Below are 53,584 nucleotides of genomic sequence, written 5' to 3' on the forward strand. Positions count from 1 at the left end.
AAAGCCGCACTCGTCGCAACCGCCAGAAAGCTGCTCTGCACCCTCAACGCCATGCTCGCAGCAGGAACAGACTACACGCAGCAGACACCTGGCTAAGTACAGTTGCCGGTAAAACCGGCGATTCAACGCGAGCCTTTCGGCGATGCGCCAGACACCGATCAGGCTATGAATGACGCCGCCTCCGAGCCCCTCGAAGACAGACGTCCCGACCTGTCACCGAGAACTATCTGACTGTATCGAAAACAGAAATGGTGGAGCCTAGGGGAGTCGAACCCCTGACCTCTTGCATGCCATGCAAGCGCTCTACCAACTGAGCTAAGGCCCCTGACCGGACTGCGGTCTAGGGCAGGGTCGGAGGCGGCGCAAGCGGAAAATCCGCGCGATGCCCCGACAAAACCCGATCAATCCTCGTCGTCGTCTCCGCCAACATCCGCGATCTCGTCGAGGGATACGGTGTCGTCGTCCTCGTCATCGTCGAGCACGGTGTCGGACGTCTCGTCCCCTTCCGCGTTGTCGTCGTCGAGGTCGACGTCGTCATCGTCGAGCAGCAGGTCGTCGTCCGCCTTTTCGTCCTTCTTGGCGTCAACGTCGTCCTTGTCCGCCGCTAGGATGCGGGTCTTGTTGCCGGTATCGACGGTGACCGTCTCGCCGGTATAGGGGCTGACGATGGGCGAGCGGTTCATATCGTAGAAGCGCTTGCCGGTCGTCGGGCAGACCCGCTTGACGCCCCATTCTTCCTTCGGCATGTCGGTTCCTTCATTGCGTCCGGGCGCCCGGAACGGCGCCACTGGTCAAGGGAATTGGGCTCGGATGCCACAGGGAACAAGGGGTGGCAAGCCCCGGCAACCGGAGACAGCGCGGACCTTGCCGGTGCCCGGTTCGGAGGGGATCGCGGTCCATCTTAGACACTCCGCGCGGGCGCGGCGGATGTCGCTGCGGGTCGGCCGCGCGGATGGACGCGTCACGCTGACCCTGCCCGCCGGCATGTCCGAACGGCAGGCGAGCGCGTTCGTGCGGGATCAGGCGGGCTGGGTCCGGCGAGCCGTCGCGGCGGTGCCCGCGCGGCGGATCGTGCGCGTGGGCGGGACGGTGCCGCTCCTCGGGCGCGACGTGCCGATCGTCGCGGGGGGCGGGCGGGCGGCGCGGTATCTCGGCGAGACGATCGCGGTCGTCGACGACGCGCAGGCCGGCCCGCGCGTACGGGCGCTCCTGCAAACGCTCGCGCGCACCCATCTCGCCGCTGCGGTGGACCGCTACGCGGAGACGGCCGGCCGATCCCCTGCAAAGCTGACGCTGCGGGATACGCGCTCCCGCTGGGGATCCTGCTCCTCCCGCGGGGATCTGATGTTCAGTTGGCGGCTGGTGATGGCGCCGCCCGAAGTGCTCGACTACGTGGCCGCACACGAGGTCGCGCATCTGCTGCACATGGACCATTCGCCCCGGTTCTGGGCGGCCGTCGAGCGGCTGGTGCCGGACTATGCCACGCATCGTGCCTGGCTCAGGACCGACGGCGCGACGCTGCACGCGGTCGATTTCAGCAAGGAATGAAAGGGCGGCGCCCGAAGCGCGCCTCGAAGGGTCCGGGACGGCGCCGGATCCGTCCCGGCGTCCGGCCGGGCCCCGCGCCGTGCGGGGCCCGGCCGGGTCAGGCGTGAATGGGGCCGTCACCGCAGGCCAGCGCGGCCTCCCGCATCGCTTCCGAATAGGTCGGGTGCGCATGGCACGTGCGGGCAAGATCCTCTGAGGCGGCGCCGAACTCCATCGCGACGCAGACCTCGTGGATCAGGTCGCCCGCCATCGGCCCGATCACGTGGCAGCCGAGGATGCGGTCCGTCTCCTTGTCGGCGAGCAGCTTCACGAAGCCGTCGGCGTTGAAGTTCGCCTTGGCGCGGCCGTTGCCCATGAAGGAGAACTTGCCGACCTTGTAGGCGCGACCCTGCTCCTTCAGCTGCTCCTCCGTCAGGCCGACATTCGCGACCTCGGGATGGGTGTAGATCACGCCGGGAATGACGCCGTAATTCACATGTCCGGCCTGTCCCGCGAGGATCTCGGCAAGGGCCATGCCCTCGTCCTCGGCCTTGTGGGCGAGCATCGGCCCCTCGATCACATCGCCGATGGCGTAGATGCCCTCGACGCTCGTCTTGTAGCCGTCGTCCACCGCGATCTGCCCGCGGTTCGTCATCGACATGCCGAGCGCGTCGAGCCCCAGCCCCGCCGTGTGCGGCTTGCGGCCCGTGGCGACCAGGACCACGTCGACCTTGATGTCGTGCGCGCTGTCGTCCTTGCGGAGCTTGTAGGCGATCTCGGCTTTCCCGTTCTTCGTCTCGACCTCCGAGACCGCGGCGCCGGTGATGAACTTAAGTCCCTGTCGCGACAGGATTCTCTGGAAGGTCTTGGCGACTTCCGCGTCCTGACCGGGGGTGATGCCGTCGAGGAACTCGATCACCGTCACCTCGGTGCCGAGACGGGAATACACGCTGCCGAGCTCGAGCCCGATGACGCCGCCGCCGACGACCACCATGCTCCTGGGGATCTTCGGCAGGCTCAGGGCGCCTTCGCTGTCGACGACGATCTTGCCGTCCACCTCGATCGCGGCGCCGGGGACGGGGGCCACGTCGGAGCCCGAGGCGATGACGATGTGCTTCACGTCATGCGTCTCCTCTCCGACCTTCACGCGGCCGGCCTCGGGGATGGAGCCCCAACCCTTGAGCCAGTCGATCTTGTTCTTCTTGAACAGGAATTCGATGCCCTTGGTGTTCTGGTCGATGGTGTCCTGCTTGTAGGCCTGCATCTGCGGCCAGTCGACGGAAGGCGTCTTGCCCTTCAGGCCCATCTTCGGGAACGTCGTCTCCGCCTCGCGCAGGGCCTCGGTCGCGTGGAGCAGCGCCTTGGACGGGATGCAGCCGATGTTGAGGCAGGTCCCGCCGAGCGTCTCGCGCCCCTCCACCACCGCCGTCTTCAGCCCGAGCTGGGCGCAGCGGATGGCGCAGACATAGCCGCCGGGGCCGGATCCGATGATGATGACGTCGTATTGGGCCATGGGGTCTCCGGGGTCGATTGGGTCGGTCTCGCGGCGTGTTATGGGCGTGTTACCGCTGTGTTACGCGTGTGGCACAGATGTAGTGCATCGCCGCGCCGTGCAACACCCTCAGATCAGCGCGGCTGCGACCATCAGAAGCGTCGCGGCGAAGCCCAGGGCCCAGATGATCGATCGTCCCGGCCGCCAGCCGAACGCGTAGGCCGGCACGTAGAGGATGCGGGCGGCGAGGTAGGCCCAGGCGCAGAGGGCGGTGAACCCGCTCGCCTGCCCGGACAGCGTCACCACCACGACGGCGGCGGTGAAGAGGATCAGCCCCTCGAAATGGTTGGCGAGCGCGCGGCCGAGGCGGGCGGTCCGGTCGGACATCCGCCGCGACGGTTCCCGGTCGCGGGCCGACATGGTGTAGCCGGGGCCGAGCTCGCGGTTGGCGGGGATGGCGTAGGCGACGAACTGCGCCGCCTGCAGAAGGACGGCGAGGGCGAGCGCGGTGAGCTCGGGCGTCACGGGTCGGGCCGCGTGTCCCGCCGCCCGATCTGCCGGCGGCGGGCGCGCTCGATCATGATCGCCGACAGCAGCGAGACCGCGGCGTATAGCGCCAGAGCCACCCAGAGCCACGGCGTCGGGCCCTGCCATTGCACGAGGACGACGGCGAGGACGCAGACGATGGCGAGCCGCAGGGTCCAGGCGGCCAGCACGCGGCGGACGGAATCTCGGGTCTCGGGGGTCATGCGGTCCGCAGGAACCGCGCGTCGAGCGACCCGCCGGTGCGGCGCTCGTTCTCGAGCCAGTCACTGGCCTTCTTGCGGTTATTGGCCTCGAACAGCGCGGTCACGCCGGTCCCGTCCATGTCGCGCCAGAGCTGCATGAGCGTGAGGCCGGCATTCATGCGCGCTTCCATGTCGCGGTCGAAGTCGGCCTTCCACGTGTCGTAGTCGGCGGGGGTGAGGTGGACGAGGAGGTGCATGGGGGGGCTCCGGTTCGGGGACGGCCCGTTCGACCATCTCGGGATCGGGTGTTCCATAGCGGAAGAGCGGGGGCGGGGAAACTCGAAGCGGCATCGGAATGTGGCGAGACGCTGGCAGGATGCGTCGCAAGCCGCTTGCGCTTCAATGGACGACAATACTGCAAAGGACGCGGTCCCTGATGTCGGTTGCGCGCCGTTGACGCGGTAGGTCTCACCGAACTGCACCTCGCTTCGATTGCGATAGGGAATGGCTAGCGATAGCGGCAAGCAGCTTCGCGCAGGCCGAGGTTGCTGGAACCCTGCTTGCGAAGCCATGCCTCTTTCAGATCACTCTACCCTTCTTTTCGGGTGGGGTCGCAGGAAAAAGCTTTGCCTTGAATGCCTCCGTAGCAGGGAACTTGTCCTTCCCGATGATGGAGCGAACCTTTTCGAGCTTGTGTTGCCCGTCACGTTCATCAACCAAATCCCGAAACTGATTTTCCATCGCCCGCTCATCGGCAATGCCGTAAAGCCACGGTGACAGGCATATCTCGTAATGATTGAGAACTTGCAGCATTACATATCTCAACTGCATCGTTTCAGCGTGGCTGAATCTCTTCTCCCGATCGTCGGCGCAATAACGATCATAGATATCTGGAAAATTAGATCGAAGAGCGCTACACGCGAACTCTTTTTCTTTGCCGCCTAGAGTTATTGGCTCGCCGTCGCGAAGTTTTTTTATCGTGTTATTATCTATTGCGTCCAAGAGCTGGACAATCTTGTTATGCTCAGGTTGCGTATTCGTCACATAGAACTGGAGAATATCGCTGACCGTCTGACGCCGGGATCGATCGTGGTCTGCATCCAGCGATCTACGCGATAGATAGAACTGGAACGCGGTGAAAATTAAACCAAGCGCGGCAAACACCAAGCCGATCGCAGTCAGAGTTTCCGTCCAACTCGGTTCTGCCGCGCTGTCGATGGCTTGTACCAAGGCGTCTAGGATTTCTTCATCCGACATCGACAATACCAGTAAACAAAGAACACAAGATGCCTGCCGTCACCTTGGTATATGCTGCCCATTATGACAACGTAGTCAAGCCTACAGATCCATCAGCAGCCGCCGCGGATCCTCCAGCGCTTCCTTGACGCGGACGAGGAACGTCACCGCGCCCTTGCCGTCGACGATGCGGTGGTCGTAGCTCAGGGCGAGGTACATCATCGGGCGGATCACGATCTGGCCGCCGACGACCATCGGACGCTCCTGGATCTTGTGCATGCCGAGGATGCCCGATTGCGGCGGGTTAAGGATCGGCGAGGACATGAGCGAGCCGTAGACGCCGCCGTTCGAGATGGTGAATGTCCCGCCCTGCATGTCAGCCATGGAGAGCTTGCCGTCGCGGGCGGCGGCGCCCTTCTCGGCGATGGCCTTCTCGATCTCGGCGAAGGACATCGCGTCGGCGTCGCGGATCACGGGCACCACGAGGCCCTGCGGCGTGCCGGCGGCGATGCCCATGTGGACGAAGTTCTTGTAGACGACGTCGGTGCCGTCGATCTCCGCGTTGACCTCCGGAACCTCGCGCAGCGCGTGGCAGCAGGCCTTGGTGAAGAACGACATGAAGCCGAGCTTCACGCCGTGCTTCTTGGCGAACAGGTCCTTGTACTCGTTCCGGAGCGCCATGACCTCGGTCATGTCCACCTCGTTGTAGGTGGTCAGCATCGCGGCCGTGTTCTGCGCGTCCTTCAGGCGGCGGGCGATGGTCTGGCGCAGGCGGGTCATCTTGACCCGCTCCTCCCGGTTCTCGTCCCCCGCGGCGACGGGGGCGCGGGGGGCCGGCTTCGGCTCGGGCGCGGGTGCTTTGGCGGGCTCGGAGGAGGCGGGCCTGGCGGAGGCGGCCTTGAGCACGTCCTCCTTCATCACGCGGCCGTCGCGGCCGGTGCCCTGCACCTGATCGGCGGAGAGGTTCCGCTCGGCCATCAGCTTCTTGGCCGAGGGCGCGTCCTCCACGTCGCCGCGCCGGCCCGCGGCCTCGACATTGGCGACGGCCTCCTCGGTCTCGGCCTCGCCCGCGCCCTCCGACGGCTTCGGATCGACCGCGTGGGGCGCGGACACCTCGGCTCCGGCGCCGGCGGACATCTGCGCGAGCTTGCCGCCCGCGGCGACGGTCTCGCCCTCGCCCGCGAGGATCTTCGTGAGCGTGCCAGCGGCGGGGGCGGGCACCTCGACCGAAACCTTGTCGGTCTCGAGCTCGCACAGCATCTCGTCCTGCGCGATGGTGTCGCCCTCGGCCTTGTACCACGTGGCCACGGTCGCCTCGGACACGGATTCGCCCAGGGCGGGGACCATCACGTCGACGGAGCCGCCGCCCGCCGCGCCGTCATCGCCGGAGGGCGCCTTCGCCGCGGGCTTGTCTTCCTTCGAGCCGGGCTCGGGCACCGCGGCGGGCGCCTCGTCGGAGGCCGGCGCGCCGGCCCCCTCGCTGATCGTCGCCAGGAGCGCGTCGACGCCGACCGTCTCCCCCTCCGGCGCGACGATCTCGCCCAGCGTGCCGGTGGCGGGCGAGGGGACCTCGACCGTGACCTTGTCGGTCTCGAGCTCGCAGAGCATCTCGTCGGTCGCCACCTCGTCCCCCGGTTTCTTGAACCAGGTGGCCACGGTGGCCTCGGTGACGGATTCGCCGAGGGTGGGAACTTTGACGTCGACGGTCATGGCTTACTCCGTGCTCAGCGCTTCTTGAACGAGCGCGGCTTGTTGTGACTTGTGCTGGCTCGCCAGCCCGGTCGCGGGCGAGGCGGAGGATGTCCGCCCGGCATAGCGCGGGCGGATGTTGGCGGCTCCGATGCGGGTGAGGACCCATTCCAGGTTGGGCTCCACGAAGGTCCAGCCGCCCTGGTTCTTCGGCTCCTCCTGGCACCAGACGATCCGGGCCTGCTTGAAGCGCTGCAGCTCGTTCACCATGGACAGAGCGGGGAACGGGTAGAATTGCTCCAGCCGCAGGAGGTAGACGTCGCGCAACCCCTCCGCGTCCCGCGCCTCCAGCAGGTCGTAGTAGACCTTGCCGGAGCAGACGACGACGCGCTTGATCCGGTCGTCGGGCAGGAGGTCGAGTTCGGAATTGCCCTGCTGCGCATCGTCCCAGAGGACGCGATGGAAGCTGGAGCCGCTGGTGAACTCGGCCTTGCGGCTCACGGCGAGCTTGTGGCGCAGCAGCGATTTCGGCGTCATCAGGATGAGCGGCTTGCGGAAGTCGCGGTGCAGCTGCCGCCGCAGGATGTGGAAGTAGTTCGCCGGCGTGGTGCAGTTGGCGACGATCCAGTTGTCGGAGCCGCACATCTGCAGGAACCGCTCCAGCCGCGCGGAGGAATGTTCCGGCCCCTGTCCCTCGTAGCCATGCGGCAGGAGGCAGACGAGCCCGCTCATGCGGAGCCATTTCGACTCGCCGGAGGAGATGAACTGATCGAACATGATCTGCCCGCCATTGGCGAAGTCGCCGAACTGCGCCTCCCACATGGTGAGCGCGTTCGGCTCCGCGAGGCTGTAGCCGTATTCGAAGCCGAGCACGGCGTATTCCGACAGCGCCGAGTCGATGACCTCGTAATGCGACTGCCCTTCGCGGATGTGGTTCAGCGGGTAGTACCGCTCCTCGGATTCCTGATCGACGAAGGCGGAGTGTCGCTGGGAAAAGGTGCCGCGGGTCGAATCCTGCCCCGACAGGCGGACGCGATAGCCCTCCGTCAGGAGCGACCCGAAGGCCAGGCTTTCGGCGGTCGCCCAGTCGAACCCTTCGCCGGACTCGAACATCCGCGCCTTGGCGTCGAGCAGGCGCCCGATGGTCTTGTGCAGCGCGAAGCCCTCCGGCGCCCTGGTCAATGCGCGGCCGGCCTCCTCGAACGTCTCGGGCGAGATCGCCGTCTCGCCGCGGACGTAGTCGTCCTCCTTGCGGCGGTCGAGATGCGACCACCGGCCGTCGAGCCAGTCGGCCTTGTTCGGGCGGTAGTCCTTGCCGGCCTCGAACTCGGCGGCCATCTTCTCCTGGAACGCGGCCTTCAGCCCCTCGATCTCGCCCTCGGGGACCAGCCCCTCCTTCGTGAGCCGCTCGGTGTAGAGCGACAGGGTCGTCTTCTGTTTCTTGATCGTCTTGTACATGAGGGGGTTCGTGAACATCGGCTCGTCCCCCTCGTTGTGGCCGAACCGGCGGTAGCAGAAGATGTCGATGACGACATCCTTGCCGAACTTCTGACGGAACTCGATCGCGACCTTGGCGGCATGGACGACCGCCTCCGGATCGTCGCCGTTGACGTGGAAGATCGGTGCCTCGACAACCAAGGCGTTGTCGGTCGGGTAGGGCGAGGAGCGCGAGAAGTGCGGGGCCGTCGTGAAGCCGATCTGGTTGTTCACGACGATGTGGATCGTGCCGCCGGTCCGGTGCCCGCGCAGGCCGGACAGCGCGAAGCATTCCGCCACCACGCCCTGGCCCGCGAAAGCGGCGTCGCCATGCAGGAGCAGTCCCGCCGCCTTCTTGCGCTCCGTGTCGCCGAGTTGATCCTGCTTGGCGCGGACCTTGCCGAGAATGACCGGGTTCACCGCCTCGAGATGGGAGGGGTTGGCGGTCAGCGACAGGTGGACGACGTTGCCGTCGAAGGTACGGTCGGAGCTGGCGCCGAGATGGTATTTCACGTCGCCCGAGCCGTCGACGTCCTCGGGCTTGAAGCTGCCGCCCTGGAACTCGTTGAAGATCGCCCGGTAAGGCTTCTCCATGACGTTGGCGAGCACCGAAAGGCGACCGCGATGCGGCATGCCGATCACGATGTCCTGCAATCCGAGCTGCCCGCCGCGCTTGATGATCTGTTCCATCGCCGGGATCAGGCTTTCGCCGCCGTCGAGGCCGAACCGCTTGGTGCCCATGTACTTGACGTGGAGGAACTTCTCGAAGCCCTCGGCCTCGACCAGCTTGTTGAGGATCGCGCGCCGGCCCTCGCGAGTGAAGGCGATCTCCTTGCCCAAGCCCTCGATCCGCTCCTTGAGCCAGGCTGATTGCTCCGGGTCGGAGATGTGCATGTACTGCAGCGCGAACGTTCCGCAATAGGTCCGTCGCAGGATCGAGACGATCTGTGTCAGCGTCGCGACCTCGAGCCCGAGGACGTTGTCGATGAAGATCGGCCGCTCGAGATCGGCTTCCGTGAAGCCGTAGGATTTCGGGTCGAGCTCGGGATGCGGGTCGCGCGTCCGCACGCCCAGCGGATCGAGATCGGCGGCGAGGTGGCCGCGGATGCGGTAGGCCCGGATCAGCATCAGCGCGCGGATCGAATCCAGCACCGCGCGCCGCACCTGCGCGTCGGTGATCGTCGCCCCGGAGGACTCGGCCTTGGCCTTGATCTTGTCGCCCGCCGCGCGCGCCTCCTTCGGGTCGACGGGCGGCGCCGGCCATTCGCCGGTCAGCGCGGCGGTCAGCTCGTCGGAGGGCTGCGGCGGCCAGTCGGTCCGCGCCCAGGACGGTGCCGCCGCCTCGGCCTCCGCCGCGCCCGCGTCATCCTGCATCGTGTCGAAGAACTGACGCCACGCCGCGTCCACCGCGTCCGGGTCGGAGGCGTAGCGCGCGTACATCTGCTCCAGATACGCGGCGTTGTGCCCCTGCATGAAGGAGGTGGAGCGGAAGACGTCGTTGGGGGACTGGTCGGTCATGGCGGGACCTTCATGTTGGGCTGGGGGAGGCGGGCCTGCGGCGGGTCGGTCCTTCTGCGGGTACGACGCCTAGTCCGTCCGCAAGGTCTCCGGCAATGCGCGTCGCCACCGCCGCACGGGAATAATAGCGTCTCTGCAGCTTTTGCAGCATGGTACCCTTCGAAGTCGCGGCCGCGGCATCTTCCAGGTACATAACGCATCTGTCGGCGAATGCATCAGCATCGTCGATCGGTTCGATCTGGTTCGCGATCTCCTGGCCGAAACCGGATCCCGAGAGAAGGGTCGCGACGACCGGACGTGCGAACGCGCATGCCTCGATCAACTTGATCTGCGATCCTGCTCCCTCACGAATAGGGCAGACGACCACGCGCGCGTTCGCATAGACATCGGACGGATTTTCGACCGTGCCGACAATCTCGACCCCGGGCGTGTTGCCGTGGCGCAACGCCAGACCGGACCAGTCGCCGAACCCTACGATCTGGAACACCGCCTCCGGAACAGCGGCACGTACCTTCGACCAGCAATTGTTCAGAAACCAGAGCACCCCTTGGCGATTGGGCATGTGACCCGGCCCGCCAAAAAACAGGACGGTCCGCCCCTCGCCGGCCGGCCCGATATCCTCCAGGCCCTCCGAGGCAAAGGGCACATTCGGGACGACGGATTGTCTCAGGTTCGAAGCAGCGAACAGATCCTCCGCTTTCGCGACCCAGACGTGTCCCGCCCCGCGGAGGCGCTCCGTCATCAGGGACAGAACGCGCGGCGTCAGGAAACGAACGGCGACAGGGCCCGCGATACGACCGAGCCGCGAGCGAAGCTGGACGGCCATCTTCCGGTCATCGCGATCGTCGACATCGACGACGATCCGCCGACCGGCATCGCCTTCGTCGATCAGGCCGGAACGCGCGAATGTCAGAAAGTACCTGAACACAACGAGCGATTGGCCGCGGTCGCATGTCAACTCGTTCAAACGTGTCGTGAGCGCCGGGTCGGCTGCCATGTCGGCACGCGGCAGGACGACCCGCCTGATGATCTTCCACACCTTTCCGATCCGTCCACTCGCATGGATGTCAAAAGTCCTGACGGGGATGCCCACGACGCGTTCCGCACCAGGAAAGAACACCCCCGCCTTGGTGTCTTCCGGAACCCCGAGCAGGATGACCGTGACGGGATGGATGGACCGCAATGCATCGAAGAAGATCCGTGTGCGCTGCCCGCCCCCGGTCATCGGATGCACGGCACCGTTCGGGACGACTAGAAATATGCCGGTCGTTCCCGCCGCCGTGCCGGTGGCTTCCGATGCTTCTGCTCGTCCCGTCCCCTCCAACGATCTAGCCCTTGTCGATCGCTTCCTTCACCGCTTCACCAAGCGTCGCCGGGCTGTCCGCGACGACGATGCCGGCGGAGCGCATGGCCTCGATCTTGGATTCGGCATCGCCCTTGCCGCCGGCCACGATCGCGCCGGCATGACCCATGCGGCGGCCCGGAGGGGCGGTGCGGCCGGCGATGAAGCCGGCAGTCGGCTTCCAGCGGCCGGCCTTCCTTTCGGAGGCGAGGAACGCGGCGGCGTCCTCCTCGGCGGTGCCGCCGATCTCGCCGATCATGATGATCGAGGTCGTCTCCGGGTCGGCGAGGAACATCTCGAGCACGTCGATATGCTCCGTGCCCTTGATCGGATCCCCGCCGATGCCCACGGCGGTCGACTGGCCCAGCCCCATATCCGTGGTCTGCTTCACCGCCTCGTAGGTCAGCGTCCCGGAGCGGGACACGACGCCGACGGAGCCGCGCCGGTGGATGTGGCCGGGCATGATGCCGATCTTGCAGGCCCCGGGCGTGATGACGCCGGGGCAGTTCGGCCCGATCAGACGGGTCCTGGAGCCGTCGAGCGCGCGCTTCACCTTCATCATGTCGAGGACCGGGATGCCTTCGGTGATGCACACGACGAGGGGGATCTCCGCGTCGATCGCCTCGAGGATCGAGTCCGCGGCGAAGGGGGGCGGAACGTAGATGACGGACGCGTTCGCCCCTGTTTCGGCCACGGCCTCGTGGCAGCTGTCGAAGACCGGCAGGTCGAGATGCGTTTGCCCGCCCTTGCCGGGCGTGACGCCGCCGACCATCCGCGTGCCGTAGGCGATCGCCTGTTCCGTGTGGAAGGTTCCCTGCGAGCCGGTCAGACCCTGGCAGATGACCTTGGTGTTCTCGTCGATAAGTATGGCCATCCGGGCCTCCTGGGATGTGTCTTTCGGTTACTGCACCGGGCGCGCGCGCTCACGCCCCGGGGTGATGTCTTTCGGACAGGACGCGCCCGCGATCCCCCGCCGGGCGAGGGACTGCAACGGCGAAGCCGTGGGAGCCGTCCGTCGCATGAGGGACCGGACATCGCCTCGACCCCGGGAGGTGCCCCGATCCGTTTGCCGGCAGGTCGGGGCGCGTGGCCCCGGAACGTCCGCCTGTCTGATCGGCCATTGCGGCCTCCTGCCATCCATCGTTCCGGTTTCGTGGCCGTTCGGTCCCGTGTCTCGACCCTCCGCGCGGCAGACTCAAGCGTTTTGGGCTTCCGGGAGGGATTCCTCGCTTTGAAGCGACAGCATCACGTCGAGCGCGACGGTGGCGACGTCTTCCGCCCGCAGGGACGGGCCGTTCGCGTCCGGGGCAGGTTTCGGGGGAAACAGCTCGGCGCGCTCCGGAAAGAACCGCTCCCGCAGCTTCTCGTTGCTCGCCGCGTTCACCTCGCGGACATGCGCGACCTGTTCCGCATCGAGCCTGATCTTGGGCAGCTTCAGCGTTTGCTGCAGCAGCACGCGCCGGATCGCGACCTTCTGCGGATTGACCTTCCGGCCGTCGTCCACCGTGTGTTCGATCCGGGTGTTCACCACGCGCAGGAATTCCGCTCCGGCCGCCGTGAGGGATTCGTTCTGGCGTGGCGGAACCGCGAGGCCCTCGGCGGTGGTTCCGATGCGGTCCGAGAAATCCTCCAGAAGATCGCCGCCGATCAGGAAGTCCGGCTCCATCAGGCGGGCGTCCACGCGATCGTCCCCGACGACGTTGCCCCAGATGGCGGCCTTCCGGAACCAGTTCTGCTTGGCGTTGGCCTCGATCATCTCCGGCAGGGTCTGCTTGATGCCGCGCTTGATGCGCTCCGAATAGGAGCTCGCCAGCCAGTCCTCCTGCCTGCGGAAATAGACGACGTACCGGATGTCGTCGAAATAACGGCCGAGCCAGCTTTCCAGCGCGCGGACGCCGTCCGGCGTCCGCGTGTTGGCCCCGAGATATTCGGACGAGACGACGAAGGTCTCCTCCTGACGCCGGCCGACCAGATTGCCGAAATAGTCCGAGAACTTTCGTGCGAAGCGGCGCTGATCCTCCAGGGAGAAGATTTTGTGCGTCCGGCGGATCGTCGGGTTCTCGACCAGCTTTCCGAGCAGGTCGCTCTGGCTTATCCGGATCCCCTGATGCGCGATCGTGGTCGGATAGCCCGGCATGCTCGCGTTGTCGTACGCGATCCCCCGCTCCGCCAGCGCGCCGGCATTCTCGTTCAGCCAATTCTGAATGGTCGTGGAGCCGCATTTCGGCATTCCGATATGGACGATGGCTTTCATTGTGGGATTTCCGCTTTCTGGCTTTGGCCATGCACGATCAGGATCACCGGATGATCGAACGCGGCGCCTTCGCCTGTTTCCGGGTTCAGGAACGTCGTGCGCGCCTGTGGAAGGGTCACCGACAGCCTGTCGAAGAAGAATCCGACCCCGCCGGACCGGTTGCGCCCCGCGCCCCGCGGCGCCGCGAGGATGTCGCTGCCGTCGACCAGACGCGGGGCGAGGATCTCCCCGGCCAGCCGGTTGGCGCGCTCGATCCCCACCGCGGGCGAGCCGACGGAGCAGCCGCTGCCGCGGACGACCTGCGGCGTGCCGGTCTCGTCGGTATAGGTCTGGTCCGGCGCGGGTCCGATCCGCACGTAGGTCAGGGTGCCCGGATTGGCGTAGATCGTGGAGGCGCCGTCGCGCTCCCGGATGGGGAAGTTCAGGCGCTGCGCCGCGCGGTCCTGCGCGGATTGCGAGCTGTTGTTGAGGCAGACCGCCTCCGTCGCGAACCGCATCCGCTGCGCCGCGATGTCGCTGACGCCCCGTTCGAACCCGTTGGTGGTCGAGACGCAGCCCGCGAGAGCGAGGAGGAGGAGGAGCGCGAAGGGGAGGGAGACGCGCCTCATGAGCCGACTCCCCGGATCATCGTCGCCAGGGTGAGCGGCGACGGAGGACAGCGGCGCAGCCTCACTGGCCCTGCGCTCCGATCGCACGGCCGCGCAGGCCCGGCAGACGGATGTCGTCGCCGACGAGCAGGGTCACGGGGCCCCCGCGGAAGCGCCCGCGCCAGACCTCGCGTCCGTTCCCCGACAGGTCGGACGCCGGTTCGGCTTCGGCGACCTCGAGCCAGGGGCCGATCAGGCCGCGCGCCTCCGCCTCGGTCATGTTCCGCACGGCGACGAAGCAGGTCAGTGACCGCGTCCCCGTGTTGACGGCGACCAACAGGTCGAAGCGGTCCGGGGTGTGGAAATGAAATCGCCCGTCATTGCCGATCGACGGAAGCCCGGCCGCCTCGAGGGCGTCGCGCGTCGCCTGCGTGTCGGGCATGTGCCGCGCGCAGGCATCACGCGCCTCCGCCGCGAGGGACAGCGCGACGCTCCGATCGAAGCCGGGCGCGCCTGGGGGCGCGCCGCCGGCCGGCCCGGAAACGGATTGGCGCCCCGCGAGCAGGCCGGCCCCGGCCGCACCGAGCAGCAATGTCCGAAAACGACGAAACGGGCGGCGGGGCGCGCGGCCCGTCGGCTCCCGGGACACGAGGGCCGACCGGGATCGGCCTTCGGTCGCCCGCGCCGTCCGCGTTCGCGCCTCCGACCGGTCCACCGGACCGACGGGCCCGCGACGATGTCGCGGACCGGCGCTCACCCCTTAACCGCCTTCACGATCTTCTGGGCGCCGTCCTTCAGATCGTCCGCGGCGATCACGTCGAGCCCGGACTGGTTGATGATCTCCTTGCCCTTCTCGACATTCGTGCCCTCGAGCCGGACCACGAGCGGAACCTTCAGGCCGACCTCCTTCACCGCGGCGATCACGCCCTCGGCGATGACGTCGCAGCGCATGATGCCGCCGAAGATGTTGACGAGGATCCCCTTCACGTTCGGGTCCGAGGTGATGATCTTGAACGCCTCGGTCACCTTTTCCTTCGTGGCGCCGCCGCCCACGTCGAGGAAGTTCGCGGGCTCCGCGCCGTAGAGCTTGATGATGTCCATCGTCGCCATGGCGAGGCCGGCGCCGTTGACCATGCAGCCGATCTCGCCGTCGAGCGCGATGTAGTTCAGGTCGTACTTGGAGGCGGCGAGTTCCTTGGAATCCTCTTCCGTCTCGTCGCGCAGCTCGGCGATGTCCTTGTGGCGGTAGATCGCGTTGCCGTCGAAGCCGACCTTCGCGTCGAGCACCTTCAGGTCGCCGGTATCGGTCACGATGAGCGGGTTGATCTCCAGCATCTCCATGTCCTTCTCGACGAAGGCCTTGTAGAGGATGCCCATCAGGCTGACGCATTGCTTGACCTGCGCGCCCTCGAGTCCGAGCGCGAAGGCCACGCGGCGGCCGTGCCAGGGCTGGTAGCCCGTGGCCGGATCGACGCCGAAGCTCACGATGCGCTCGGGGGTGGAGGCGGCGACCTCCTCGATGTCCATCCCGCCCTCGGTCGAGCAGACGAAGCCGATGCGGCTGGTCTGGCGATCGACCAGCAGCGCGAGGTAGAGCTCGCGCGCGATGTCGGAGCCGTCCTCGATATAGATGCGGTTGACCTGCTTGCCGGCCGGTCCGGTCTGATGCGTCACGAGCGTCCGGCCGAGCATGCGCCGTGCTTCCTCGGCCGCGTCCTCGACCGATTTCGTGAGCCGGACGCCGCCCTTCTCACCGGCATCGGCCTCCTTGAAGGAGCCCTTGCCGCGTCCGCCCGCGTGGATCTGCGCCTTCACGACCCAGAGCGGGCCGTCGAGCCGGTTCGCCGCGTCCTTCGCATCTGCGGCACGCGTCACCGCCACGCCATCGCTGACCGGAGCGCCGTAATCCCGCAGGAGGGCCTTGGCCTGATATTCGTGGATGTTCATAAAAGTCTCCGTCGAGGATCGCACGCTGCAGCCCAGCCGGCCGGGCTCGATGACGTGCCTATCGGGAACGCGCCGGAAACGGAAGCAGCGACGCTCGTGTTGCGATCGTCGGGGCCCAATCGACGGCATGCCACGCGCATTTGATGCGTCCTACGAACGCGCCGGCCCGAGTTCCTTCTTGAGCCTCGTGATTTCCGACATGATCTGTGCCTGACGTTTCCGGAGGACCGACGTATCGCTCAGGTGAAACGCGTTTGCGGCAGAGGCTGCCCGAACCTTCGCGATCGCCTGCCCGGTCGTCGGTGAAGGCCCGATCCGCATCCGGATGGGATATGGAAGAAGGTTCAGCGGACGACTCGGCGGCACGACAGATGCCGGGAGCTCCAGGCTGAAGGCCCAGTCCCGCCATTTGAAACCGGCAGTCCTTCCCTCATGACGGTCCGAGTTGAGGCGAATGCCCACCCAGGGAATACGAAACGCATCGGCCAGGATCGCGCCGTGCATGGCTTCGCTCACGACCCTGCGGCATCGACTTAGACGAGACAGGAACTCATCCGGCGAAAATGTGGGATCGAGCTCGACCATGCCCAGCTCCTCGCAGATGGCCTTCGCCTGGCTCCGGGGCGATTTGAAGTACCGAACGAACCCCGTCTCGGTTCCTCCGGTAAATCCGTTCCTGTGGCGCCCTTCCTCGAACCGCAGGGGCGCAAGAATAGCCGGGTCGCTTATGTAGGGAACGCCTCCGCAGGCTTTCGCGGAGAGCGGGCCGCGAACAAACCGGAAATCCCACGAACCCTTGGCAAGGTCGGGAACGCGTCCGGGCCGGCGCACTCCGGCGCCGAACACGATCCGTTTGGCATACCGGGCGACATAGACATCCGAAAGAATGGAACCGATCCCGACAAACCCCGTGTCGCTGGACGACTCGAACTCGTAATCGAGCATCGAAGGCCAGATCCAGGGATTCAGATCGTCCCCTATATTCCCCTCCTTGTCCCGGTACCAAACAAGCTGCACCTGATAGCCTCCGTCAGAAAACCGCGAACCGCGACCAGCATACGCGTCGAGCGGTACCGGCCCAGCGCGCCGTCGACCTCGCGCCGAGCTTCGCCAAGGTCGTTCAGAACAGATTTACCATCTCGGGGACAGGCGGTCGATCAGGGCTCCGGGGCTCTGCAGCCCAGGAACGCAATGGCGATGTGTATTCGGCAGACGAACGCCACGTCTACGAGACCGGTGATCTTCGCGGCGTTCCAAACTTGAATGTCGTCTGAAGCGTGGTGGACGCAATTCGGTATACGCTCACGCGGGACCTTGGTCGCCGCGTCGCAATTCCTGACGCCCCCCCGCTTTACCCGTCATGTGCCATGTGCCGGATCGAGGGCGGTGACGTTCCCGTTTCTCGCGATCCCCGGTCAGAGACATGCAGGCAGAATGTTTCCAGCAAACCCCGCTGCGCCCTGGCAAATACGAGATTGCTTGCATTCAGCCCCAGAGCCTTGCGACTTCTAGCGTCCGAGCCACTCCACAGCCTCGCGCGACCTCCGTGCTCGCCTTGGGTTTTGGCAGGACGGCCGTATCGGCGACGGGCTCGATCTCGTGACGGAGGATGGGTTTTGACCAGCGATCGCCCCGGACGTGACCCATCGTCCGAGTCTCCACGGGGCGATCTCCGCGTTTCGTTCAGCCGAGCGCGTTGTCGATGCCGCGGCAGGCTTCGACGAGGCCAGTGACCGCCTCGACGGACTTGTCGAACATGCCCTGCTCCTCGCGGTTCAGTTTGATGTTCACGATCCGCTCGACGCCACCGGCGCCGATGATGGTCGGAACGCCGACATACATGCCATTCAGGCCGAACGCGTTGTCGACCCAAGCCGCACAGGGAAGCAGGCGCTTCTGGTCCTTGAGGTAGGCTTCGGCCATCTCGATCGCCGAGGAGGCGGGGGCATAGAAGGCGGAGCCGGTCTTCAGAAGGCCGACGATCTCGGCCCCGCCGTCGCGGGTGCGCTGTACGATCGCGTCGAGATTGTCCTGCGTGGTCCAGCCCATGTCCACGAGGTCGGGCAGGGGAATGCCGCCAACGGTGGAGTAGCGCGCGAGCGGCACCATCGTGTCGCCATGGCCGCCGAGGACGAAGGCGCTGACGTCGCGCATCGACACGTCGAACGCCTCCGCGAGGAAATGGCGGAAGCGGGCGGAGTCGAGCACGCCGGCCATGCCGACGACCTTCTCGTGCGGCAGACCGGAATATTCGCGCAAGGCCCAGACCATCGCGTCGAGCGGGTTGGTGATGCAGATCACGAAGGCGTCGGGCGCGTTTTCCCGGATGCCGTCCCCGACCGCCTTCATCACCTTCAGGTTGATGCCCAGCAGATCGTCCCGGCTCATGCCGGGCTTGCGCGGCACGCCGGCGGTGACGATGCAGACGTCGGCGTCGGCGATGTCGGCGTAGTCGTTGGTCCCCTTGAGCTTCGCGTCGAACTTTTCGACCGGGCCGCTCTCGGCGATGTCCAGCGACTTGCCCTGCGGAATACCCTCGCTGATGTCGAAGAGGACGACATCGCCGAGCTCCTTGATGGCGGCGAGGTGGGCAAGCGTGCCGCCGATCTGTCCGGCGCCGATGAGGGCGATCTTGGGTCGGGCCATGTCCGTCTCCGATAAGTCCGTTACGTCCGTGCTCTCGTGCGGGTTCAGCTATCGCGGCCGCATGGCCCGGCGCAAGGCCCCCCGCCGCACGTGCGAACGCCAAAAGGCGCCCGTCGGGGCGCCCTTCGGCGATCTCGCGATGTCCGTCGGTCAGGCGTCGGCGTCGGCCATGTGGGCGAGGTCGTCGACGCGGTCCTCCCAGGATTGCCCGCTCGCCACGAGGCAGGTGCGACCGTCGGGAAGGGTGACGGTGATCGTCCAGGATCCGGTTTCGTCGGAGGCGAAGATCTCCACGACGCGGTCCTTCGCGCCGAGCCCGAGGCCGCGGCGGGTCTCGCCGTATTTCACGCCGAGGCGCTCGATCACCTCGTCGCGGGCGCCGCAGGACTGACCCGCCTGGGCCGGAAGCGTCAGGAGCGTCAGCGCGATCCCGGTCAGCGTCGCGAAGAAGGCATTCAGATACTGGGTCTTCGTCATGGCACATTCCTTTCACGAGTAGCGACGGGACGCCGACACGGACACGAACGGCGAAAGTCCCGTCTCGTCCGTTGCGCGGGTCCGGTCGGTGCCGGAACCGAAGTGGTGCGGCCGACATTCGCCGAGGAACAAGAAAATCAGGTTAACGGACCGGGCGGCCGCGCCATGACGCGGGGAACGGTCGCAACGAGCGGTCGCTCGGTTGCGGACGTCTTGCGAAAGGTTGCCCCCCGTGGTTCCAAGAAGGACCGCTCAGGATCCCGTCGATGCCCGAACTCCGCCCCCTGCGATCCGTCCTCTACGTTCCGGCCTCGAACAGGCGGGCGCTCGAGAAGGCGGCCGGGCTGCCCGTGGACGCGATCGTCTTCGACCTGGAGGATGCGGTGGCGCCCGGGGCCAAGGACGATGCCCGCAGGACTTTGACGGACATGCTGCGCGAGGCGGATTTCGGCCGTCGGATGCGGATCGTCCGGATCAACGGGGCGGCGACGGAATTGGGCGCCGCGGATCTCGCGGCCGTCGCCGACCTGCCCATCGACGCCCTTCTGCTGCCGAAGGTGGACGTTCCCGACGATGTGGCCCGCGTCGCGGACGCGCTCGCGGGGCGGGCGCGGGTCTGGGCGATGATGGAGACGGCTCTGGGCATCTCGAACGCGGCCGCGATCGCCCGCGTGGAAGGCATCGGGGGCTTCGTGCTCGGGACGAACGACCTTGCGCAGGAGCTGGGGTGCCGACCGGGGCCGGACCGGATGCCGCTGATGACGGCGTTGCAGACATGCCTCCTCGCGGCCCGGCTCGGCGGCGTTCCCTGCATCGACGGCGTCTTCAACGCGTTCCGGGACGCGGACGGGCTGCGAGCCGAATGCGAGCAAGGGCGGGACCTCGGCATGGACGGAAAGTCGCTCATCCACCCCGCGCAGATCGCCGTCGCCAACGAGATCTTCGCGCCGGACGGAACGGACGTCGATCTCGCCCGCCGGCAGATCGCCGCGTTCGAGGACGCGACGGCGCGCGGGCAGGGGGTCGCCGTGCTCGATGGCCGCATCGTCGAGAACCTTCATATCGACATGGCTCGCCGGACATTGGCCCGGGCAGCCGCGATCGCACGACAGGAGAGTGGGACATGATCCTTCTAGTCGCCGGATTGGTGCTCTGGATCGGGGCGCATCTCTTCAAGCGCGTCGCTCCCGGGCCGCGGGCGCGTCTCGGCGATCCCGGCAAGGGACTCGTCGCGCTGGCGCTGGTTCTGTCCGTCGTCCTGATGGTCCTCGGCTATCGGGCCGCGCCTTATGTCGACGTCTGGTACCCGCCGCTCTGGCTCAAGCACGTCAACAACCTTCTCATGCTCGCGGCCTTCGCGCTGTTCGGAAACGGTGCCGCGAAGGGCACGCTCAGCGCCCGCATCCGCCATCCGCAGCTTACGGCATTCAAGATCTGGGCGGTCGCGCATCTTCTGGTGAACGGCGATCTCGCCTCGATCCTTCTTTTCGGAGGCTTGCTGGCCTGGGCGGTGGCGGAGGTGATCGTGATCAATCGCAGCCAGCCTTGGGACAGGCCCACGGACGTTTCGGTCAAGGGGGACCTGAAGGCGCTGGCCATCGGTCTCGTCCTTTATGTCGTGGCTGTCGCCATCCACCTCTGGGCCGGCGTGAACCCGTTCGGAGGAGGAGGATGACGACGCTCTATCGGCTGCTGACCGGGGAAGACAGTTCGGCCTTCTGCCACAAGGTCAGCGAGGCCCTTTCGAAGGGTTGGGTTCTCCACGGCGCGCCCAGCTATGCTTGGGACCACGGGGCCGGCGTGATGCGCTGCGCGCAGGCAGTGACCAAAGACGTCGATGGACCCTACGAGCCGGGCATGAAGCTCGGCGCGCAGTGACGGGTTAGGGGGCCGCTGCGCACGGCGGCATTACGGACAGGCCCAACCGGCCGAGTGTGTCCTTCCTGACCCGGACAACCAGGCCCCGGAGCCGGTCTGACGTGTCGATCGGTCATTGTCACGATGGGCGAACGCAAGACCATCCGCGGCGACGGACCGCTCATTCCTTCATCGGGTCGTGGCCCCAGTTCATCAGCGAGTAGCGCCAGTTCGAGTGTTCCATGTCGTCGTCCGGGCCGCCCTGCGCCTTGTGGCGTTTGATGTAGCCTACGACCTTCGCCATGTGGTCCCAGTCATCGTCCGACAGGTCGGTCTTCGTGGTATGCTTGATCTCGACGATCCGCTTGCCCGACTTGTGGCCCGTGGCCTCGCCGTCCCCGGAATCCCGTCCGACGGACTTGCTTTCCCCCGTGTCGAGGAACTCCTCGAGCTCCTTGGGCGCCATGTTCACCAGGTCGCTCCATTCGTCCCAGATCTCGTCGTGCGACTTCGCCATCGTAATCCTCCGCGCGGTTCCGGGGGAACGGACGGCTTTCGCGACGGTTCCCGCCTGCGCCTCTACGCCGCAAAGCGGCGGTTTGCCTCGGTCGGCCCGTGACACCGCCGCGAAAACCGTTAGAACCACCGCAGATCGACGACAGGGGAATGACGCATGGCAGACGTGAACCGAGGCAATCGCCCGCTCAGCCCACATCTGCAGGTCTACCGGCCGCAGCTCACCTCGATCACGTCGATCCTGACCCGGATCACCGGCAATGCCCTGATCGTCGCCGCGCTTCTGATCACCTGGTGGTTCGTCGCGGCCGCGGCCGGGCCGGACGCGTTCGAGACGGCCAACGCGGTGCTCACGTCGTGGTTCGGCAAGCTCGTCTTCCTCGGCTCGATCTGGGCGCTCTGGTATCACACGCTCGCGGGCATCCGGCATCTTATCTGGGACACCGGGCGCGGGCTCGACATCGTCAGCGCCGAGCGGCTCGGCTGGGCCTGCATCATCGGCTCGGTCGTGCTGACGCTTCTCACGATCATCGTGCTCTGAGGAAGGACGCCATGGAAACCCCCGCCCAGACCTTTCTGACGGACCGCAAGCGCGCGAATCTCTATGGCTCCGCCCATACCGGGACGGAGCAGCACTGGCGCGTCACGATCTCCTCGCTCGCGCTCGTGATCGTCGTGCCGCTGTTCCTGTTCACGTTCGGCGCCATTCTCGGCGCCCCTTACACGGAGGTCGTGGCCTACTACTCCCGGCCGTTCCCCGCTTTGGTCGCGGCGCTGACCTTCGCGATCGGCTGGTGGCACTACGCCAAGGGCACGCAGGTTCTCCTGACCGACTACGCCCGCGGGATGACGCTGAAGCTTCTGCTCGCCCTGTCCCATATCGTCAGCTTCGCCGCCGGGCTCGCGTGTCTCTACGCGCTGGCCCGGCTGGCCCTGTAATCCGGAGAAAGAGATGGCCGCCTACGAATACGAGACACACGAATACGACGTCGTCGTCGTGGGCGCCGGCGGTGCGGGGCTGCGGGCGACGCTCGGCATGGCGGAGCAGGGGCTCCGCACCGCCTGCATCTCCAAGGTCTTCCCGACCCGTTCCCACACGGTCGCCGCGCAGGGGGGGATCGCCGCCTCGCTCGGGAACATGGGGCCGGACAACTGGCAATGGCACATGTACGACACCGTGAAGGGGTCGGACTGGCTCGGCGACACGGACGCGATGGAGTACCTCGCCCGCGAGGCGCCGAAGGCCGTCTACGAGCTCGAGCATTACGGCGTGCCGTTCTCGCGTACCGAGGACGGCAGGATCTACCAGCGGCCCTTCGGCGGCCACACGACCGAGTACGGCGAGGGCCCGCCGGTGCAGCGGACCTGCGCCGCCGCCGACCGCACCGGGCACGCGATCCTGCATACGCTTTACGGCCAGTCGCTGAAGGAGAAGGCGCAGTTCTTCATCGAGTACTTCGCCATCGACCTCATCATGTCCGAGGACGGCGTCTGCCAGGGGGTGCTCTGCTGGAGCCTCGACGACGGCAAGCTGCACCTGTTCTCCGCGAAGATGACGGTGCTGGCCACCGGCGGCTACGGCCGCGCCTACTTCTCGGCCACCTCCGCCCATACCTGCACCGGCGACGGCGGCGGCATGATCGCGCGGGCGGGGCTGCCGCTGCAGGACATGGAGTTCGTGCAGTTTCACCCGACCGGCATCTACGGCGCCGGCTGCCTCATCACCGAAGGGGCGCGGGGCGAGGGGGGATATCTCACCAACTCCGAGGGCGAGCGCTTCATGGAGCGTTACGCGCCGACCTACAAGGATCTCGCCTCGCGCGACGTCGTCTCGCGCTGCATGACGATGGAGATCCGCGAAGGGCGGGGCGTTGGCAAGGACGGCGACCACATCCACCTGAACCTCAGCCACCTGCCGCCCGAGACGCTGCATCTGCGCCTGCCCGGCATCTCCGAGAGTGCGCGGATCTTCGCGGGCGCCGACGTCACCAAGGAGCCGATCCCGGTCCTGCCGACGGTGCATTACAACATGGGCGGCATCCCCACGAATTATTGGGGCGAGGTGCTCGCGCCGTCCGGCGGTGACGACGACCGCGTTGCGCCGGGCCTGATGGCCGTGGGCGAGGCCGGCTGCGCCTCGGTCCACGGGGCGAACCGTCTGGGCTCGAATTCGCTCATCGACCTCGTGGTCTTCGGCCGCGCCGCCGCGATCCGGGCGGGGCAGGTGATCGACCGCGACGCCGCCGTGCCCACGCCGAACATCCGCTCCGTCGAGATGGCGCTCGCCCGCTTCGACGGTCTGCGACATGCGCGCGGACAGGTCGCCACCGCCGAGCTGCGCCTCGAAATGCAAAAGACGATGCAGGACGACGCGGCCGTGTTCCGCACGTCCGAGACGTTGGCGCAGGGCAAGGAGAAGATGACCGACATCGCCGGCAAGTTGGACGACGTGCAGGTGACCGACACGTCGCTTATCTGGAATTCCGACCTCATGGAGACGCTGGAGCTCGCGAACCTCATGCCGAACGCGGTGGCCACCGTGGTCGCGGCCGAGGCGCGCAAGGAAAGCCGCGGCGCCCATGCCCACGAGGACTTCCCCGACCGGGACGACGAGAACTGGCGCAAGCACTCGCTGACCTGGTTCAAGGGCGACAAGATGAAGTACGACCTCGGCTATCGCGGCGTGCACATGAACCCGCTGACGAGCCACAACGACGGCGGCATCGACCTGAAGAAGATCGCCCCGAAGGCGAGGGTCTACTGATGCGCTACCCGGTCCTGTCCCTGTCGGCGCCCGGCCTTGCCGCCTGCCTCGAGCGGCGGCACTGACCGATGGGGCGCGTCGTCCTGCTTGCCCTGGCGCCCGTTCTTGCGCTCACGGCCTGCATGCCGACCGGGCCCGAGGCGCGGCGGGCGGCCTATCTGCGCTGCGCACGGGACGAGGGCGTGCCGGTTCGGGACGGCACCATCCTGTCCCGCGGGCCCGAGGATCTGGCCCGCCTCGACGCCTGTCGGGCGATCCCGCGATGAGTCGGGCGCGGGCCGGCCTCGTCGTCCTTTCCGGGACGGTTCTTTGCGGCTGCGTCGACGCGCGGCCCTTGCCGACCGACCCGGCGATCATCGATGCGGGGGCGAGCCGGGCACTGTCGAACTGCCTGTCCGACATCGGCCGGCCGGACGTTGCTGCCGACCCCGACGCCCCGATGAACGGCGCCGAGATCACGGCGCTGCTGAACTGCGCCTCGGTGCGGGCGCAACGCTGACATGGACCTCGTCGCGCCCCGTATTCTCGGCATCGGCACCCATCACAAGACGGGAACGATGTGGATGCGCGCCGTCTTCCGGCAGCTCGCCGAAGCGATCGGCGTCGTTCTGCGGCAGGTGCATCCCGCGACGCCGCCTGGACTGGTGCCCGAACGGGACCGTGCGATGCTCGTCCAATGGTCGTCGGCCTTTCCGGACTGGCTCCGCACGCGGCCGGACGCGCGGATACTCCACCTCGTCCGCGATCCGCGCGACGTGCTCCTTTCGGGAATGCGCTACCACCGCGACACGGAGGCGGCGGAGGAAGGGTTCCTCCATGCGGCGCGGGCGGATCTCGGGGGCTTCAGCTATCAGGCGCACCTGCGTGCGCTTCCCGACGACGCCGCGCGGCTGCGCTTCGAGATGGGCGAGCGGCACGCGGAAACGGTCGCGGAGATGCTGGCCTGGACCCCACGTGTGAACACGATCGAGGCGCGCTACGAGGATCTGGTTGCCCCGGACGGTGCCGGGATCTTTCGCGAGCACCTGCGGAATCTCGGCCTGCCGGAGATTGAAGTGGCGCAAGGCGTGCGCGCGTTCCGGGACCATTCGCTGCGGGACGGTCTCGCCCGGCCGGAGGATCGTCGCGCGCGTGTTCGGTCGCATGTGGCCGACGGCGCGGCCCGACAATGGGAAACGCGGTTCCCGCCCGACATCGCCCGGGACTACGCGGCACGCCACGGCGCGGCCCTCGTCGCGCTCGGCTACGAGACGCATCCGACGCGGTGGGTGGAGAGGCTCGACCATGCGGCCTAGCGTTTCCGCGATCCTGCTCCTTCCGCTTCTCGCCGCCTGCGCCACGCCCGTCGCCGACGAGGTCGCGCGCAGCGCCGCGCGGCGCGCCGTCAATCCGGTGATCGCGGAGCGTTTTCCAGGCATTCCGCTCGAGCCTGCGACGAACTGCATTATCGACAGCGCCACCGCATCCGAGATCATCACGCTCGCGACTTCGGCGCGGTCCGCGCCCGACCGCGCCGCGCGGATCGTCCTTGACGTCGCGCAGCGGCCCGCCACCATCCAGTGCCTCGCGACAGACGGTCTGCCGGTGCTACTGAACACCCTTTAGGAGGCTTTCCATGGTTCAATTCACCCTGCCTAAGAACTCGAAGATCGTTGTGGGCAAGACCTGGCCGAAGCCCGAGGGCGCGAACAACCTCCGCAAGTTCCAGATCTATCGCTGGAGCCCGGAAGACGGGAAGAACCCGCGGCTCGACACCTACTGGGTCGATCTCGACACCTGCGGGCCGATGATCCTGGACGCCCTGATCAAGATCAAGAACGAGATCGACCCGACCCTGACCTTCCGGCGGTCCTGTCGCGAGGGGATCTGCGGCTCCTGCGCGATGAACATCGACGGGGTGAACACGCTGGCCTGCACGTGGGGCATCGACGAGGTGAAGGGCGACGTGAAGATCTATCCGCTGCCGCACATGCCGGTGATCAAGGATCTGATCCCCGATCTCACGCATTTCTACGCGCAGCATGCGAGCGTCATGCCGTGGCTGGAAACGAAGTCGAACACACCGGCGAAGGAATGGCGCCAGTCCATCGCCGATCGCGAGAAGCTCGATGGGCTCTATGAATGCATCATGTGCGCGTCTTGCTCCACGGCCTGCCCGTCCTACTGGTGGAACGGCGACCGCTATCTCGGGCCGGCGGCCCTCCTGCACGCCTATCGATGGATCGTGGATTCGCGGGACGAAGCGACGGGGGAGCGGCTCGACGACCTCGAGGATCCGTTCAAGCTCTATCGGTGCCACACGATCATGAACTGCGCCAAGACCTGTCCCAAGGGCCTGAACCCGGCGCGGGCGATCCAGAACATCAAGAAGATGATGGTGGAACGTCAGCTCTGACGGCCGAAAGCTCCTCGGGGCTATCGTCGGAGCACAAAAAAGCCCCCGTCCACGAGACGGGGGCGATCGTGCAAGCGTGATGCCGGATCAGTCTCCCTCGGCCGCCACCTCGACCCCGCTCTGCGGAACGGTGCCGTCGCCGTCGATATCGCTGTCGGTCGTCGCCTCGATCTCGGAGACCGTGTTCACCGGGTCGTTCGCGCCGACGCAACCGGCCATGAGCGCAACGAACGGCAGGGCGATCAGCAGTTTGAGGGGTGTGGTCATCAGATTCTCCATGGGTTTGGTTCAATCGTTAACGATCCTGTGACCGCCGATGTTCCGACGTCAACTCCGGACAGAAGCGATCGTGCGAATTTGCCGAAAGATGTGTCTTGACCCGAATCGTATTTCGCCCCAAATCCCCGCGCATAGACGCCAACGCACGCGCCTCTGGCACGGCATCACGCACGGTTACGTAGCGACGGTAACGTCTCCCTTGGAACTGAGCGGTCTTCGCCGGAACCCCCCTCGCGGGTATTCCGGAATGGCCGGGTCTAAACGGAGATGACCCATGAACGCAGTAACCGGCTTCGGCCGTCCCGTCGTCGTCGCGCCGTCGCGCGTGGAATCCTACATCCGGTCCCATGACTTTGCGCATCCGACGCTGGTCATCGACGTGGACGCGGTCGAGCGTCAGTTCCACGCCCTTCGGGCCGGGCTGGGCCGCGCGCAGATCCACTACGCCGTGAAGGCGAACCCGCATGTCGCGATCATCGAGCGGCTCGTCCAACTCGGCTCGGGCTTCGACGCGGCGTCCCGCGGGGAGATCGAGCTCGTGCTCGGGCAAGGCGCCGATCCGGCGCATGTCTCGTTCGGGAACACGATCAAGAAGGTCGCGGATATCCGCTTTGCCCACCATGCCGGCATCACGCTCTTTGCGGCTGACGCGGAGGCGGAGCTGGAGAAGATCGCGGAGAACGCCCCCGGCGCCGGCGTCTATATCCGCGTGATCGTGGACAATCCCGAGGCCGACTGGCCGCTGAGCCGGAAGTTCGGCTGTTGCGCGGACAAGACGCTCTCGTTGCTTGCCTACGCGCGGGCGCTCGGTCTCGTTCCGCACGGCCTATCGTTTCATGTCGGCTCGCAGACGCGCGAGGCGCGGATGTGGACGAGCACGCTCGATCAGGTTGCCGCGATCTGGCACCGCGCCGTGGCTTCGGGCTTCGATCTCCAGCTCCTCAACATCGGCGGCGGCTTCCCGGCCTTCTATGGCGAGGACATCCAGCATCCGACGGATTACGCGGCTGCCGTCATGAACCTGATCGCCGTGCGCTTTGGTGACGTTCCGCAGATCATGGCCGAACCTGGCCGCGGACTCGTCGGAGAATGCGGCGCGATTGCCGCCGAAGTCCTGCTTGTGTCGCGCAAGTCCGACGACGACCTGCATCGTTGGGTCTATCTCGACATCGGCCGGTTCTCCGGTCTGGCCGAGACCGAAGGCGAGGCGATCCGTTATCAGATCGCGACGCCGCGCGACGGGCAGGCGACCGGCCCCTGCGTTCTGGCCGGGCCTTCGTGCGACAGCGCCGACGTACTCTACGAGAAGCGCCCGCTGCAGTTGCCGTTGTCTTTGGCCGCCGGCGACAAGGTGGTGATCCGGAATTGCGGAGCCTACACCTCGACCTACTCCTCCGTCGGCTTCAACGGCTTCCCACCGCTCGATTGCGTGGTCATCTGATCGAACGATGATGTGGCGCCCGCCGGTTCGCCCGGCGGGCGAACTCAGGCGAAGGCCGCTTCCAGCGCGATCTCGACCATGTCGCCGAAAGAGGACTGACGGTCCGATGCCGGCAGCGCTTCGTGCGTCAGGAGATGGTCGCTGACGGTCAGCACGGCCAGCGCGCGGCACCGATGGCGCGCGGCGAGGATGTAGAGCTCCGCCGCCTCCATCTCGACGGCCAGGATACCGTGACGTGTCATCTGCTCGTTCAGATCGGGTCGCTCATCGTAGAAGACGTCGGAGGAATAGATGCCCCCGACATGCGTGGTTGAGCCCTTCGATCGCGCCGCCGCATGCGCCGCGGACAGCAGGCCGAAATCGGCGCAGGGCGCGAAATTCATTTCCCGCAGGATGCCACGCGATGGCGTCGAGAGAGAGGTGGCCGACATGGCGAGGATGACGTCCCGCACCGCGATATGCTTCTGCATCGCTCCGCAGGACCCGATCCGTATGAGCGTCCTGGCGCTGTAGGTCGTAATGAGTTCGTTGGCATAGATTGACAGGCTCGGCATGCCCATGCCCGTGCCGTGGATCGTGACTCGATGCCCCCGCCATGTACCTGTGAAGCCCAGCATGCCACGGACGTCGTTCACGAGCTGCGGAGCGTCGAGAAACGTCTCCGCGGCCCATCTGGCGCGAAGGGGATCGCCCGGCAACAGGACGGTTTCGGCGATTTCGCCGGGTTCGGCGCGGATATGGGGAGTCATCTGGACCTCCAAAAAGAAAGGGACGCGAATGCCGCGTCCCTTTTCAACCCGATTTCAGCCGGGATCTAGATAGCCAGATCGGATTCCATCTTGCCGCTCGCCAGAGCGTCCTTGAACCACTGGGGCTGTCGTCCCCGGCCGGACCATGTCTTCCCCGGATTTTCCGGATGCACGTATTTTGGCGCGGCGCCAGAAGCTTTGGTCTTCTTCGACCCGGTGAAATCGGAAAGGTTGTAGCCCATCTCCTTTGCAAGGCTTTCGAGCTTCGCATGCGCTTCTTTCCGCTGCCGCTCGTCGTAGCCCTTGACGGCGGCGTTCACCTTCTTCTGCAGGTCCAGCAGCTCGTTTTTGTTCATCTTGTCGAGATCCATCGAGATCCTCTTTGTTTTGCCTTGGCACGCCTTAATTCTCACCGTGATCTAATTCAAGCGAGATACATTCCAAGACTATTAACGGCAGATTCAAGTTCGGCCTCGGACAGGATTCGACAAAAACCTTTCCTTCGGACGGCGCTTCCGGCCGAGCACGGGGTTGAGAGTATGTTCGAATCGAGTTGAGTGAGAGCACTGCTGTCCGGGCTGCGCCGCGCTTCTCGCTTGTTCATGCCGAAGGCCAGTTCGATTCTATGGCCATTCGTGAAACGCTGCATCTCCCGGTTGTCTGAAGGGTCGATTCCGACGGTCGGCAAATTAGGCAGCGGTATCGCCGTTAACGTTTTCGGTATTTCGAAGGCGTGGTCATCAATGCGATCGCAAGGTGAAGCGATGCAGCGTTATCGCCGATGCCGAAGCTTCTCGTCTCACGGGCGATACGCTGGCAGGAGTGCCGTTATACAATTCACAGGATTTCGGTGCCGCAGAAGGCGTGCGAGGGCCGAAAGCGGATGGACGCCCCCTTCGGTAAGCTGCACAATCCCGGCATGTTCCGGACCATCGAGGTTCCTCTCTGGGCGCTTCTGCTGCTTGTCGGGTTCGCCGCGGTGACGTTCGCGTCCCACTTCCTGTTTCCTTCCGTCCGCTGGTTCTTCCGTCGCTGGGCCGAGCGCCTTGTCGCTCGGCTCAACGCGCGACTGGTTCGGCCGATCGAGCCGTTCAAGCTGGCGCGTCGGATGGATACCGTGAATCGGGTGATCCACGACCCCGACGTGGCGCGCGCGATCGTCGACCATGCGAGAGAAGAAGGCGTGCCGGAGCAGGTCGCTTTCGAGACCGCCCGACGCTACGCGCGGGAGATCGTGCCGGGCTTCTCCGCGCTTCTTTATTTCGGCGTCGCGACGCGGCTGGCGCAATGGTTGTCGCGAAGCCTGTACCGCGTTCGGGTCTCGGGAGAGGCCGATGCGATGGCGGGGGTCGATCCGAAGGCGACGGTGGTCTTCGTCCTGAATCATCGCTCGAACATGGATTATGTGCTCGTCACCTGGCTCGTGGCGCGGCGCGCCGCGCTGGCCTATGCGGTCGGCGAATGGGCGCGACGCTGGCCGCTTGGTCCTCTGATCCGCGCGATGGGCGGTTATTTCGTCCGCCGGCGCGACCTGAATCCGCTCTACCGCAAGGTCCTCGCACGCTACGTGCAGATTGCCACGGAGAACGGCGTCACTCAGGCGATCTTCCCGGAAGGGCGGCTCAGCCGGGACGGTGCGCTGCATGCCCCGAAACTCGGCATCTTGAGCTACATCATCGCCGACCACGACCATGAGAGGACGCATGACGTCGTTTTCGTCCCCGTGGCGGTGAATTACGAACGCGTCCTCGAGGATCGAGCGCTGATCGCGGCGCAGGCCGGCGCGGCGAACCCGTTCCGCCTGCGCTGGTGGATGGTGATCCGGTATCTCTGGCGCCATATGCAGCTTCGTCTCACCGGGCGGTTCACGCGTTTCGGCTATGCCGCCGTCGCATTCGGGCGTCCCGTGTCGCTTCGGCGCTTCCTCTGGTCCGGGCACGAGGATCCGGCCGCGGCTCTCGGGGCCGTCCTGATGGCACGGGTAGAGGAGGTGTTGCCCGTCCTTCCCATGGCTCTGGTCTGCGAGGCCCTCATCGACGGTGCGCGCGACATCGAGACGGTCGCCCGGCATCTGTCGTCAAGGGCGGCGACGCTTCAGGCGGCCGGTCATGTCGTCCATGCGGACATCCGCGATGCGAAGCAGGCCGTATCCGTCGCCCTTCGCATGCTGGAAGTCCGAAATGTTGTCGCGCTCGATGACGAGCGCATTTCATTGACGGCGAAATTCGGGCCGATCCTCCAATTCTATGCGCGGACGTTGCCCCGAAACCCGTCCGTCGCCGCGGATCGTCATCCGGCAGCCCTGCAAGACGCGCCGTCGAAAGATAGGCCTACGGACAATGCAGACGCCCTGGGCGAACCCTGACTGGCTCAGATTGCCGCTTAGGGTGATCCGAAAAAGGTCAAGACCGAACCACGCATCGCTGGCGTGATTCGCGGTTATCCCCTCCCCGAATCCGGCGAGGGGTCGTTCCATCTTTGTTCCAAGTCCTTAAACGACAGCGGCTTGCCGAGGCATTCCTCGCAATTTCGGGGGATGGTCAAACCGCGAATATCGGGCCTCCTATCGCGCGATCTACCCTCGCCTTAACGCTCCGTTAACCCTCCCGAAAGGAAAGTCCCATGTCAAAGGAATGGATCATCGACGTGTTGGGCGATCTTCGTAGTTTCGCACAGGCGAATGCCATGCCGTGTCTGGCAGATCAGCTGGACGAAGCGATCATGGTTGCTGCAATCGAAATGGCGCAGACGCCCGCAATGTATGCGGGGACGAATGGCACGCAAACTCGAAAGTTTGCTGGAGCGACTGGATGAGGCCACACGGCTCGCCGACCTTCGCGAGGCGATCGTCGACCTTCGAAATGTGTACGAAGTCGAGCATCTCGTCTATCATTCCGTAAAGTCGGGTGGTGAGCAATGGGCGGCGCTCACCTACGACGATGTTTGGGTCAAGACCTATGTCGAGCGGAACTTCCAGACCGTGGATCCTGTTGTCCTCGCCTGTTTCCGCGGGTTCACGCCCATCGACTGGAAGCGACTCGACTGGACCGGCCGGGCCGCGCGGCAGGTCCTGTCCGAAGGCCTCGCACACGGTCTCGGAAATCAGGGCTTCAGCCTTCCGGTTCGCGGACCGGCGGGACAGTTCGCCTTGTTCACCGTCAATCACCGGGTAAACGACGATAGCTGGAACCGGTTTACCCGCCAGAACCTGCACGATCTCCTGCTGGCCGCGCATTACTTCAACGAGCGTGCGTTGCTCCTCGACGGGGACGGAAGCTATTCGAACGCTTCGCTTTCGCCGCGGGAAACGGATGCGCTCACGCTTCTCGCGGCGGGAATGTCGCGAGCGAAGGCGGCGGAGAAGCTGAAGATCTCCGAACATACGCTGCGCGTCTACATCGAAAGCGCGCGCTTCAAGCTCGGCGCCGTCAACACCACGCATGCCGTCGCGAACGCCTTGTCCCGGGGCCTGATCTGCCTCTGAGCGAAGGTGACACACGTTCGGGCATCCTGACGTACCAAGCGTCACATTCCGCGATTCGTTTACAATTCGTAAATGCGCTCTCCCAGAGTCTTCCGGTTATCGGCAAACCGGAGGCTTTGAAATGTTCCACTTCTTCTATCGTTCGCAAATGGATTCCCATGCCAAACTGGCCGCAGAGATGTTTCGCGACCGCGCGACGCAGTTCCGGGACCGCATGGGCTGGGACGTCACGGTGGACACGATGGGTTGGGAAACCGACCAATACGACGTCCTGAACCCGCTCTACGTCGTTGTGACCGACAAGGACGGCCATCATGCCGGCTCCATGCGGTTCCTGCCGACGACGGGGCGAACGATGCTGGCCGAGATCTTTCCGCATCTCGTCGGCGGGGTTCCGATCCGCAGCTCGGCGGTTTGGGAATGCACGCGCTTCTGCCTTTCGCCAAACGCGTCCGGCAGCGTCGCGCAGATGCTTCTCCTCGCGGCCTCGGAGGTCGGGCTCGCGATCGGGGTCCGTCAGTCGATCGGCGTCTTCGACCGGCCGATGATGCGGGTCTACCGCCGCCTCGGCTGGAGCCCGGAACTACTTGGCCATGCCGACGGGATCGCGGCGGGACTCTGGACGTTTTCGGAGGAGGTGCACGAGAAGCTCTGCGCCGATACCGGGATCGAGGCGCGCGCGTTGCGGGCGCTGTTCGAGGAAGCCCTGGTCGACCTGCCTCTTCCCGTCGCCGCCTGACCCTATAGAAGGGGGCGGTGGATACCATCGCCCCATCGCTCTCTCCCGATCAGGCCCATGCCTGGGATCGCATCGCCGGCATTCTGTCCGACAGCGGCATCGCGCTCGCGGACGGCACCGCCGGCAAACGGCCGGACGAGGAGAGCCGGGTGATCGCCGTGACCGGCAAGGCCGGATCCGGCAAGACCCTGCTCCTCGCCGAGCTTGTCCGGAAGCTGCGCGACACGGGTCTCGACCTCGTCACCGGCGATTACGAGCGCAAACGGAAGGACCGGCGCAGCCTCGCCGTGCTCGCCCCGACCAACAAGGCGGCGAGCGTCCTGCGGAACCGCGGCGTGCCGGCCACCACCATCCACCGCATCCTCTACACCCCCGTCTACGATCCCGAATACGAGCGTCTCGCCGAATGGCTCGCGGGCGACGCGGATCGCCCGACCGTGGAGGGTCTGAGCGAGGAGGCGATGGACCGCGCCCGGCGCGTCTACGAGGAAACGTCCTCCGTGCCCGGAGCGCTCGCCGCGGCGGGTCTGCGGGGATCGGACTTCATTACCGGCTGGAAGCGCCGCGACTCACCCCTCGACATCGGCTTCGTTGACGAATCCTCCATGCTCGACGACAAGCAATACGAGGATCTGCGCGAGATCTTTCCCACCCTCGTCTTGTTCGGCGACCCCGCGCAGCTCGCCCCTGTGAACCAGTCGGGCCGCATGGTGTTCGACCGCTTCGAAGGGGAATCCCTTCTTCACCTCGAGCGCGTCCACCGGCAGGCCGCCGACAGCCCGATCCTCGATCTGGCCCACGCGCTCGGCGACCCGGACCTCGACTTCGACACCTTCGAGCGGATGATCGAGGACGCGGCCGCGCGCGACGAGCGCGTGCAGGTGGCGGCTCGCGTGGACAGCGACCTGATGGCTCGCTCCCCGGTGCTTGTCTGGCGCAACGCCACCCGCATCCGCATGATCCGCGCCTTCCGCAGCGCCTTCGGCGCCGACGACACGCAGCTTCTGCCGGGGGAGCCGCTCATCTGCGACGGGCTCGAGCTTCCGCTGAAGCACCGCAAGCGCCGGATCGACCTCGAAGCGCGGGGCCTCATCAAGGGAGCGCAGGTCGTCTATCTCGGACCCGGCCGCAAGCCCGGTTTCTCCAAACTCCACGTCGTCGGCGCCCCCGATCCGGAGATCAGCGTCAGTTCCATCGTGAAGATCGAGCACCCGGACGAGGACGAACCGTTCCTTCCCTTCGCCGCACGGATGGGCGCCGCGTTCCTTCACGGCGCGGCGGTCACGACCCACAAGGCGCAGGGCTCGCAATGGGACGCGGTGCAGGTCTTCGCCCCCGACCTTTTCGCCGCCAGCCGCGCGGGCCGGGTCGAGGCGGGGCAGCATCTCTGGAAGCGTCTCGCCTATGTCGCGATCACGCGCGCGGTGAACCGGGTGATCTGGGTGCGGCGCTACGCGCTGGCCAAGCCCCGCGCCGCGCTCGACACGTCGGATCTGAAGCCCGAGCGCGTGCCGCTCGCTCTGAAGGAGGAGCAGCCCGAATGACCCGAACCATCCTCGTGACCGGCGCGTCCTCCGGCATCGGCGCCGCGACCGCGCGGCTCTTCCTTGAGGCCGGCTGGACCGTCGGCCTCATGGCCCGGCGCGAGGACGCGCTGCGCGAGGTGGCGGGCGATCACGCCGCCGCGCATGTCCTGCCGGGCGACGTCGCCGTGCCCGCCGAGGTCGAGGACGTCGTCGCCCGCTTCGTCGCGGCGTCCGGGCGGCTCGACGTGCTCTTCAACAATGCCGGTATCTTTGTCCCCGCCGCCCACATCGACGAGACCTCGGTCGAGAACTGGTCCCGCGCGGTCTCGGTCAACCTGACGGGCATGTTTCTGATGGCCCGCGCGGCCTATCGCGTCATGCGGGGGCAGGGCGGGGGGCGGATCGTCAACAACGGCTCGATCAGCGCGCATGTCCCGCGCGAGGGCGCCGTCACCTATACCGTCACGAAGCACGCGATCACCGGGCTCACGCGACAGCTCGCGCTCGACGGCCGGTCGCTCGGCATCGCCTGCGGCCAGATCGACATCGGCAACGCGCGCACGCCCCTTCTCGAGGGGATTGACGCGGCGCAGCGGACGGCCGGGCGGGACGGCGTGCCGATGATGGCGGTCGAGGATGCCGCGCGGGCCGTGCTGCACATGGCGGAACTGCCGGCGGACACGAACGTGCTGACCATGACGATCATGGCGAACGCGATGCCTTACGTCGGGCGGGGGTAGCGTCGGGGTGGACCTCGGACGCTTCTGGAGCGGGGGGACGAGATGGCGGGAGGGCAACGTCTGGCCCCGGATGGGGTCAAGGCCCCCGTCAAGCCGTCTCAGAGCCGCGTGTAGCGGAAGATCGCGGATGCGCCCCAGCCGGCCGCGATGGCGATGAGAAGCGACAGGCAGCCGTAGATCAGCGGCTGCTCGTGCGCGAGGACGTAGAGAAACCGCTCCAGCCCGACCTTCTGGACGTAGAGCGCCGTCGCGTGGCTGTCCGTCACCCGACCGTCCCGGGTCAGATAGATGCGGGTGGTGTAGTTGCCCTCGGTCAGCGAGGCCGGCAGGGCGATGCTGGTCGAGAACAGCGTTCCCTCGCGGAGGTCGACCCCATCCTCCGACGTCGTGTAGGCGCCGGCCGCCGTGTTGACCCGGACGAGCGCGTTCAGGAATTGCGGCTCCCACCGCGCCAGCCGCATCCGTTCGGGCGCGGTCAGCGCGCGCCGCGTCGTGATCCGCCAGCGCAGATCCTCCTCGGCGCTCAGCGCCTCGGCGAGCGGCCGGCTGGATGCGACGGCGTAGAAGCTGGGCACGTTCTCCATCTCGACGCTGTCCGCATTGACCCAGATGCCCAGAACGCGGTTCTTGCGTCGGACGGTAACGTCCTCGCGCGGCCCTTCCACGGTGATGACGATCGACATCTTGCTGTCGAAGCTGCGGGGGGCGTCGCGCCGGATCGCCCCGAAGATCAGGATTTCCGAGCCGTCGAAATTGGTGGAGATCGAAACGCGGTCCTGGCTCAGATCGGCGACGATCTCTTCCGCGCGCCCCGGAACCGCGATCGCGAGGAAGAGCAGGAGCGCCCGGATCATCCGTCCACCCCGATGGAGTAGAGCTCCGACGGCTCCAGCAGGAGGTCGAGCGCCAGCTTGCCGCACATGACGAGGACCATCGTGGCGAGCAGGATGCGAAGCTGCTCGGCCTTGAGCCGCGTCCCGATCCGGGTGCCGAACTGCGCCCCGATCACGCCGCCGACGAGCAGCAGGACGGCGAGCACCATGTCGACCGTGTAGTTCGTCATCGCGTGCAGGAGCGTGGTGAAGGCGGTGACGAAGATGATCTGGAACAGCGACGTGCCGATCACGACCTTGGTCGGCATGCCGAGCAGGTAGATCATCGCCGGTACCATGATGAAGCCGCCGCCCACGCCCATGATCGCCGCGAGCACGCCGACCAGCAGGCCGACGACCAGGGGCGGGATGACGCTGATATAGAGGCCGCTCGCCCGGAACTTCATCTTGAAGGGCAGGACGTGGATCCACTTGCGCTGCCGGCGCACGGTCCGGGCGGCCGGACCCGTCGAGCGCGCGCGGCGGATGGCGTTCAGGCTCTCGACGAACATCAGCGCGCCGATCACCGCGAGGAACAGCACGTAGCAGAGGCTGACCAGCAGATCGACCTGACCGAGGTCGCGCAGGACCGAGAAGATCTGGACCCCGAGCGCCGCGCCGATCAGGCCGCCGATCAGCAGCACCGTCCCCATCCTGAGATCGACGGTCCGTCGCCGGAAATGCGCCAGAACGCCGGAGATGCTGGACGCGACGATCTGGTTCGTCCCGGTGGCCACCGCGACGGCGGGCGGGATGCCGATCATGAACAGCAGCGGCGTCAGGAGGAACCCGCCGCCCACCCCGAACATCCCCGAAAGGATGCCGACCAGTCCGCCCAACCCCAAAAGGAGAAAGGCGTTGACCGAGACTTCGGCGATCGGGAGGTAGATTTGCACCGGGGCACCTCGCGGGGCGGTGTCTTCTCTAAACGGCCTTGCGCGAAGTCTGTCAAACCCCGCCCGGAACCCGGATGCCGCAAAGCTCGGCCCGGCCGGCCGCTGGCGCTATCGGCGCCCTGTCTTTGGCCTTATCGTTCCTTGACGTAAGGCTCGCCGCCGGCGCGCGGCGGGATGGCACGCCCGACGAACCCCGCGAGGATCACCACGGTCAGGATGTAGGGCAGGGCCTGCATGAACTGCGTCGGCACAGTCACGTCGAAGACCTGGATCGTCTGGAACCGGTTGCCGAGCGCCTCCAGCAGGCCGAAGAGCAGCGTCGCGCCGAGCGCGTACCACGGTCGCCACTTCGCGAAGATCAGCGCGGCCAGCGCGATGAAGCCGCGCCCCGCCGACATCTCCTTGACGAACCCGGCCGAAAGCGCGGTCGCGAGATAGGCGCCGGCGAGGCCGGTCAGAACGCCGCAGATCATCACTGCCGCGTAGCGCAGCCCCGCCACCGACACGCCGGCTGTGTCCACCGCCGCCGGGTTCTCGCCCACGGCGCGCAAGCGCAGGCCGAACCGCGTCCGGTAGAGAATCCACCAAGTGAGCGGCACGCAAAGGAGCCCGATATAGACGAGCGCCGAATGCCCCGACAGGAGGTCCGCGTAGATCGGCCCGAGCAGCGGGACGTCCCGGATTTCCTGCGCGAAAGGCAGGTCGATCTCCTGGAACCGGCCCGCGCCCATCAGTTGCGGCGTGCGCCCGCCAAGCCCGAACCACGCCTCGCCCACCACCACGGTCAGGCCGGAGGCGAGGAAGTTGATCGCCACTCCGGAAATGAGCTGATTGCCGCGGAAGGTGATCGACGCGACCCCGTGGATCGCCGCCAGCAGAAGCGACGCGCCGATCCCCGCGAGGCAGCCGAGCCAGACATTGCCGGTGTAGCTCGCCGCCGCGGCCGACAGAAAGGCGGAGGCCAGCATCTTGCCCTCGAGCCCGATATCGACGATCCCCGCCCGCTCGCTGAAGAGCCCGGCAAGACAGGCGAAGAGCAGCGGCGTCGCGAGCCGGAGCGTCGAATCGAGGATCTGAATGACGTCCAAGAGATCCATGTCAGCCCGCCTCCGTCACGGTTCCACCTGCCGGTCCTTGGGGTCGCCGTCGGACCGCGTCGCGGTCAAAGGCAGGGCCGGCTCCGGGCGGCGGCGGGTCAGGAACAGCGCCTCCATCGGCACGCGCACCATGTTGTCGAGCGCCCCGGTGAAGAGGATCACCAGCGCCTGGATCACCAAGATCATCTCGCGCGAGATGGCGGGGATGTCGAACTCGACATAGCCCCCGCCCTGATAGAGCATTCCGAAGAGCAGCGCGGCGAGGCAGATCCCGATCGGATGCGACCGCCCCATCAACGCCACGGCGATGCCGACGAAGCCCGCCCCCTGCACCGGGTCGATGACCAGCCGCTCGGCCTCGCCCATCACCGCGTTGATCGCCATCAGCCCGCAGAGCCCGCCCGAGATCAGCATCGCCATCATGATGATCCTGGTAGGCGAGATGCCGGCATAGAGGGCGGCCGGCTCGGAATGGCCGAAGGCGCGGATCTCGTAGCCGAGCCGCGTTCGCCAGAGCAGTGCCCAGACCCCGACGCTCGCCAGCAGGGCCAGCAGGAAGGCGATGTTGAGCGGTGCGCGGCAGACCGAGGCGATCGGCCGCTCGACGCAGCCCCAGCCCAGGAGCGCGTAAAGGTCGCCTATGCCCGGCAGGTTCGCCTCGGCCGCGAACCGCGCCGTTTCGGGCGAACCGCCGGCGCCGGGCACCAGCAGGACGCGGGAAAGCAGATAGACCATCAGCGCCGAGGCGATGAAGTTGAACATGATGGTCGTGATGACGATGTGGCTGCCCCGCCGGGCCTGCAACCAGGCCGGGATCGCCGCCCAGGCCGCCCCGAACAGCGCCGCCCCCGCCACCGCCGCCAGCAACGCCAGCGACCAGTGCGGCCACGGCACGTAGAGAAGCGCCAGCGCCACGCCGAGGCCGCCCAGCATGGCCTGCCCCTCGCCACCGATGTTGAAGAGCCGCGCGTGGAACGCCACCGCGACGCCGAGGCCCGTGAAGATGAAGTTCGTCGCGTAGTAGAGCGTGTAGCTCCACCCGTCCGCCGACCCCACGGCCCCCTCGACCAGCAGCGATAGGACCTCGAACGGATCCTCGCCGATGAACAGCACGACCAGTCCGGAAACGATCAGCGCGAGCGTCAGGTTCAGGAGCGGGATCAGTGCGATGTCGGCCCATTTCGGCAGCGCGTCGTTCATGCTGCTTCTCCCGCCATTCCCGCCATCAGGAGGCCGAGCTCCCGCTGGTCGGTCTCGTCCGGCAGGCGCTCGCCCATGATGCGGCCGTCGAACATCACCGCGATCCGGTCCGAGAGCGCCATGATCTCGTCGAGCTCCACCGAGACGAGGAGGATCGCCTTGCCCTGATCGCGCAGGGCGACGATCTGTTCGTGGATGAACTCGATGGCGCCGATATCCACGCCCCGCGTCGGCTGCCCGATCATCAGCAGGTCGGGGTTCCGCTCGATCTCGCGCGCCAGCACGATCTTCTGCTGGTTGCCGCCGGAGAAGTTCTTGGCGGCGAGCGTCGGGTCGGGGGGACGCACGTCGAAGCGGTGCATCTTGTCGTCGCAATCGGCGCGCATCGCCGCGTGATCCATGAACAGGCCGGAGCTGAAGCGCGGATCGGAATGGTAGCCGAAGGCCACGTTCTCCCAGGCACTGTAATCCATCACCAGCCCCTCGCGCTGCCGGTCCTCCGGGACGTGGGCGATGCCGCGCGCGCGCCGGGTCCGCGCGTTGCTCGCGCTGCCCGTCAGATCGATCTCCCGGCCATTCATGCGGATCGTCCCGGTGCCGTTCGCGTAGCCGCCCAGCACCTCCAGAAGCTCGGATTGGCCGTTGCCCGACACGCCCGCGATCCCGAGGATCTCGCCCCTGCGGATCGTCAGGTCAATGCCGCGCAGCCGCTCCACCTTCTGCTCGTCCACGACGCGCAGGTTCCGCACCTCCAGCACCACGTCGCGCGGCGTCGCCGGCGCCTTGTCGACGCGGAGCAGCACCTTGCGCCCGACCATCAGCTCGGCCAGTTCCTCGGGCGAGGTCTCGGCGGTCCGCACGGTGGCCGTCATCTCGCCCCGCCGCATGACCGAGACGGTGTCGGTAATCTCCATGATCTCGCGCAGCTTGTGGGTGATGAGGATGATCGTCTTCCCCTCGTCGCGAAGCCCGCGCAGAATGCGGAACAGATGGTCCGCCTCCGCCGGCGTCAGCACGCCCGTCGGTTCGTCGAGGATGAGGATGTCGGCCTCACGGTAGAGCGCCTTCAGGATCTCCACCCGCTGTTGCTGGCCGACACCCAGATCCTCGATCACCGCCTCGGGGTCCACGTCCATCTCGTAATCGTCGGCGAGCTGTTTCAGGAGCCGCCGCGCCTTGGCCAGCGACGGCTTCAGAAGCCGCCCGTCCTCCGCGCCGAGGACGACGTTCTCCAGCACGGTGAAGTTCTCCACCAGCTTGAAGTGCTGGAACACCATCCCGATCCCCGCCCGGATCGCGGCCTGACTGTCGGGGATCTCGACCCGCCGCCCGCCGATCAGGATCTCGCCGGCATCGGCCCGGTAGAAGCCGTAGAGAATCGACATCAGCGTCGACTTGCCCGCGCCGTTCTCGCCGATGATGCCGTGGATCGTGCCGCGGCGCACCTGGATGGAAATGTCGCGGTTGGCCTGGACCGGCCCGAACGCCTTGGAGATGCCGCGCAGCTCGATGGCCAGCGCGGCATCGCCCCCGTTCCCGGCCGGGCTCATTCGCTTTCCACGAAGCCCGCGACGTGGACGAGGCCGTCCTCGTCCAGCGTGCCGACATAGACCAGCCGTGCGAAGGGCTCGCCCGCCCGGTCGATCCGCGCCCGCACCAGCGCGGTGCGGTGCGTCACCTGCGGCGTGCCGACCGGTAGCAGGACGGCGTCGGGCAGGTTGTCGCGGAAGACCTTCAGATACCCCGCCATCCCCTCGGCCTCGGTGATCGGGGCCGGGGCATGCGGGTCCTCGTAGGTGAACGAGGCCGCGAAGGCCTCGTTCAGGATCGCCGCGCGGGCCTCCGCATCCGCCTCGTTCCAGGCCGACAGGAGCCTCAGGAGCGCTTCGCCGGGATGACCCGCCTCCGCCATCAGAATGCCGGGCAGCTGTTGTCGGACAGGTAGTCGTGCACCTCGATCTCGCCCGCCGCGATCTGCGCGCGCGCCTCGTCGATGGCCGCCATCATGTCCTCGGTCACCAGTTCCTCGTTGTTCTCGTCGACCGCCACGCTGACCCCGTCGTTCTCGAGGCCCATCACTTCCACGCCGGGCTCGAGCTCTCCGGCCTCGCCCGCCACAAAGGCGTCGTAGACCGCGTTGTCGACCCGCTTCACCATGGAGGTCAGCACCTCGCCCGGATGCAGGTGGTTCTGGTTGCTGTCGACGCCGATCGACAGGATGTCGGCATCCGCCGCCGCCTGCAGTACGCCGATCCCGGTGCCGCCCGCGGCCGCGTAGACCACGTCGGAGCCCTGGCTGATCTGCGAGCGGGTGAGCTCGGCGCCCTTGACCGGGTCGTTCCACGCGGTCGGCGTGGTGCCCGTCATGTTGACGATCACGTCGATCTCCGGGTTTGCCGCCTTGGCGCCCTGCGCGTAGCCGCAGGCGAACTTGGAGATGAGCGGCACGTCCATGCCGCCGATGAAGCTCACGGTGCCCGTCTCGGAGGCCATCGCGGCCATCATGCCGACGAGGTAGCTGCCCTCGTGCTCGGAAAAGACGATGGATTTCACGTTCGGCTGCTCGACGACGCTGTCGACGATGACGAAATCGGTGTCCGGATAGTCGGGGGCCACCGCCTCCAGCGTGGAGGCGTTGGCGAAGCCCAGCACGACGACCGGGTTCGCGCCGCGCTCGGCCATGCGGCGCATCGTCTGCTCGCGCTGCGCCTCGTTGGCGAGCTCGGTCTCGACGTAGTCGCCGCCCATCTCCTCGACCCAGCGCTGCGCGCCGTTATAGGCGGATTCGTTGAAGCTCTTGTCGAACTTGCCGCCGAGGTCGATGATCAGGCCCGGCTCGGCCAGAACCGCCCCGGCGCTCAGGGCGAGCGCCGCCGAGGCCCCCGTCAGGGTCTTGAGGATGGTCATGTGTCACTCCCGTCGAAGGGCGCGCGTCGGCCCGTCCGAACCCCTCGCGCCGCGATTGATGCATCGGATAAGGCCGCAGGGGGCCGGGAAGGTCAACCGCCCTGTCGGGGATCTGACCCCTCGTCAGAATGATGTGACGAGGATCAGGGCGTCCGTGCCGCCGTAATAGCCGCGCCGCCGCCCGACTTCGCGCCAGCCCGATGCGTCGTAGAGCGCGCGCGCCGCCCCGTTGTCGGCCGCCACCTCCAGAAAGGCCGTCCGTGCGCCCCGCTCCCGCGCCGCCGCCGCGAAATCCCCCAGAAGGGTGCGGGCCCGGCCCCGCCGCCTTTGCGCCGGCGCCACCACGAGCGTCAGGAGCTCCGCCTCGTCGAGCGTGACACGCCCCACGGCGAACCCGCCGGGGGCGGCGACGGCGAAGGCGCCTGGCTCGGCCAGCGTCGCGGCGAAGGCCACCGCCGACCAGCGGGTCGCACCGTCGAAGGCCCCGGCGTGCAGCGCCGCCATCTCCGCGGGCGTCACGGCAGGATCGCGGGCGGCGCGTCGGCGGGCGGGGCCGCGTCGGCCGGGCGAAGATAATAGGGCGCGGGTCGGGGCCGCCCCGGGGCCGCCCGCCGGGCGGCGATCCGCGCGATGGCGGTGGCGAGATCCGGAGCCGCCACCACGACACGTCCCGTCGTCGCGCCCAGCGCCTCCGCCGCCGGCCCGGTCAGCGGCGCGGACCAGCCGGGCGGGATCGTGCCCTCCGTCGTCACGATCTCGCCGGCATGACTGAGATGCACCATGTCGCGTGGGCCGGGCAGGCAGACGATCACGTCGCGGTCCTCCGCATAGGCCTCCGGCACGGTCACGCCCTCCGCCGGGATGCCGAGCCCCAGCGCGAGGCCCCGCCCGGCGGCCACGGCGATCCGCGTGCCGGTGAAGTTGCCGGGCCCCGTGCCGATGCCGAGCGCCGCGAGGTCGTGCCAGCCCGCGCCGGCCTCCGCCAGCACCTCCTCCAGAAGCGGCATCAATCGCTCCGCCTGGCCCGTCCGCATCGCCTCGACGCGGGTGGCGAGAACGCGGTCGCCCGAGACGAGAGCGGCCGCGCAATGCGCGGCCGACGTGTCGAACCCGAGGACGAGGCGATCAGATGCCGACAGGGCGGACCTCGGTCACTTCGGGGATGTAGTGCCGCAGCAGGTTCTCGATCCCCATCTTCAGCGTCATCGTGGACGACGGGCAGCCGGCGCAGGCACCCTGCATCCGGAGATAGACGACGCCGCGCTCGAAGCCGTGGAACGTGATGTCGCCGCCGTCCTGCGCGACCGCCGGGCGGACGCGGGTATCGAGAAGCTCGGTGATCTGGCCGACGATGGCGCTGTCGGCCTCGTCATGGGCGGTGCCGTGCGCGGCCTCCGTCGCACCCTCCATGACCGGCTCGCCGGACTGGTAATGTTCCATGATGGCCCCGAGGATCGCGGGCTTCGCATGGTCCCAGGCGGTGCCCTCGCCCTTGGTGACGGTCACGAAGTCATTGCCGAGGAACACCCCGGTCACACCGTCCACCGCGAAGATGCGGCGGGCGAGCGGCGAGGGCGCGCCGGCCTTCGCATCGGGAAAGTCCGCCGTGCCCTGCTCCAGCACGGATTGTCCGGGCAGGAACTTGAGCGTCGCGGGGTTCGGCGTGGTCTCGGTCTGGATGAACATGTCTCGCCTCCGGGTCAGGCTCCCTATCTGCGCCCGGGTCGGGCCTGTGTCAAGAAGTTGGAACGGTTCTAAAGTGCATATCCGGACAAAGGACGTGCGATCGCGCCACGGCCCTTTGCGGGAATTCGTAAGCCAGCTTGATTTATTCGCCCGCACCGATCCGTGGCGGAGTACCCCGACCTGTGCGGCCGTGCCGGGTTCACGCCGAAGGTAAACGAAATCCTTTCGTAACCCTCGCAAGGGTTCGCAAACGATTGCGACGAAAGCGTCGATCGCGGACGGGGCACGCCGGTCAGGCGATGTCCTCGAGCTGTTCCCGCGTCAGGTTGCCCGGAACGATGGTGACCGGCACCGGCAGGTCGCCCGCGCTCCGGGTAAGCTGCGTCACCAGCGGGCCCGGATCCTTGCCCTCCGCGCTCGCGCCCAGGACGAGCACGCCGATCTGCGGGTCGTCGACCACCTGCGCGAGGATCTCCGTCACCGGTTCCCCCTCCCGGATCACCAAGTGCGGCTCGAGCCCGTGCCGGTCGCGCATCCATTTCGCGAAGACCTCGAAATGCGCCACGATCCGCTCGCGCGCCTCCTCCCGCATGATGTCGCCCACGCCGATCCAGTGATTGAAGTCCTCCGGCGGGATCACGGCGAGGACCTCGATGCCGCCGCCGGTATGCTCCGCCCGCAGCGCGGCGAAGCGCATGGCGTTGAGGCATTCGCGGGTGTCGTCGAGCACGACCAGGAATTTGCGCATCGTCTCCTCGCGGGTCTTTGATCGGGCCACAGCTTTGCCCGTCCCGCCGCCGCCTGTCCACACACTCCGCCCTACCTCGGCGGTCGCGGCCCCGCGGGGCCGAGGCGCGGGGTCCGGCGCCGGGGCGGCGCGCGGGACGCGGCCGGCGCGGGCAGGAGGGTGCGCCAGACCGTCCGTCCGGTCCAGCTCGCCAGCACGAGCCCCGCTTGCAGCAGCGTGAGCCAAAGGAGCACGAGCGTCCCCGCCGCGAGCCGGCCGAGCCGCACCGTCGCGCGGAACACCCGGCCCTTGCCCAGAACGGCGAAGCTGCGCGTCGTGCGGGGCCCGGCCGCCTCCGCCACGCGGGCAAGGCGGGACGCGTCTTCGGGCGTGTCGACGAGCCGCGCGAGACGCAGCGCCTCCGCGGTGGAGGTCGCGTCGCGCACCCGGCCCATATCGGCCGCCACGCCCGAGACCCGCGCGAGCGCCGCCGCGTCGGTCACGTCGGCAAGCCGGGCCGAGCCGCGCAGGTAGTCCGGCACGGCGTCCCAGCGGATCGGCACGCGAAGCGCGCGCGCAAGGCCGGGCGAAAGGCTGCCGATGCGGCGCGCGAGCCGGAGAAGCCCCGCACCGGCCTTCACCGGGGCCGAGGCGCCGCCGGAGAGCACGATCGCCCCCGTCGCGCCGAGGCCGAGCAGCGCCAGCCCCGCATCGAGCTCGTCCACGTCATTCCCCGTCATCCAGGCTTGCGCGGCGCGGCGCAGCGCGTTGGCGTCGCCGAGCGGGGAAAGTTCGAAGGGCACCGCGCAGGCGCCGAGCTGCGCCAGCGTGGGGCAGGTGGCGGCGTCGGCCATGCAGGCGGCGCAGTCGCCCGCGCTGGCGAGCCAGCCGGAGCGCGATGCGATCATCGACTCCGCCGCCGCGACATCCACCGGCCGGTCGAGGTCGCGCGCCAGGTCGATCAGCATGGCCGCGCGGTCCACGTCGCCGGCCGCGACCGCGGCGTCCAGCGCGGCCGCGACCCACGCCGTCGTCGCCGTGCGCCGCACCTCCCGTTCCAGCGCGAGCGCGAGCTCGGTGCGGCCCCGTTCCACGAACGGCGCGGCGAAGGGGTTGGCGGAGAGCGCCCAGAGCGTCGCCGCGAGCGACAGGCCGAGCGGCAGCGCCCGCAGGACGCGCAGGGTCAGGCGGCCGAGCGCGCCCAATCCCAGTACATCTCCCGCACCCGCCGCGTCACCGGGCCGATTTGGTAGGAGCGGTCGTCGAAGGCCGTGACCGGCGTGACCTTGGTGAGGTTGCCCGACAGGAACACCTCGTCGGCGTCGCGGAAATCGTCGAAGGTCAGCACCGTCTCGTGCACGCGGCTCCCGTCGGCGGCGAGGTTCGCGATGTGCCGTGCGCGGGTGATGCCCGACAGGAAGGTGCCGTTGGGGATCGGGGTGAAGACCTCGCCATCCTTGACCATGAAGACGTTGGAGGTGGCGCTTTCGGCCACGTTGCCCATCGCATCGGCGACCAGCGCGTTGCCGAAGCCCTTCCGGTGCGCCTCGGCCAGCATGCGCGCGTTGTTCGGGTAGAGGCAGCCGGCCTTGGCGTCGCAGACCGCATCCTCCAGCACCGGGCGGCGGAATCGCGTCGTCGTCAGCGTCGTGGTCTTTTCGGGGCCGTACATCGGCACGTGTTCGAGGCAGATCGCGAAGCCCGTCTCTTCCCGCGAGGGGACGAGGCCCAGCTCGCTGCCGTGGATGCCCCAGTACATCGGCCGGATGTAGATCGCGTCGTCGGGGGCGAAGGCTTCGAGTCCCTCGGCGATCAGTTCGAGCATCCGCTCCACGCTCATCGTGGGCTTCAGCATCAGCGCCTCCGCCGAGCGGTTGATCCGCGCGCAGTGGCGGTCGAGGTCCGGCATCAGCCCCTCGAACCGGCGGGCCCCGTCGAAGACGGAAGATCCCTGCCAGCTGCCGTGGTCGGCCGCCCGCATGATCGGAACGTCGCCGTCGTGCCACGTCCCGTCGAACCAGGTGCGGACCCGCTTGCCGAATGCCATGCCATGCCTCCCTCGCTGCTCCGCGCTTTGATAGGGGCGGGGCGGGGCGGCGTCCAGCGGGCCGTGGGGGGCGGCGCCCTTGTTCCCGTCAGGGGAACGGGCGCAGAAGGCGGCATGAACGAAGGCGACGTCGAAACCTGTGCCGTCGTCCTCGGGGCGGCGGTCGCCCCGGATGGCTCCGCGTCGCCGACGCTGGCGTTGCGCACGGCGCATGCGTTCGCGCTCTGGCGGTCGGGCCGGGTGGATCGGATCGTGCTGACCGGCGGTGTGGGGCGGCACGGCGCGGCGGAGGCGGTGGTGGCCGCCCGGCTCGCCCGGGCGGCGGGCGTGCCCGGGGCCGCGCTGGTGATCGAGGACCGGTCGGCCACGACGTTCGACAACCTCCGCCGCGCGCTCGCCCTCGTCCCGCCGGGGGCGGTGATCGTGCTGGTGTCGAACCGCTGGCACCTGCCGCGGGCCTGGCTCACGCTGCGGCTGATGGGCAGGCGGGCGCGGGTCTCGGGCGCGGTCGGCCGGGCCCCGTGGCGGGCCACGCTCCTGGCGATCCTGCGGGAGGCGCTCGCGACCCCGCTATCGGCGGCGCGGGCCCTGCGATGGCGCGTTCGGCGGTAGCGGAAGAACCAGGGGCCGCCGCGGATTTCACCGGGGCGGCCCTCTTGTGGGTGACGGTCGCGACTTCGCCGCGCCGTGGTCCTCAATCTGCCGTGATTCGCTTGAAGATTCGTTAACACGCCGGGTCGCGTCGTCGGCCTGAGGAAGCGCAGGCAGGCGGCCCGGGCGTGTGGAGCGGAGAGGGCGGCCCCGTCCACGGGGGCGGACGGGGGCCGCCCGATCCCTGCGGCCGAGCGGGGCTTGGCGCGTCGGACCCGACGGACGATGTGGTCAGCGGGATCGGGCCGCGTCACGGACAAGTGGTGACGGCGCCTCCGGTCGGCCAATCAGGTTCCGTGGCGGCGGGGCCTAGACGCCGACGCCGGGGTCGCGCAGGATCTCGACGCCCGCGATCTTCCAGCCGTCGGGCGTCTCCACCATGGTGTAGGCGAGGGTGTGAAGGCGTCCGGCCGCGTCGGTGATGAGAACTTCCTGCCGCCAGCCGGACCCGTCCCCGGTGGCTTCGAGATACTGGATCCGGCCGTTCCGCCACACCATCGGATAGCCCTCGCGCACCATGCGGCCGAAGACCTGCGGGTTGCGGAAAATATCCCTGATGCCGGGCGCGGCGAAGGTGAAGGCGGTCGCGACGTCGTCGGACCTGAATGCCTCGAGCTGGCCGTCGATCACGCCCCGGATTGCCGCCTCGTCGGCCTGCGCCGCGCCGGCAAGGAGCATCAGCCCCGTCAGTAAGCCCTTCATGCCGTATCCTCCGCTGTCCGTGACGATCCTAGATCGCCAAAAACACGGATCAAACGGTCGCGGAGTTTCCCACAAGCTCGCCGGCCAGCGCGCGGTCGATGAGATCGGCCGTCTCCGTCACGCCGTAGAGCGCGATGAAGCCGCCGAAGCGCGGCCCCTGATCAGCGCCGAGGAGCACCTGATAGAGCGCGCGGAACCAGTCGCGCATCGGGTCGAACCGCTCGCGGCCGACCTCGTAGACCACGCCCTGCAGCGCCTCGTCGTCCACGGGGCCGTCCCAGTCGCGCAGCCGGTCGCGAAGCTCGGTGAGCGCCGCGCGTTCGGGGTCGCTGGGCAGGCGGAACACCTTCGCGGGGGCCACGAAATCGTTGTAGTAGCGCACCGCCCCCGCGGCCGCCCGGTCGAGCTGCGGGTTCGCCTCGGGCGAGGCGGAGGGCGCGTAGCGGCGGATGAAGCCCCAAAGCGCGTCCTTGCTTTCGGCCCCCGCGACGGAGGCGAGGTTGAGGAGCATGGAAAAGGGCACGACCATGTCGCTTTGCGGCACGTCGCCGGAATGGATGTGGAAGACCGGATTCGCGGCCCGCTTTGCCTCGTCCTGCCCGGGATAGGCGCGGAGCTGCTGGTGGTACTCGTCCACCGCCTTGGGGATGACGTCGAAATGCATCCGCTTCGCCGTCTTGGGCTTCTGGTACATGAAATAGGACAGCGACTCGGTGGCCGCGTAGGTCAGCCATTCGTCGATGGAAAGGCCGTTGCCCGAGGACTTGGAGATCTTGTGGCCGCCCTCGTCGAGGAAAAGCTCGTAGGTGAAGTGCTCCGGCGGCCGGCCACCCAGCGTGCGGCAGATGCCGTCGTAGATCGGGGTGTTGGCGGCGTGGTCCTTGCCGTACATCTCGAAATCCACGCCGAGCGCGGCCCAGCGGGCGCCGAAATCCGGCTTCCATTGCAGCTTCACGTTGCCGCCGGTGACGGGCAGCGTCCATTCGCGGCCGTCCTCGTCGTCGAAGGTCACGGTGCCGTCGCGTCCGTCCACATGCGTCATCGGCACGTAAAGGACGCGCCCCGTCTCCGGGTGGATCGGCAGGAAGATCGAGTAGGTCTGGCGCCGCTCGTCGCGCAGGGACTTCAGCATGATCGCCATCAGGTCGTCGTAGCGCTCCGCGGCGCGGCGGAGCACGTCGTCGAACCGGCCCGAGCGGTAGAACTCGGTGGCGGAGATGAACTCGTACTCGAAGCCGAACGTGTCGAGAAAACGGCGCAGGCGGGCGTTGTTGTGCGCGCCGAAGCTCTCGTGCGTGCCGAACGGGTCGGGCACGTCGGTGAGCGGCTTCTGCAGATGCTCGCGCAGGGCGGGCGGGCTCGGCACGTTCTCGGGAACCTTGCGCATCCCGTCGAGGTCGTCGGAAAAGCAGACGAGCCGGGTGGGCACGTCGCTGATGACGTTGAGCGCCCGGCGGATCATCGTGGTGCGCGCGACCTCGCCGAAGGTGCCGATATGCGGCAGGCCGGAGGGGCCGTAGCCGGTCTCGAAGAGGACGTGGTCCTTCGACTGCGCCTCGGCGCGTTTCAGCAGGCGACGCGCCTCCTCGAACGGCCAGGCCTTCGATGTCATCGCCGCGTCGCGCAAGCTGGTCATGGGATCGTCCTCGGGATCGGAAGCGGTCCGCAACTATTGCCCCACCGCCGCGCCGTCAATAAACGAGGAAGGCGAAGGAGCTCAGGATGGCCGAACCGGATTTCACCCCGCAGGACGCGCTGGTCGCGATGATGATCACCGTTTCGGCTTCCGACGCGACCATCCGCACGTCGGAGCTCCTGACGATCCAGTCCATCGTGAACCACCTTCCGATCTTCGCGGATTTCGACGAGGACCGGCTGGAAAGCATCGCGCAGACCGTGTTCGACCTTCTGGAGGAAGAGGACGGGCTCGACGCGATCCTCGGCCTGATCCGCGACGCGCTGCCGGTGTCGCACCGGGAAACGGCCTATGCGCTGGCCTGCGACGTGGCCGCGGCGGACGGTCAGGTCTACCAGACCGAGCTCGAGCTCCTGCGCGAGATCCGCTACGAGTTCGAGATCGACCCGCTCCACGCCGCGGCGATCGAGCGGGGGGCGCGGGCGCGGCACCTGAAGCTCTGAGCGTGTCGCCCGCCGGGCGGGCGGAGCCTCCGGCGGGGATATTTCCAAAGCAAAGAAGCGGGCCGCGTCAGCGCACCATGCCGACGATCTCGTAGGTCTTCTCGAGGATCGGAACGGTGATCGCGCGGGCGCGTTCGGCGCCGCGGGCGAGGATGCGGTCGATCTCGGCGGGGTCGTCCATCAGGCGGGCCATCTCGGTCGAGATCGGCGCCAGCTTCGCCACAGCGAGATCGGCCAGATCCTGCTTGAAATGGCCGAGCTGCCCGCCCGCCTTCTCGCGGAGGACCGCGTCGACGTCCCTGCCCGACAGGGCCGCGTAGATGTTCACGAGGTTGCGGACGTCGGGCCGCGTCTCGAGCGCCCCGGCCTCGCCGGGCAGCGGGTCGGGATCGGTCTTGGCCTTCCTGAACTTCTTCGCGATCGTGTCGGCATCGTCGGTCAGGTTGATCCGGCTGCCATCGACGGGATCGGATTTCGACATCTTCCGCGTGCCGTCCCGCAGGGACATGACCCGGGTGGCCGCGCCCTCGATCACCGGTTCGGTCATCGGAAAGAAGTCCACGCCGTAATCGTGGTTGAACTTCGCCGCGATGTCGCGCGTGAGCTCGATATGCTGTTTCTGGTCCTCGCCCACGGGGACGTGGGTGGCGTGGTAGACGAGGATGTCGGCGGCCATCAGCGCGGGGTACGCGAACAGCCCGAGCGAGGCCGCCTCGGCGTTCTTGCCGGACTTGTCCTTCCACTGCGTCATCCGGCCCATCCAGCCCATCCGCGCGACGCAGTTGAAGATCCAGGCGAGCTGCGCATGCTCGGGCACCTGGCTCTGGTTGATGAGGATCGAGCGTTCCGGGTCGATGCCCGAGGCGAGGAAGCCCGCGCAGAGCTCGCGCGTGTTGCGGCGCAGCGCGGCCGGATCCTGCGGCACGGTGATCGCATGGAGATCGACCATGCAGAATATCGTCGCGTGCGTGCCCTTCGCCTGCCAGTCCACGAACTTGGTGATCGCGCCGAGGTAGTTCCCGAGCGTCAGGCCGCCCGAGGGCTGGATGCCGGAGAAGACGCGGGGCGTGAAGAGGGGCATCGGAACCTCCGGAGGGCTGGTCTCGGGACGGGGCATCGCTTAGTCGGCGGGGGTCATGCCGTCAATCGAGGCCCGGATGCAGCCCAGACCGCCGAACCCGTTCAACGACCTGCCGCCCCTCGTCGTCGCGCTTGCGCTGGTGATCGCGGGGGTGGAGCTGATCTTTCAGGCGGGCGCCTCCGGCCTCGTCGGGGGACAGGGCGCCGTGGGCTGGCGGCTTTCCGCGCTCGAGACGTGGTCGGTGCGCGCGGATGTATGGGACTGGATGCTGCGGACGCGGCAGGCGCCCCTCGACGAGCTGGCGCGGGTCTTCGCCTATCCGTTCGTCCACGGGAGCTTCACCCATGCCGCAATGGTCTGCGTCTTCGTGCTGGCGCTGGGCAACGTCGTGGCGCCGGTCTATCCGGGCTGGCGGATCCTGGTGATCTTCTTCGGGGCGGCGCTGGGCGGGGCGGCGGTCTACCTCGTGCTCTTCGACGCGCGGTCGCCGCTTTTCGGGGGCTATCCGCCGGCCTACGGGCTCATCGGGGCGTTCACCTACCTGACGCAGCGGGGGCTGACGCGGGCCGATCCGTCGCGGGCCTTCCTTCTGATCGGGTTCCTGCTGGCGATACAGCCGGTCTTCGGCCTGCTGCTGGCGCGCAACCTCGCCTGGGTGCCGGACTGGAGCGCCGATCTCGGTGGGGCGGCGAGCGGGTATCTCGCCGCGCAGCTCCTGTTTCCCGGCGCGCTGCACCGCATCCGGGACCGCCTGCGTCAGCGCTGACGGCGGATTGCGCCGCGCAGCTCGGCCATGCGGAACGCGCCGAGAAGCTGCGCGAAGGCGAAAAAGGACACCATCCCGACGCCCACGAGGATGGCCAGAGCCACGCTACGCCACGCGCCCCCGAAGAGCGGCCCGAGCGCGAGGTTGAGCGCCCAGAGAACGACGCCCATCAGGACCGCGGCCGCCACGATCCCCCAGGCGCGGCGACGCGCGCGGCGGTCGAGCGCGGCCACGGCACCGAGTCCGCGCACCCCGCGCGCGAGCAGCCAGACCATCGCCCAGGCGGCGAGCGTCGTGCCGAGCGCGGCGGCGGGCCAGCCGATCAGGGGCGCGAGTCCGATCGCCACGCAGGCGTTCACCACGAGGGAGACGATCGCGTAGCGCAGCGGGCTGCGCGTGTCCTCCCGCGCGAAGTAGAGCGGCTGCAGCACCTTCTGGAGGACGAAGGCGGGCAGGCCCAGGGCGTAGATCATCAGCGCGAGCGCGGTGGCGGCGGTGTCGTCCACGTCGAAGGCCCCGCGCTCGAACAGGACGGCGACGAGCGGGAGGGGCACGACCAGAAGCGCCACCGCGGAGGGCAGGGTCAGGAGCCAGGAGAACTCGAAGGCGCGGGAATAGGCGTGCTGCTGCCCCTCCGTGTCGCCGGCGCGGACCCGGCGTGACAGGTCGGGCAGCAGGACGACGCCGATGGCGATGCCGACCACGCCGAGCGGCAGCTGGTAGAGGCGGTCGGCGTAGTTCAGCCACGCCACCGCGCCGTCGAAGTAGCTGGCCACCTGACGGCCGACGAGGAGGTTCACCTGCACCACGCCGCCGGCGAGCGCGGCGGGGGCGGCGATGACGAGGAGGCGCTTGAGGTCCGGCGTCATCCGCGGGCGGTGGCGCGGCAGCAGGCGGTGCCCGGCCCGCGCGGCGGCCCACCAGACGAGGCCGAGCTGCACCAGCCCGCCGAGCGGGACCGACCAGACCAGGCCGCGCGCGATCAGCCGCGAACGGGTCGGCGCCTCGAGCCAGCCCCAGAGTTCCGGGCGGGCCCAGAGCGCGAGCATCGCGACGATGAAGACGACGTTGAGGAGCGCGGGCGCCGCGGCGGCGGCGAGAAAGCGGTTGTTGGAGTTGAGCACGCCCGAAACGAGGGCGGCGAGCGAGATGAGCAGGATGTAGGGAAACGCGATCCGGCCGTACATCACGGCGAGGGGGAAGCGCTCGTCTTCCGCGAACCCGCTCGCCATCGCGAAGACGAGGAGCGGCATGAGCACGATGCCGAGCGCGGTAAAGGCGGTGAGGATCACGACCATGCCCGCCACGGCGTCGCGCGCGAAGGCGTCGGCCTCGGTCGCGTCGCCCTCGAGCTTCTTGGCGTAGAGGGGCACGAAGGCCATGTTGAACGCGCCTTCGGCGAAG

Annotated in this window: 60 protein-coding genes and 1 tRNA gene (1 of these 61 cut by a window edge); 22 read left to right on the top strand and 39 right to left on the bottom strand. The window is 67.5% G+C overall.

Annotated features, from left to right (window positions below):
- Positions 1 to 249: 249 nt before the first annotated feature.
- Positions 250 to 325 (bottom strand) — tRNA-Ala (locus tag Q1B08_RS06530).
- A 76-nt stretch (positions 326 to 401) separates the two neighbouring features.
- Positions 402 to 746: a TIGR02300 family protein gene (locus tag Q1B08_RS06535; RefSeq protein WP_299816385.1), complete on the bottom strand. Its 345-nt coding sequence runs from the start codon at positions 744 to 746 to the stop codon at positions 402 to 404.
- Positions 747 to 864: 118 nt separating this feature from the next.
- On the opposite strand from Q1B08_RS06535, the gene Q1B08_RS06540 reads away from it, so the two are divergent.
- Positions 865 to 1,548, top strand: a complete 684-nt coding sequence (locus Q1B08_RS06540; protein ID WP_299816387.1) for a SprT family zinc-dependent metalloprotease — start codon at positions 865 to 867, stop codon at positions 1,546 to 1,548.
- A gap of 97 nt (positions 1,549 to 1,645) precedes the next feature.
- Here Q1B08_RS06540 and lpdA read toward each other — a convergent pair whose 3' ends face one another.
- The 16 genes from lpdA to Q1B08_RS06620 form a co-directional block, all read right to left on the bottom strand.
- Complete coding sequence (lpdA, locus tag Q1B08_RS06545; protein WP_299816389.1) at positions 1,646 to 3,040, bottom strand: dihydrolipoyl dehydrogenase; 1,395 nt, start codon at positions 3,038 to 3,040, stop codon at positions 1,646 to 1,648.
- 108 nt (positions 3,041 to 3,148) lie between these two features.
- Positions 3,149 to 3,544, bottom strand: coding sequence for an MAPEG family protein (locus Q1B08_RS06550; RefSeq protein ID WP_299816391.1), 396 nt, complete (start codon positions 3,542 to 3,544; stop codon positions 3,149 to 3,151).
- Positions 3,541 to 3,768, bottom strand: coding sequence for a hypothetical protein (locus Q1B08_RS06555; RefSeq protein WP_299816393.1), 228 nt, complete (start codon positions 3,766 to 3,768; stop codon positions 3,541 to 3,543). Before Q1B08_RS06555 ends, Q1B08_RS06550 begins: the two co-directional genes overlap by 4 nt.
- Positions 3,765 to 4,004 (bottom strand): DUF3303 family protein, encoded by a 240-nt coding sequence (locus Q1B08_RS06560; protein WP_299816395.1) that lies wholly within the window; start codon positions 4,002 to 4,004, stop codon positions 3,765 to 3,767. The genes Q1B08_RS06555 and Q1B08_RS06560 overlap by 4 nt, the downstream gene beginning before the upstream one ends.
- A gap of 322 nt (positions 4,005 to 4,326) precedes the next feature.
- A complete protein-coding gene (locus tag Q1B08_RS06565) occupies positions 4,327 to 5,004 on the bottom strand; it encodes a hypothetical protein (protein ID WP_299816397.1) in 678 nt (225 codons plus the stop codon).
- Positions 5,005 to 5,085: 81 nt separating this feature from the next.
- Positions 5,086 to 6,693, bottom strand: a complete 1,608-nt coding sequence (gene odhB / locus Q1B08_RS06570) for a 2-oxoglutarate dehydrogenase complex dihydrolipoyllysine-residue succinyltransferase (protein ID WP_299816399.1) — start codon at positions 6,691 to 6,693, stop codon at positions 5,086 to 5,088.
- A 3-nt stretch (positions 6,694 to 6,696) separates the two neighbouring features.
- The gene (locus tag Q1B08_RS06575) at positions 6,697 to 9,666 is read right to left on the bottom strand and encodes a 2-oxoglutarate dehydrogenase E1 component (RefSeq protein ID WP_299816401.1); all 2,970 of its coding nucleotides are present in this window, start codon (positions 9,664 to 9,666) and stop codon (positions 6,697 to 6,699) included.
- A 10-nt stretch (positions 9,667 to 9,676) separates the two neighbouring features.
- The gene (locus tag Q1B08_RS06580) at positions 9,677 to 10,891 is read right to left on the bottom strand and encodes a glycosyltransferase family 4 protein (protein WP_299816910.1); all 1,215 of its coding nucleotides are present in this window, start codon (positions 10,889 to 10,891) and stop codon (positions 9,677 to 9,679) included.
- Positions 10,892 to 10,994: 103 nt separating this feature from the next.
- Positions 10,995 to 11,882 carry a succinate--CoA ligase subunit alpha gene (gene sucD / locus Q1B08_RS06585; RefSeq protein WP_299816402.1) on the bottom strand — a complete coding sequence of 296 codons (888 nt, stop codon included), beginning with the start codon at positions 11,880 to 11,882 and terminating at the stop codon, positions 10,995 to 10,997.
- A 321-nt stretch (positions 11,883 to 12,203) separates the two neighbouring features.
- Positions 12,204 to 13,262 (bottom strand): hypothetical protein, encoded by a 1,059-nt coding sequence (locus Q1B08_RS06590; RefSeq protein WP_299816404.1) that lies wholly within the window; start codon positions 13,260 to 13,262, stop codon positions 12,204 to 12,206.
- Complete coding sequence (locus Q1B08_RS06595; RefSeq protein ID WP_299816406.1) at positions 13,259 to 13,870, bottom strand: hypothetical protein; 612 nt, start codon at positions 13,868 to 13,870, stop codon at positions 13,259 to 13,261. The genes Q1B08_RS06590 and Q1B08_RS06595 overlap by 4 nt, the downstream gene beginning before the upstream one ends.
- A gap of 61 nt (positions 13,871 to 13,931) precedes the next feature.
- Entirely contained in the window at positions 13,932 to 14,441 is a 510-nt protein-coding gene (locus tag Q1B08_RS06600; RefSeq protein ID WP_299816408.1) for a hypothetical protein, read from the bottom strand.
- A 161-nt stretch (positions 14,442 to 14,602) separates the two neighbouring features.
- Positions 14,603 to 15,796, bottom strand: coding sequence for an ADP-forming succinate--CoA ligase subunit beta (sucC, locus tag Q1B08_RS06605; protein ID WP_299816410.1), 1,194 nt, complete (start codon positions 15,794 to 15,796; stop codon positions 14,603 to 14,605).
- A gap of 150 nt (positions 15,797 to 15,946) precedes the next feature.
- Positions 15,947 to 16,741: a polysaccharide pyruvyl transferase family protein gene (locus Q1B08_RS06610; protein WP_299816412.1), complete on the bottom strand. Its 795-nt coding sequence runs from the start codon at positions 16,739 to 16,741 to the stop codon at positions 15,947 to 15,949.
- Positions 16,742 to 17,479: 738 nt separating this feature from the next.
- Positions 17,480 to 18,442: a malate dehydrogenase gene (gene mdh, locus Q1B08_RS06615; protein WP_299816414.1), complete on the bottom strand. Its 963-nt coding sequence runs from the start codon at positions 18,440 to 18,442 to the stop codon at positions 17,480 to 17,482.
- A 150-nt stretch (positions 18,443 to 18,592) separates the two neighbouring features.
- Positions 18,593 to 18,919 carry a hypothetical protein gene (locus tag Q1B08_RS06620; RefSeq protein ID WP_299816416.1) on the bottom strand — a complete coding sequence of 109 codons (327 nt, stop codon included), beginning with the start codon at positions 18,917 to 18,919 and terminating at the stop codon, positions 18,593 to 18,595.
- Between the two features lie 266 nt (positions 18,920 to 19,185).
- Between Q1B08_RS06620 and Q1B08_RS06625 the strand changes: the two genes are divergently transcribed.
- Genes Q1B08_RS06625 through Q1B08_RS06635 form a run of 3 tightly spaced genes read left to right on the top strand, consistent with a single transcriptional unit; the run spans position 19,186 to position 20,797 of the window.
- Positions 19,186 to 20,046 carry a CoA ester lyase gene (locus Q1B08_RS06625; RefSeq protein ID WP_299816418.1) on the top strand — a complete coding sequence of 287 codons (861 nt, stop codon included), beginning with the start codon at positions 19,186 to 19,188 and terminating at the stop codon, positions 20,044 to 20,046.
- Positions 20,043 to 20,594 carry an NnrU family protein gene (locus tag Q1B08_RS06630; RefSeq protein WP_299816420.1) on the top strand — a complete coding sequence of 184 codons (552 nt, stop codon included), beginning with the start codon at positions 20,043 to 20,045 and terminating at the stop codon, positions 20,592 to 20,594. Before Q1B08_RS06625 ends, Q1B08_RS06630 begins: the two co-directional genes overlap by 4 nt.
- Positions 20,591 to 20,797: a DUF1737 domain-containing protein gene (locus Q1B08_RS06635; protein ID WP_299816422.1), complete on the top strand. Its 207-nt coding sequence runs from the start codon at positions 20,591 to 20,593 to the stop codon at positions 20,795 to 20,797. Before Q1B08_RS06630 ends, Q1B08_RS06635 begins: the two co-directional genes overlap by 4 nt.
- A gap of 160 nt (positions 20,798 to 20,957) precedes the next feature.
- Here Q1B08_RS06635 and Q1B08_RS06640 read toward each other — a convergent pair whose 3' ends face one another.
- Positions 20,958 to 21,293 carry a DUF3140 domain-containing protein gene (locus tag Q1B08_RS06640; RefSeq protein ID WP_299816424.1) on the bottom strand — a complete coding sequence of 112 codons (336 nt, stop codon included), beginning with the start codon at positions 21,291 to 21,293 and terminating at the stop codon, positions 20,958 to 20,960.
- Between the two features lie 156 nt (positions 21,294 to 21,449).
- On the opposite strand from Q1B08_RS06640, the gene sdhC reads away from it, so the two are divergent.
- The 8 genes from sdhC to Q1B08_RS06680 all read left to right on the top strand — a co-directional run bounded on the left by sdhC (position 21,450) and on the right by Q1B08_RS06680 (position 26,451).
- Complete coding sequence (gene sdhC / locus Q1B08_RS06645; protein ID WP_299816426.1) at positions 21,450 to 21,833, top strand: succinate dehydrogenase, cytochrome b556 subunit; 384 nt, start codon at positions 21,450 to 21,452, stop codon at positions 21,831 to 21,833.
- A gap of 11 nt (positions 21,834 to 21,844) precedes the next feature.
- Positions 21,845 to 22,231, top strand: coding sequence for a succinate dehydrogenase, hydrophobic membrane anchor protein (locus Q1B08_RS06650; RefSeq protein WP_299816428.1), 387 nt, complete (start codon positions 21,845 to 21,847; stop codon positions 22,229 to 22,231).
- Between the two features lie 13 nt (positions 22,232 to 22,244).
- On the top strand, positions 22,245 to 24,056 hold the full coding sequence (sdhA, locus tag Q1B08_RS06655; RefSeq protein WP_299816430.1) for a succinate dehydrogenase flavoprotein subunit: 1,812 nt from the start codon (positions 22,245 to 22,247) through the stop codon (positions 24,054 to 24,056).
- A gap of 68 nt (positions 24,057 to 24,124) precedes the next feature.
- Positions 24,125 to 24,322, top strand: a complete 198-nt coding sequence (locus Q1B08_RS06660; protein WP_299816432.1) for a hypothetical protein — start codon at positions 24,125 to 24,127, stop codon at positions 24,320 to 24,322.
- A complete protein-coding gene (locus Q1B08_RS06665) occupies positions 24,319 to 24,555 on the top strand; it encodes a hypothetical protein (RefSeq protein ID WP_299816434.1) in 237 nt (78 codons plus the stop codon). Before Q1B08_RS06660 ends, Q1B08_RS06665 begins: the two co-directional genes overlap by 4 nt.
- Position 24,556: 1 nt before the next feature.
- Positions 24,557 to 25,351, top strand: a complete 795-nt coding sequence (locus Q1B08_RS06670) for a sulfotransferase domain-containing protein (protein ID WP_299816436.1) — start codon at positions 24,557 to 24,559, stop codon at positions 25,349 to 25,351.
- Complete coding sequence (locus Q1B08_RS06675) at positions 25,341 to 25,661, top strand: hypothetical protein (protein WP_299816438.1); 321 nt, start codon at positions 25,341 to 25,343, stop codon at positions 25,659 to 25,661. Before Q1B08_RS06670 ends, Q1B08_RS06675 begins: the two co-directional genes overlap by 11 nt.
- 10 nt (positions 25,662 to 25,671) lie before the next feature.
- Positions 25,672 to 26,451 carry a succinate dehydrogenase iron-sulfur subunit gene (locus tag Q1B08_RS06680; RefSeq protein ID WP_299816440.1) on the top strand — a complete coding sequence of 260 codons (780 nt, stop codon included), beginning with the start codon at positions 25,672 to 25,674 and terminating at the stop codon, positions 26,449 to 26,451.
- A gap of 87 nt (positions 26,452 to 26,538) precedes the next feature.
- Here Q1B08_RS06680 and Q1B08_RS06685 read toward each other — a convergent pair whose 3' ends face one another.
- Positions 26,539 to 26,718, bottom strand: a complete 180-nt coding sequence (locus Q1B08_RS06685; RefSeq protein WP_299816442.1) for a hypothetical protein — start codon at positions 26,716 to 26,718, stop codon at positions 26,539 to 26,541.
- Positions 26,719 to 27,004: 286 nt separating this feature from the next.
- Between Q1B08_RS06685 and Q1B08_RS06690 the strand changes: the two genes are divergently transcribed.
- Positions 27,005 to 28,171 carry a type III PLP-dependent enzyme gene (locus tag Q1B08_RS06690; protein WP_299816444.1) on the top strand — a complete coding sequence of 389 codons (1,167 nt, stop codon included), beginning with the start codon at positions 27,005 to 27,007 and terminating at the stop codon, positions 28,169 to 28,171.
- Between the two features lie 44 nt (positions 28,172 to 28,215).
- On the opposite strand, the gene deoD is transcribed toward Q1B08_RS06690, so the two are convergent.
- Both deoD and Q1B08_RS06700 read right to left on the bottom strand, forming a co-directional pair.
- On the bottom strand, positions 28,216 to 28,920 hold the full coding sequence (gene deoD, locus Q1B08_RS06695) for a purine-nucleoside phosphorylase (protein ID WP_299816445.1): 705 nt from the start codon (positions 28,918 to 28,920) through the stop codon (positions 28,216 to 28,218).
- 65 nt (positions 28,921 to 28,985) lie between these two features.
- Complete coding sequence (locus Q1B08_RS06700) at positions 28,986 to 29,291, bottom strand: H-NS histone family protein (RefSeq protein WP_299816447.1); 306 nt, start codon at positions 29,289 to 29,291, stop codon at positions 28,986 to 28,988.
- A gap of 512 nt (positions 29,292 to 29,803) precedes the next feature.
- On the opposite strand from Q1B08_RS06700, the gene Q1B08_RS06705 reads away from it, so the two are divergent.
- The 6 genes from Q1B08_RS06705 (at position 29,804) to Q1B08_RS06730 (ending at position 35,409) form a co-directional block, all read left to right on the top strand.
- Positions 29,804 to 31,285 carry a 1-acyl-sn-glycerol-3-phosphate acyltransferase gene (locus Q1B08_RS06705; protein WP_299816449.1) on the top strand — a complete coding sequence of 494 codons (1,482 nt, stop codon included), beginning with the start codon at positions 29,804 to 29,806 and terminating at the stop codon, positions 31,283 to 31,285.
- Between the two features lie 257 nt (positions 31,286 to 31,542).
- Complete coding sequence (locus Q1B08_RS06710; protein WP_299816451.1) at positions 31,543 to 31,734, top strand: hypothetical protein; 192 nt, start codon at positions 31,543 to 31,545, stop codon at positions 31,732 to 31,734.
- Positions 31,694 to 32,404, top strand: a complete 711-nt coding sequence (locus Q1B08_RS06715; protein WP_299816453.1) for an autoinducer binding domain-containing protein — start codon at positions 31,694 to 31,696, stop codon at positions 32,402 to 32,404. Before Q1B08_RS06710 ends, Q1B08_RS06715 begins: the two co-directional genes overlap by 41 nt.
- Positions 32,405 to 32,525: 121 nt before the next feature.
- On the top strand, positions 32,526 to 33,143 hold the full coding sequence (locus tag Q1B08_RS06720; protein ID WP_299816454.1) for an acyl-homoserine-lactone synthase: 618 nt from the start codon (positions 32,526 to 32,528) through the stop codon (positions 33,141 to 33,143).
- A gap of 17 nt (positions 33,144 to 33,160) precedes the next feature.
- Positions 33,161 to 34,687, top strand: a complete 1,527-nt coding sequence (locus tag Q1B08_RS06725) for an AAA family ATPase (protein ID WP_299816456.1) — start codon at positions 33,161 to 33,163, stop codon at positions 34,685 to 34,687.
- A complete protein-coding gene (locus Q1B08_RS06730) occupies positions 34,684 to 35,409 on the top strand; it encodes an SDR family oxidoreductase (RefSeq protein WP_299816458.1) in 726 nt (241 codons plus the stop codon). Before Q1B08_RS06725 ends, Q1B08_RS06730 begins: the two co-directional genes overlap by 4 nt.
- Before the next feature lie 98 nt (positions 35,410 to 35,507).
- Here Q1B08_RS06730 and Q1B08_RS06735 read toward each other — a convergent pair whose 3' ends face one another.
- From Q1B08_RS06735 to Q1B08_RS06795, 13 genes are all read right to left on the bottom strand, one after another.
- Positions 35,508 to 36,263, bottom strand: a complete 756-nt coding sequence (locus Q1B08_RS06735) for a TIGR02186 family protein (protein WP_299816460.1) — start codon at positions 36,261 to 36,263, stop codon at positions 35,508 to 35,510.
- A complete protein-coding gene (locus Q1B08_RS06740) occupies positions 36,260 to 37,177 on the bottom strand; it encodes a sulfite exporter TauE/SafE family protein (RefSeq protein WP_299816461.1) in 918 nt (305 codons plus the stop codon). Before Q1B08_RS06740 ends, Q1B08_RS06735 begins: the two co-directional genes overlap by 4 nt.
- A 131-nt stretch (positions 37,178 to 37,308) precedes the next feature.
- Entirely contained in the window at positions 37,309 to 38,274 is a 966-nt protein-coding gene (locus Q1B08_RS06745; protein ID WP_299816463.1) for an ABC transporter permease, read from the bottom strand.
- A 15-nt stretch (positions 38,275 to 38,289) separates the two neighbouring features.
- Entirely contained in the window at positions 38,290 to 39,474 is a 1,185-nt protein-coding gene (locus Q1B08_RS06750) for an ABC transporter permease (RefSeq protein ID WP_299816465.1), read from the bottom strand.
- Positions 39,471 to 41,024, bottom strand: a complete 1,554-nt coding sequence (locus Q1B08_RS06755) for an ABC transporter ATP-binding protein (protein ID WP_299816467.1) — start codon at positions 41,022 to 41,024, stop codon at positions 39,471 to 39,473. The genes Q1B08_RS06750 and Q1B08_RS06755 overlap by 4 nt, the downstream gene beginning before the upstream one ends.
- Positions 41,021 to 41,386 carry a hypothetical protein gene (locus Q1B08_RS06760; protein ID WP_299816469.1) on the bottom strand — a complete coding sequence of 122 codons (366 nt, stop codon included), beginning with the start codon at positions 41,384 to 41,386 and terminating at the stop codon, positions 41,021 to 41,023. Before Q1B08_RS06760 ends, Q1B08_RS06755 begins: the two co-directional genes overlap by 4 nt.
- Positions 41,386 to 42,381, bottom strand: a complete 996-nt coding sequence (locus tag Q1B08_RS06765) for a BMP family ABC transporter substrate-binding protein (protein ID WP_299816471.1) — start codon at positions 42,379 to 42,381, stop codon at positions 41,386 to 41,388. The genes Q1B08_RS06760 and Q1B08_RS06765 overlap by 1 nt, the downstream gene beginning before the upstream one ends.
- Positions 42,382 to 42,504: 123 nt before the next feature.
- Complete coding sequence (locus tag Q1B08_RS06770; RefSeq protein ID WP_299816474.1) at positions 42,505 to 42,900, bottom strand: GNAT family N-acetyltransferase; 396 nt, start codon at positions 42,898 to 42,900, stop codon at positions 42,505 to 42,507.
- Positions 42,897 to 43,520, bottom strand: coding sequence for a tRNA (adenosine(37)-N6)-threonylcarbamoyltransferase complex dimerization subunit type 1 TsaB (gene tsaB, locus Q1B08_RS06775; RefSeq protein ID WP_299816912.1), 624 nt, complete (start codon positions 43,518 to 43,520; stop codon positions 42,897 to 42,899). The genes Q1B08_RS06770 and tsaB overlap by 4 nt, the downstream gene beginning before the upstream one ends.
- A complete protein-coding gene (locus Q1B08_RS06780) occupies positions 43,507 to 44,067 on the bottom strand; it encodes a NifU family protein (protein WP_299816475.1) in 561 nt (186 codons plus the stop codon). The genes tsaB and Q1B08_RS06780 overlap by 14 nt, the downstream gene beginning before the upstream one ends.
- Positions 44,068 to 44,359: 292 nt before the next feature.
- Positions 44,360 to 44,815, bottom strand: a complete 456-nt coding sequence (locus Q1B08_RS06785) for a universal stress protein (RefSeq protein WP_299816477.1) — start codon at positions 44,813 to 44,815, stop codon at positions 44,360 to 44,362.
- 71 nt (positions 44,816 to 44,886) lie between these two features.
- Positions 44,887 to 45,999, bottom strand: coding sequence for a hypothetical protein (locus tag Q1B08_RS06790; protein ID WP_299816478.1), 1,113 nt, complete (start codon positions 45,997 to 45,999; stop codon positions 44,887 to 44,889).
- Positions 45,978 to 46,841, bottom strand: a complete 864-nt coding sequence (locus tag Q1B08_RS06795; RefSeq protein ID WP_299816479.1) for a branched-chain amino acid aminotransferase — start codon at positions 46,839 to 46,841, stop codon at positions 45,978 to 45,980. Before Q1B08_RS06795 ends, Q1B08_RS06790 begins: the two co-directional genes overlap by 22 nt.
- A 114-nt stretch (positions 46,842 to 46,955) precedes the next feature.
- Between Q1B08_RS06795 and Q1B08_RS06800 the strand changes: the two genes are divergently transcribed.
- Complete coding sequence (locus Q1B08_RS06800; RefSeq protein ID WP_299816481.1) at positions 46,956 to 47,453, top strand: YdcF family protein; 498 nt, start codon at positions 46,956 to 46,958, stop codon at positions 47,451 to 47,453.
- Between the two features lie 348 nt (positions 47,454 to 47,801).
- Here the strand turns inward: Q1B08_RS06800 and Q1B08_RS06805 are convergent, their stop codons facing one another.
- Both Q1B08_RS06805 and Q1B08_RS06810 read right to left on the bottom strand, forming a co-directional pair.
- Positions 47,802 to 48,194, bottom strand: coding sequence for a DUF4864 domain-containing protein (locus tag Q1B08_RS06805; RefSeq protein WP_299816483.1), 393 nt, complete (start codon positions 48,192 to 48,194; stop codon positions 47,802 to 47,804).
- 49 nt (positions 48,195 to 48,243) lie between these two features.
- Positions 48,244 to 49,830, bottom strand: a complete 1,587-nt coding sequence (locus Q1B08_RS06810) for a lysine--tRNA ligase (protein WP_299816485.1) — start codon at positions 49,828 to 49,830, stop codon at positions 48,244 to 48,246.
- An 86-nt stretch (positions 49,831 to 49,916) separates the two neighbouring features.
- On the opposite strand from Q1B08_RS06810, the gene Q1B08_RS06815 reads away from it, so the two are divergent.
- On the top strand, positions 49,917 to 50,333 hold the full coding sequence (locus tag Q1B08_RS06815) for a tellurite resistance TerB family protein (protein ID WP_299816487.1): 417 nt from the start codon (positions 49,917 to 49,919) through the stop codon (positions 50,331 to 50,333).
- A gap of 67 nt (positions 50,334 to 50,400) precedes the next feature.
- On the opposite strand, the gene trpS is transcribed toward Q1B08_RS06815, so the two are convergent.
- The gene (gene trpS / locus Q1B08_RS06820; protein WP_299816489.1) at positions 50,401 to 51,414 is read right to left on the bottom strand and encodes a tryptophan--tRNA ligase; all 1,014 of its coding nucleotides are present in this window, start codon (positions 51,412 to 51,414) and stop codon (positions 50,401 to 50,403) included.
- Positions 51,415 to 51,490: 76 nt separating this feature from the next.
- On the opposite strand from trpS, the gene Q1B08_RS06825 reads away from it, so the two are divergent.
- Complete coding sequence (locus tag Q1B08_RS06825; protein ID WP_299816491.1) at positions 51,491 to 52,180, top strand: rhomboid family intramembrane serine protease; 690 nt, start codon at positions 51,491 to 51,493, stop codon at positions 52,178 to 52,180.
- Here the strand turns inward: Q1B08_RS06825 and murJ are convergent.
- On the bottom strand, positions 52,171 to 53,584 hold the 3' portion of the coding sequence (gene murJ / locus Q1B08_RS06830) for a murein biosynthesis integral membrane protein MurJ (RefSeq protein WP_299816494.1). Its footprint extends 167 nt past the window's final position; only the last 1,414 of its 1,581 coding nucleotides appear in the window; the start codon falls outside the window, past its right edge; its stop codon occupies positions 52,171 to 52,173. The genes Q1B08_RS06825 and murJ overlap by 10 nt on opposite strands.

The sequence above is a fragment of the uncultured Jannaschia sp. genome, assembly GCF_947494025.1.
GTDB lineage: Bacteria > Pseudomonadota > Alphaproteobacteria > Rhodobacterales > Rhodobacteraceae > Jannaschia.

Coding starts and splice junctions, on each gene's coding strand:
- Q1B08_RS06535 (WP_299816385.1), bottom strand. CDS start 746: ATGCCGAAGGAAGAATGGGGCGTCAAGCGGGTCTGCCCGACGACCGGC.
- lpdA (WP_299816389.1), bottom strand. CDS start 3,040: ATGGCCCAATACGACGTCATCATCATCGGATCCGGCCCCGGCGGCTAT.
- Q1B08_RS06555 (WP_299816393.1), bottom strand. CDS start 3,768: ATGACCCCCGAGACCCGAGATTCCGTCCGCCGCGTGCTGGCCGCCTGG.
- Q1B08_RS06560 (WP_299816395.1), bottom strand. CDS start 4,004: ATGCACCTCCTCGTCCACCTCACCCCCGCCGACTACGACACGTGGAAG.
- Q1B08_RS06565 (WP_299816397.1), bottom strand. CDS start 5,004: ATGTCGGATGAAGAAATCCTAGACGCCTTGGTACAAGCCATCGACAGC.
- odhB (WP_299816399.1), bottom strand. CDS start 6,693: ATGACCGTCGACGTCAAAGTTCCCACCCTCGGCGAATCCGTCACCGAG.
- Q1B08_RS06575 (WP_299816401.1), bottom strand. CDS start 9,666: ATGACCGACCAGTCCCCCAACGACGTCTTCCGCTCCACCTCCTTCATG.
- Q1B08_RS06580 (WP_299816910.1), bottom strand. CDS start 10,891: ATGACCGGGGGCGGGCAGCGCACACGGATCTTCTTCGATGCATTGCGG.
- sucD (WP_299816402.1), bottom strand. CDS start 11,882: ATGGCCATACTTATCGACGAGAACACCAAGGTCATCTGCCAGGGTCTG.
- Q1B08_RS06590 (WP_299816404.1), bottom strand. CDS start 13,262: ATGAAAGCCATCGTCCATATCGGAATGCCGAAATGCGGCTCCACGACC.
- Q1B08_RS06595 (WP_299816406.1), bottom strand. CDS start 13,870: ATGAGGCGCGTCTCCCTCCCCTTCGCGCTCCTCCTCCTCCTCGCTCTC.
- sucC (WP_299816410.1), bottom strand. CDS start 15,796: ATGAACATCCACGAATATCAGGCCAAGGCCCTCCTGCGGGATTACGGC.
- Q1B08_RS06610 (WP_299816412.1), bottom strand. CDS start 16,741: ATGCTCGATTACGAGTTCGAGTCGTCCAGCGACACGGGGTTTGTCGGG.
- mdh (WP_299816414.1), bottom strand. CDS start 18,442: ATGGCCCGACCCAAGATCGCCCTCATCGGCGCCGGACAGATCGGCGGC.
- Q1B08_RS06620 (WP_299816416.1), bottom strand. CDS start 18,919: ATGACGAAGACCCAGTATCTGAATGCCTTCTTCGCGACGCTGACCGGG.
- Q1B08_RS06625 (WP_299816418.1), top strand. CDS start 19,186: ATGCCCGAACTCCGCCCCCTGCGATCCGTCCTCTACGTTCCGGCCTCG.
- Q1B08_RS06630 (WP_299816420.1), top strand. CDS start 20,043: ATGATCCTTCTAGTCGCCGGATTGGTGCTCTGGATCGGGGCGCATCTC.
- Q1B08_RS06635 (WP_299816422.1), top strand. CDS start 20,591: ATGACGACGCTCTATCGGCTGCTGACCGGGGAAGACAGTTCGGCCTTC.
- Q1B08_RS06640 (WP_299816424.1), bottom strand. CDS start 21,293: ATGGCGAAGTCGCACGACGAGATCTGGGACGAATGGAGCGACCTGGTG.
- sdhC (WP_299816426.1), top strand. CDS start 21,450: ATGGCAGACGTGAACCGAGGCAATCGCCCGCTCAGCCCACATCTGCAG.
- Q1B08_RS06650 (WP_299816428.1), top strand. CDS start 21,845: ATGGAAACCCCCGCCCAGACCTTTCTGACGGACCGCAAGCGCGCGAAT.
- sdhA (WP_299816430.1), top strand. CDS start 22,245: ATGGCCGCCTACGAATACGAGACACACGAATACGACGTCGTCGTCGTG.
- Q1B08_RS06660 (WP_299816432.1), top strand. CDS start 24,125: ATGGGGCGCGTCGTCCTGCTTGCCCTGGCGCCCGTTCTTGCGCTCACG.
- Q1B08_RS06665 (WP_299816434.1), top strand. CDS start 24,319: ATGAGTCGGGCGCGGGCCGGCCTCGTCGTCCTTTCCGGGACGGTTCTT.
- Q1B08_RS06670 (WP_299816436.1), top strand. CDS start 24,557: ATGGACCTCGTCGCGCCCCGTATTCTCGGCATCGGCACCCATCACAAG.
- Q1B08_RS06675 (WP_299816438.1), top strand. CDS start 25,341: ATGCGGCCTAGCGTTTCCGCGATCCTGCTCCTTCCGCTTCTCGCCGCC.
- Q1B08_RS06680 (WP_299816440.1), top strand. CDS start 25,672: ATGGTTCAATTCACCCTGCCTAAGAACTCGAAGATCGTTGTGGGCAAG.
- Q1B08_RS06685 (WP_299816442.1), bottom strand. CDS start 26,718: ATGACCACACCCCTCAAACTGCTGATCGCCCTGCCGTTCGTTGCGCTC.
- Q1B08_RS06690 (WP_299816444.1), top strand. CDS start 27,005: ATGAACGCAGTAACCGGCTTCGGCCGTCCCGTCGTCGTCGCGCCGTCG.
- deoD (WP_299816445.1), bottom strand. CDS start 28,920: ATGACTCCCCATATCCGCGCCGAACCCGGCGAAATCGCCGAAACCGTC.
- Q1B08_RS06700 (WP_299816447.1), bottom strand. CDS start 29,291: ATGGATCTCGACAAGATGAACAAAAACGAGCTGCTGGACCTGCAGAAG.
- Q1B08_RS06705 (WP_299816449.1), top strand. CDS start 29,804: ATGGACGCCCCCTTCGGTAAGCTGCACAATCCCGGCATGTTCCGGACC.
- Q1B08_RS06710 (WP_299816451.1), top strand. CDS start 31,543: ATGTCAAAGGAATGGATCATCGACGTGTTGGGCGATCTTCGTAGTTTC.
- Q1B08_RS06715 (WP_299816453.1), top strand. CDS start 31,694: ATGGCACGCAAACTCGAAAGTTTGCTGGAGCGACTGGATGAGGCCACA.
- Q1B08_RS06720 (WP_299816454.1), top strand. CDS start 32,526: ATGTTCCACTTCTTCTATCGTTCGCAAATGGATTCCCATGCCAAACTG.
- Q1B08_RS06730 (WP_299816458.1), top strand. CDS start 34,684: ATGACCCGAACCATCCTCGTGACCGGCGCGTCCTCCGGCATCGGCGCC.
- Q1B08_RS06735 (WP_299816460.1), bottom strand. CDS start 36,263: ATGATCCGGGCGCTCCTGCTCTTCCTCGCGATCGCGGTTCCGGGGCGC.
- Q1B08_RS06745 (WP_299816463.1), bottom strand. CDS start 38,274: ATGGATCTCTTGGACGTCATTCAGATCCTCGATTCGACGCTCCGGCTC.
- Q1B08_RS06750 (WP_299816465.1), bottom strand. CDS start 39,474: ATGAACGACGCGCTGCCGAAATGGGCCGACATCGCACTGATCCCGCTC.
- Q1B08_RS06755 (WP_299816467.1), bottom strand. CDS start 41,024: ATGAGCCCGGCCGGGAACGGGGGCGATGCCGCGCTGGCCATCGAGCTG.
- Q1B08_RS06760 (WP_299816469.1), bottom strand. CDS start 41,386: ATGGCGGAGGCGGGTCATCCCGGCGAAGCGCTCCTGAGGCTCCTGTCG.
- Q1B08_RS06765 (WP_299816471.1), bottom strand. CDS start 42,381: ATGACCATCCTCAAGACCCTGACGGGGGCCTCGGCGGCGCTCGCCCTG.
- Q1B08_RS06780 (WP_299816475.1), bottom strand. CDS start 44,067: ATGTTCATCCAGACCGAGACCACGCCGAACCCCGCGACGCTCAAGTTC.
- Q1B08_RS06785 (WP_299816477.1), bottom strand. CDS start 44,815: ATGCGCAAATTCCTGGTCGTGCTCGACGACACCCGCGAATGCCTCAAC.
- Q1B08_RS06795 (WP_299816479.1), bottom strand. CDS start 46,841: ATGGCATTCGGCAAGCGGGTCCGCACCTGGTTCGACGGGACGTGGCAC.
- Q1B08_RS06800 (WP_299816481.1), top strand. CDS start 46,956: ATGAACGAAGGCGACGTCGAAACCTGTGCCGTCGTCCTCGGGGCGGCG.
- Q1B08_RS06805 (WP_299816483.1), bottom strand. CDS start 48,194: ATGAAGGGCTTACTGACGGGGCTGATGCTCCTTGCCGGCGCGGCGCAG.
- Q1B08_RS06810 (WP_299816485.1), bottom strand. CDS start 49,830: ATGACCAGCTTGCGCGACGCGGCGATGACATCGAAGGCCTGGCCGTTC.
- Q1B08_RS06815 (WP_299816487.1), top strand. CDS start 49,917: ATGGCCGAACCGGATTTCACCCCGCAGGACGCGCTGGTCGCGATGATG.
- trpS (WP_299816489.1), bottom strand. CDS start 51,414: ATGCCCCTCTTCACGCCCCGCGTCTTCTCCGGCATCCAGCCCTCGGGC.
- Q1B08_RS06825 (WP_299816491.1), top strand. CDS start 51,491: ATGCAGCCCAGACCGCCGAACCCGTTCAACGACCTGCCGCCCCTCGTC.